The sequence below is a fragment of the Hydrogenophaga sp. genome, assembly GCF_036675665.1.
Classification (GTDB): domain Bacteria; phylum Pseudomonadota; class Gammaproteobacteria; order Burkholderiales; family Burkholderiaceae_C; genus Hydrogenophaga.
Genome location: NZ_JAKFEO010000015.1, coordinates 55,083 through 110,816, shown reverse-complemented (window position 1 = coordinate 110,816; position 55,734 = coordinate 55,083). Strand labels below are relative to the sequence as shown.

Here is a 55,734-nt window from a genome sequence, read left to right as displayed (position 1 = left end):
CTCCAAGGACGACAGCCTGCCCAAGCGCCTGCTGACCGAAGCCGCCAAGACCGGTGCATCCAAGGGCATGGTGAGCAAGCTGCCCGAGATGCTGCCCAAGTACTACGCCGCGCGCGGCTGGGACACGGAAGGTCGCCCCACGGCCGAGACCCGGGCTCGCTTGAGCCTGTAGAGCCCGGGCCCGAATCGCCTTGGCCTGAACCCAGGGGGCAGTCACCACGCTGCCCCCTTTCTTTTTTCGAGGAGACAAGACATGCACCACGTCATCCTGGGCGCCGGCCCCGCCGGTGTCATCGCCGCCGAGACCATCCGCAAGCATGCCCCCGCCGACACCATCACCCTGGTGGGTGACGAGGCCGAGCCGCCGTATTCGCGCATGGCCATTCCGTATCTGCTGATGGGCAACGTCAAGGAAACCGGCACCTACCTGCGCAAGGGCCTCACGCACTACACCGACCTGCGCATCGACCAGGTGCCCGGACGCGCCACGGCGGTGGATGCCCAGGCGCGCACCGTGACGCTGGACAACGGCACCCAGCTCACGTTCGACAAGCTGCTGATCGCCACCGGCTCGCACCCGGTGCGCCCGCCGATTCCCGGCATGGACTCGCCCGGCGTGCATCCCTGCTGGACGCTGGAAGACGCGCGCGCCATCATGGCCCTGGCCAAGCCAGGCGCCCGCGTGCTGCAGATGGGCGCCGGCTTCATCGGCTGCATCATCATGGAAGCCTTGGCCGCGCGCGGCGTGGAGCTGAGCGTGGTGGAAATGGGCGACCGCATGGTGCCGCGCATGATGGGCCCGACCGCGGGCGGCATGATCCGCGACTGGTGCGAGAAGAAGGGCGTGAAGGTCTACACCGGCACCAAGGTGGAAGGGATCGAACTCGCCTCGGAGCCCGCGGGCGTGGTGGGCCGGATAGCCAGTGCCATCGGCCTGGGCTCGTCCGAGCCGGCCAAGGGCCTGCGCGTCAAGCTCTCGGGCGGGCAGACCGTCGAGGCCGATCTGGTGATCAGCGCCACCGGCGTGCGCCCGGCCATCGGCTTCCTGAAAGACTCGGGCATCACCTGCCTGGTGGGCGTGCTCACCGACGAACACCTGCAGACCAATGTGCCCGGCATCTTTGCCGCCGGTGATTGCGCCGAAGCGTTTGACAAGGTCAGCGGCAAGACCATCGTGAGTGCCATCCAGCCCAACGCCGCCGAGCAGGCGCGCGTGGCCGCGCTCAACATGGTGGGCCAGAAGGCCGATCTCAAGGGCGTGACGCAGATCAACGTGCTCGACACCCTGGGCATGATTTCCACCAGCTTTGGCAACTGGGAAGGTGTGCCCGGGGGCGAACACGCCGAGCTCACCGACAAGGCCGGCGGGCGCCACCTGAGTCTGCAATTCCAGGGCGACGTCATGGTCGGCTGCAACTCGGTCGGCTGGACCGAACACGTGGGCGTGATGCGAGGCCTGGTGGAAGGCCAGGTGAAGCTGGGCGACTGGAAAGACCGCCTGATGCACGACCCCACCAAGTTGATGGATGCCTACCTGGCCAGCGCGCAGGGGCAAGGGCAATGGGCAGGTGCCGCGGATGAGCGCAGGCGTTGAACGTTTTGCCCCCACGCTCCGCCGCTGCGCGGGTCGCTGCCCCCCGAGGGGGCTGATCCGCCTTGGGGCGGCCCGGCGGCGGATCGTTCCCCGTTGATCACAATGCCATCCATGAACATCACTTTCAAGCTGTTTGCCACGCTCACCGACTACCTGCCCCCCGAGGCCCGGCGCAGCAATCAGGTGTCGCTGGACATCGATCCCGCCACGCCCATCAGCCAGATCATCGAGCCCTTCGGCCTGCCGCCCAAGCTGGTGCACCTGGTGCTGGTCAACGGCAGGTACATCCAGCCCGACGAGCGTCTGAGCGCGACGCTGGCCGAAGGCGATGTGCTGGCCATCTGGCCGCCCATTGCCGGGGGTTGAGGGCTGTGCAGGCGAGCTACGCGGAAAGTTTCGAACGCGACATGGGTTGTACCGAGGCCGAGTGGCTGGGTTGGTTGCCGGCGGCGGTGGGCGCTTGCGTCTGGCGCCGCGAAGGTGCTCATGCCCTCATTGAGGTGCCGCCCGGACAGCTCGCGCTGCGCTGGGCGCAGCAGCCACCGCGCGTGATCGCGCTCATGCGCATGCCGGTGCTGCGGGTGAACTTCGCCTTCAGCGGGCTGGATGCCGGGCAGCGCTACGCGTTCATGAAACGCTTCGACCTGTACATGCAACGCGGCGGTGGCTGAGGCCGCTGCGGTGTCAGGTCGCGGCGACGTCTTTCACATCACCGACCGACGCTGAAATCACCTCGCGTGCGATGGCGGTCTGTCCTTCGTCCTCGGTTCTGGCCACCAGCACCACCTGACCGCTGGCGATCGCGTCCGTCACCAGTTCGGACAGCCAGCCCTCACGGTCCTTCGGTTTGGCCGTCGGGTCGGCGACGGCGCCCATGGCCGCGCCCACCACCGCACCGATGCTCGCGCCCCAGCCCATCATCACCAGCGGCGCCAGCAAGGGACTCGCGATGAACAGGCTCACGTTGGCCGCCACCAGAGCCACCTGCGCCAGCGCGCCGATGCCCGTGCCCACCGCGGTGCCGACGGCGCCGTCCACCACCATGTCCTTGAGCACCGCATTGCTGTCGTTGTCGGGTGCCGCGGCGCCCGCGGGCGTCTGGTCCTGATGGATGTCGATGTGATCGGCTGGCAGTCCCCGCTTGATGAGTGCATCGCGCACCTGGCGGGCTTCCTCCACGGTGGCAAAGAAGCCAGTGACGAAATGATGGCGCGTGTCCATGCCGGTCTCCTGTGGGTTGGGTCGTGCGGTCATTTGGGGCGCGGACGGGCGCGCTCCGGCTGCAGCGGCCGCAGACGCCCACCGCGCAGTTCGACCACGGCCTTGCCGAGGGCCTGCGCGGCCTGGCGCGTTTCTTCCTGCACGTCGAGATCGCGGTCCAGCGCTTCGTGGCTGGTGGCGTAGGGTTCGTAGTAGCCGATGTGCCGGTCGATCCGGGCGTTGGTACCGGCGTCGATGAATCCCATCCAGTCGAGCCAGTCGCACAGCGAGCGGCGCGAGCCTTCGATGCCGGCCACGTCACCATGCACCACCACGCCGTAGGCCCGGCCTGCCAGGTGTTTCGGGTAGTCCCAGCCGGCCATCTCCAAGGTCTTGGCCAGCGCGGCCTTCTTGCCGCCGGTGGAGGTGGGGTCGGGGTTGCCGCCGTCGGCGCACACCAGACGGTCGATCATCAGCTTGAGTGGGCTGGGGCTCTGGTACCAATACACCGGCGTGACGATGAACACCGCGTGCGCGGCGGTCCAGCGCTCGTAGATCTCGGCCATCCAGTCGTGCGTCTGGCCCAGTGCGTGGTTGGGGTAACAGCTGCAGGGCCAGTGGCACAGCGGCATGGCGGTGGACACGCAGCCTTTGCAGGGATGGATGTGCAGGCGGTAGCTGGAGGTGAGATGGCTCAGGTCGAGCACGTCGCATTCGATGCCGGTGGCCTCCAGTGCCTCGCGCGCGATCTGTGTGAGGCGAAAGGTCTTGGAGATTTCGCCTGGGCAGGTGCCGTCGTTGCGCGCCGAGCCGCACACCAGCAGCACACGGGTGGGTGTGTCGGCCAGCGCCCACCGGGCCTGGGCCGCGTCGATGCGGGCCTTGGTGGCCACCCATTCGACCGAGAGGTCGTAGTCCGGGTCGGCGTAGCCTGCTCCCGCCTTTTCCGTGAAGGGGGCCTTGCGGCCTTCCTTGTAGGCGTCCCAGGCGATGGCCTCCAGGCGCGCGATACCGCTGTCTTCGGCGCGGAATCCCGGATCCACGAAGAGGGCGCGAAAGCGCTCGGCGAACTGCGCCCGCTCCAGCGGGGCGGGGGCCTGTCCTGTGCGGATCTGGGTCATGGTGCGGTGCCAACGTGTGGGGTTCGGCTACCCACTGTGAAAGCGCGACGCGCGAGCGTCTGTTCGCCACCGCACCGTTGGTTTCACGCGGCGCGCTGGCGGTGGAAACGCATCGTCCAGTTGACTTCCCAGGTGGCGCCGGCGTCGATGGAAAACGCCTGCTCCCAGAACGGCGATGCGGTGTGCGTGTCGGTCCAGCGGAAGCGCACACGGATGGCACGGCCGTCGAGCTCGTCGTCGGCGAAGAAAGTGCCCACACCCTCTTCGAACGAACCGACCACGGGCACATCGAGGCGGTGCGGGTGGCGGCCATCGAGCCACCAGATGGACCAGCGGCTGGTCTGCGGGTCGTGCGCGCGCAGCGTGACGGCGTGGTAGCTGCCGTCGGGCAGGTTCAGCAGGTTGTCGTCGACGATGCCCTGGCCGTCCAGCACGGGGTGGGCGCTGCAACTGCCGTCGAAGGTCTGCCAGTCGTCGCTGCCGCACAGGCGCTCGCGCAGGCGCCGGTGCGTGACCCGCCAGGTGCCGTGCAGGAAGTCGAAGTCGTGTGAACCGAGGGTGGTCATGGGTGGCTCCTTGGGTGACGAAGGGTTGAGGTTCAGGCGTGCAGGGCCGAGCGCGCGGTGGGCACCAGGCGGTGGCTTTCGGCGGGGCGCGCCAGCCAGGGCGCGAGTGCAGGCTGTGCGTCGCGCGCCCAGGCGCCGCCGCGGGCGAAGGCCTCGAAGGCGGTGAGGTGGTCGAACAGCGCCAGGCCGACCAGCACCGGCTCGCCTTCGCGCACCGGCAGGCGCGGAAAGTCGTTGGGGCGGGTTTCGCTCACGTACCAGCCGATCTGCCGCGCGCCGCCCTGCCGGAGCACGGGCGAGAGCACCTCGCGGCACAGCCTGAGCAGGTCGTCGCTGGCGGGTGCACGCAGGGGGAAGACGCTGGCGTCCAGCAGGCCGGGTGGTGTTGCAGTGCCGATTGCCGGGCGCCCGGATGTCGGGTTGTCGATGCCCGCGCCAGGCCAGGCCGGGCGAAGCAGGAACACGTCGTCCGAATCCACCATGGTGGCGTTGGCGGCGTCGCGGTGCGCGTGCCACACCGGGCCGCCGTAGAAGGCCTCCAGACCCGCGCGGCGGCGGGCCATGTCGGCAAAGCCGCGCAGCCAGACGAAACGCTGGTCGTCGTCGAGGTCGCGGAACTGGCCGATCACGCGCATGCCGACCGCCTCCTGGGTTTCGACGAACTCGCGGTCGAACAGATCGATCAGGGTGTCTCGCTGGCCGGGGTGCAATGTGTAGCGGCGCAGTTCGACCAGGGAGGATTCGGACGGGGTGGAAGACATCGGGGGCTCCTTGAAAACGGTGTGACGATGATCTGCCTCATAACCTGACATCTCGTGTCATGTTTAAATCGGCGGGCCATGAAAGCCAGCCGATTGCTCTCCATCCTGATGCTGCTGCAGGCGCGCGGCCGTCTGACGGCGGGCGCGCTGGCGCAGGCCATGGAGGTGTCGGAGCGCACCGTGCTGCGCGACATCGATCAGCTCTCGGCGGCGGGCGTGCCGCTGTGGGGCGAGCGCGGGCGGCATGGCGGTTTCCAGTTGCGCGAGGGCTGGAGCACGCAGCTCACCGGCATGACCGAGCCCGAGGCCAACGCGCTGTTGCTCGCCGGCCTGCCCGGGCCGGCCACCGAGCTGGGCCTGGGTGCCGCGGCGGCGTCGGCCCGCCTGAAGATGGTGGCCAGCCTGCCCGGCGAGTGGCGTGAACAGGCCGACCGTGTGGGCCAGCGTCTGCACATCGACGCGGTGGATTGGTACCGCACCCAGGACGCACCGCGGTTCCTGCGCGAGGCGGCTGATGCGGTCTGGCGCGCACGGCGCATCGACGTGCGTTACGACAGCTGGCGGGGCATGACGCAGCGTTTGCTGGAGCCGCTGGGGCTGGTGCTCAAGGCGGGTGCGTGGTATCTGGTGGCGCGCGCGGTGGAGGCACCAGCTCGGGGCGATGGGGGTGACGGCGTGCGCACCTACCGGTTGGCGAGCATGCTGGATCTGAAAACGGGCGCTGCCTTCAGACGCCCCAAAAGCTTCGACCTTGCCGGCACCTGGCGGGCATCTGCCGCGCGCTTCGAATCGGACCTGCGGTCGATCGAGGTTCGTGTCCGCGTGTCAGACCGTGCCATGAAGTGGCTGGCGAATGCGCGCATTCCATATGCCGATCAGACGGGTGATGAGGTCACGATCCGCGTGGAGTCCATTGAGCAGGGCGCCCGGCAATTGCTGGGCTTCGGCGATGAGATCGAGGTGCTGGCGCCACCCGCGATGCGCCAGCGCATGGCGCAGCAGGCCGGCGCGGTGGCGGCGTTGTACGGCCTGCCTAGGCCGGGGTGAGCCAGAGCGCGGCCGTGCGCAAGCCCAGCCAGGTCAGCAGCAGCGAACCGACGAGGTGCAGGCTGGCCACGCCGCTGGCCAGCACGAGGCGGCCTTGCTGCAGCAGCGTCACCACCTCGGCCGAGAAGGTGGAAAAGGTCGTCAGCGCCCCCAGCAGGCCGGTGACGATGGCCAGGCGCCACACGGGGTCGAGCTGCGGCTGCGCATTGAAGAAGGCCAGCGACAGGCCGATGGCGTAGGCACCGATCCAGTTGGCGGCGAGGGTGCCCCAGGGCAGCAGCGAGCCCGGCGCGCTGAGCCACAGACCCAGGCGCCAACGGGCCAGAGCACCCACGCAGGCCCCCAGGCAGATGGCGATGACGCTGGGCACGGTGTTCATCGCTCAGGCTTTAGAAGGGCGGGCCTTCATCGTCACCATCGGCGGTGACCGCGGCGGGCTGAGCCGCAGCCGGTGCCTCGCCCGCGGGTGCGGCGCCGAACGCCATCTCGCCGCCCAGCGCCTCGACCAGTTCGGGCAGCAGCTTCTGCAGCTCGCCGGTGGACAGGGCCACGTCGGCATCAAAACCGTTCTCGCCTTCGTCGGGCCGGCCGTCGAACACGCCTTCGAGGAAGTTGATCTTCTTGAGCTGCAGCGACTCGGTGAGCACGAAGCCGATGCGGCCTTCCCAGCTCAGCGCCAGGCGCGTGGGCAGTTTGCCCTCGGTGATGTGCTGGCGCACCTCGTCGGTGGCGAGGTTGTGGCGGGTGAATTTCACCGACGACTTTTCCTCGTCGCCCGATTTCAGCTCGCACTCGCGTTCCACCGCGAAGCCGCCCGGCCATTCGTCGGGCGTGGTGGCCGAAAGCCATTGCGTCATCGCGGTTTGCGGCGTCACGGTGGTCTGCAGCAGGGTGATCACCAGGCCATCGAAGGCTCGCACCAGGGCGGTCACGACCTCGTCGATCTTTCCTTGGCTGCTGGCGTCGGTCACGAGCCAGCCGGCTTCCAGGTCGAGCCAGACCCACACGTTCATCTGGCGCGCAAACGCTTGCGGCAGCAGGGTCAGCAGCGCATCTTCGCGCAGCGCCTTGGTTTCCTTCTTGCCGGGCTTGCGGCCGGTGGTGGCCTCGATGTGGTCGGCCTCTTCCTGCGCCTTCTTTTTCACCACCGAGCCGGGTACGCCCTTGGTCTCGATCTGGAGTTTCAGGATGCGCTGGCCGGCCACCGACTCCACCAGCGGGCCGTGGGCCTCACCACGCGGCTCCACCCAGCCGACCGATTTGTCCTGCGTGGCACCACAGGGCTTGAAACGGGCCGCGTCCAGCGCAGCTTCCATGTCTGCCAGCGTCGCCGTCCAGCCGGGGGCAATGCGGTAGATCGTCACATTCTTGAACACGAAAATCCTTGTTGATCTGCAATACAAAAAAAGGCCCGCCAGTTTGATCGTGGCGGGCCTTGCATCTTAGGTGATGGCGAGGTCACATTCTCGATGGCAACCAGGTAACGATTTGCGGAAACCACCACAGCAACAGCAGCGCCAGCACCATCAGGAGGAAGTAGGGCATGCAGACCTTGGCGATCCAGGTGATTTCGCGCTGGGTCATGCCCTGCAGCACAAAGAGGTTGAAGCCCACGGGTGGCGTGATCTGCGCCATCTCCACCACGATCACCACGAAGACGCCGAACCAGATCAGATCGAGGCCGGCGGCAGTGACCGTGGGCAGGATCACGCCCATGGTCAGCACGATCATGGAAATGCCGTCAAGAAAACAGCCGAGCACGATGTAGAACAGCGCCAGCGCCACCAGCAGCACGCCTGGCGACAGGTTCAGCCCGGTGACGAACTCTGCCAGGTGGCGCGGCAGGCCGATGTATCCCATGGCCAGTGTGAGAAAGGCCGCACCCGCGAGGATCAGCGCGATCATGCAATAGAGGCGTGTGGCGCCCAGCAACGAGTCGCGGAACGTGGTCCAGTTCAGCGAGCCTTGCGCACCCGAGAGGATGAGTGCGCCCACCACGCCCACCGCCGCCGCTTCGGTGGCGGTGGCGACGCCGGTGTAGATGGTGCCGATCACGCCGCCGATGAGCACGATCACCGGGATCAGGTGGCGCGACTCGCTCAGCTTCTGCGTCAGCGTCATGCTCGTGTCGCTCCGCGGCACCTTCTTCGGGTTGAGCAGTGCCCAGATCATCAGGTGTCCACTGAACAGCCCGGCCAGCATCAGGCCGGGAAGCACACCCGCCACGAACAGCTTGGCGATGGATACCTCGGCCGCCACGCCGTAAACGATCATGATGATCGAGGGTGGAATCAGCAGGCCGAGCGTGCTGGCGCCACCGAGCGATCCGACGATCTTTTCAGGCGGGTAGCCACGCTTGGTGAGCTCGGGGATGCTCATCTTGCCGATGGTGGCGCAGGTGGCGGCCGACGAACCCGAGACCGCAGCGAAGATGGTGCTGCCCAGGATGTTGGTGTGCAGCAGCCGACCGGGCAGGGCGTTGACCCAGGGTGCCAGACCACGGAACATGCTCTCCGAGAGCTTCGTTCGGAACAGGATCTCACCCATCCACACGAACAAGGGCAGCGCGGTCAGCGTCCAGCTGCTGGCCGATCCCCAGATGGTGATGGCCATGGCGTCGCCCGCCGGCCGCGAGGAAAACATCTCCATGCCGATCCAGGCCACGCCCGCGAGCGTGAGGCCGATCCAGACGCCGCTGCCCAGCAGGGCGAACAGCGAGACGATGAGCATGGTGGTGACGAGGACTTCATTCATGTCGCGTCTCCACGCTGTCGTGCGAACGCTTGCGCTGCAACTCCAGCACCCAATCGTCGACGAAGGCGATCAGCAGCACCGTGGTGCCCACGGCCATGAGAATCTGCGGAATCCACAGCGGCGTGGCATCGGCGGCGGTGGAGATGTCGTGGAATTGGTGCGACTGCCAGGCCAGCCGCCAGGCGTAGACCGCGAGCAGGCCGGCCAGAAGCACCGCTACCGACAACGACCACAGCTCCAGTCCGCGCCGCGCGCGGCCGGTGAGTTTGCCGATGATCAGCGTCACGCGGATGTGTTCACCGCTTTTGAGGGTGTGCGCCAGCGCGAGAAACCCCGCACCTGCCATGGCGTAGCCTGCATAGGCGTCGGTGCCGGGCACATAGAACTGCAGCGCGCGACCCAGCACGGACAACAGCACCATGAGCAGCACGCCGATCATGAACAGCGCGGCCAGCCAGGCCGCGCCGAGGTAGAGAGAATCGAGGAATTTGCGCATGGGGATGTGACTTCAGATGAATGACCCGTTGCGCGTGCCCGGGTCCAACCCAGTGAGACCGCCGAACCGGCTTTGCCGGGCGGCAGGTCTCGCCCCCTTGAGGGGGTCGCGCGGAGCGCGGCGGGGGGTGTTTACTTTTTATACGCGTCGAGCATGGCTTGGCCGTCGGGACCCGCTTTTTCAAGCCATTCCTTGAGCATGGTCTCACCCACCTTCTGCATGTCGGCCTTGAGCGCAGCCGACGGCGGCTCCACCGCCATGCCATTGGCCTTGAGGATGGCCAGCGTGTCGGTGTTGACCTTTTGCGAAGCAGCCCAGCCGCGGGCTTCGGCGTCAGCGCCGGCCTTGAGCAGCGCGTCCTGCGTGGGCTTGTCCAGTGCGTCGAACGCGCGCTTGTTCACGATGATGGCGTTCTTCGGCAACCAGGCCTGCACGTCGTAGTAGAACTTCAGGTGCTCGTAAAGCTTGCTGTCCACGCCGGTGGCGCCCGAGGTCATGTTGGCTTCGACCGCACCGGTGGCCAGCGCCTGCGACAGCTCGGCGGCCTGCACGGTGACCGGTTGTGCGCCCACCAGTTCGGCGATGCGCGAGGTGGCCGGGCTGTAGGCGCGCCACTTGCTGCCTTTGAGGTCGGCCGCGCTGCTCAGGGGCTTCTTGCTGTAGATGCCTTGCGGAGGCCAGGCCACGGTGTAGAGCAGCGTCATGCCCTGCTCTGCGAGCTTCTTCTCCAGAATGGGCTTCTGTGCCTTGTAGAGCTTCATGGAATCGGCGTAACTGGTGGCCAGGAAGGGCAGGCCATCGGCGCCGAACATCTGCCATTCATTCTGGTACGCGGCCAACAGGATCTCGCCGATCTGTGCCTGCCCGCCTTGCACGGCGCGCTTGATCTCGGGAGCTTTGAACAACGATGCACCGGGGTGCACGGTGATCTGCAGTTTGCCGCCCGTGGCCTTCTGCACATCGGACGCGAATGAAGCGAGGTTGACGGAATGGAAGTTGGTCGCCGGGTAGGCTGCCGGCAAATCCCATTTGGTTTGTGCGTGGGCAGCGGAGCCCAGGACAAGGGCGGCGGCGAACAGGCCAAATTGGTTCTTCATGGTTTCTCCGGGACAATGGGTTGAATGACGAGGACCATCAGCATAAATGCAAATACCGGGCCAGACGCTCGGGTATTTCCCCCGGAGTCGATTCCATGAACCTGCGATTTGTCGAAGCGTTTTACTGGGTGGCGTCGCTCAAAAGCGTCACGCGTGCGGCCGACAAGCTGTTCCTCACGCAATCGGCCATGTCCAGCCGCATTGCAGCGCTGGAGGAAGAACTCGGTGTTCTGCTGCTGGATCGGCGTGACAAGCAGTTCCGCCTGACGGTGGCGGGAACACGCTTCTTCACTTATGCCCAGCGGCTGCTGGAGCTGCAGCGCGAGGTGAAGGCCGAGATGGGATCGGGTGCCGCGTTGGCGGTATCGCTGCGCATTGGCGCCATCGAATCGGTACTGCATTCGTGGTTGATCCCCTGGATCGAGAAACTGCGCGCCGACCACCCTGCGCTGGCGCTGGAACTCACGGTGGAGACCACGCCCATCCTGGTGGAGCAGGTGCAACGCGGCACGCAGGACATCGTGTTTGCCGCGTTGCCCGCGGCGGCCGACGGCGTGCGCAGCCGAAGCCTGCCACCGATGGAGATGGTGTTCATGGGGCATGCGCAACTGCATCGCAAGCGCCGTTATGCATTGAGCGAATTGTCCGAACTGGAACTGTTGACCTTCCAACGCGGTTCCCACCCGCATGTGGCGCTGATCGATCTGTTTCGGCAGGAGGGCGTGGAACCCGGTCGTGTGCACACCATCTCGTCGATCTCGGCCATGGTGCAGCTGGTGCAGGGGGGCTTCGGTGTGGCCACGCTGCCTCTTTACGCGGTCCAGCGCATGCAGAACTACCCCGACCTGCGCCCGCTGGCATGCGACAGCGCGTTGCAGCCGTTGCCGATCCACGCCAGCTATCGGACAGACCCCACCACGGACGCCGTGGAGACGGTGGTGAAATCGGCCTTGACCTTCGTTGAAGCGCAGTTTGGTACCAAGACTCGCGCCGCGCGTGCACCATCCAGGCGCACCGTGCCCCGTTCGTGAGCATCGAAAAAATCGATGAGATAAGCGAAAAATTTTGAATTTGAGTTCACGCTGATCGCCCTCCACAATCCGCCCATCGTCATCACGGTGACATGCGAAAGCAGCAGGAGACGCGGTGGATTCAACTCCCCAATTGGCGGTGGATGTGTTCGGGCAGGACGGCCTGCAGAACGCTTCCCATGTGCGCAGCTTGATCCGCCTGGGTCGTTGGAGTTCACACACCAGCGGCCTGGCCGACCAGCATGTACAGGGCAACGTTGTCATCCTGCCGGAGTCGTTGGCCGTGGATTTCCTGCGTTACTGCCAGCGCAACCCCAAGCCCTGCCCGCTGCTGGCGGTGTCGGAACCAGGTGATCGCCTGTTGCCGACGCTGGGTCCGGACATCAACATCTGTTCCGACTTGCCGCGCTATCGCGTCTGGCGCCATGGTGAACTGATCGACGAGCCCACGGACATCACCAGCCTCTGGCGTGAAGGTCTGGTGAGCTTCGTGATCGGTTGTTCGTTTTCCTTTGAGCAGGCGCTGATGGTGGCTGGTTTGTCGTTGCGCCATGTTGAGCAGGGGCGCAACGTTGCCATGTATCGAACCAACATCCCCACGGAACCAGCCGGCCTTTTCAGTGGCCCTTTGGTGGTGTCCATGCGCCCCATGAAGGCTGCAGACGCCATCCGAGCGGTGCAGGTCACATCGCGCTTTCCCAGTGTCCACGGTGCACCGGTGCACATCGGTGATCCGTCCCAGATCGGCATTCACGACCTTTCGCGGCCCGACTATGGCGACGCGGTGGACGTGCTGCCCGATGAACTGCCGGTGTTCTGGGCTTGTGGCGTCACACCGCAGGCCGCGATCCAGCAGGCCCGTCCCGCGTTCTGCATCACGCACGCCCCCGGTGCGATGCTGATCACCGACCTTCTCAATCACCAGTTAGCCATTTTTTGAACCAGGAGCCTACGATGAAAAAGATGCTGTTCTGCCTTACCGCTGTCACCCTTGCCGGCGCCGCTTCGGCACAAACCAGGTGGGACCTTCCCACGGGGTATTCCGCCAACAGTTTCCAGACCCAGAACGTGCAGCAGTTCGCCGACGAGGTGGACCAGCTCACCGGCGGCAAACTCAAGATCACGGTGCATCCGGGCGGCTCGCTCTACAAGGCCAACGAGATCAAGCGCGCCGTGCAGACCGCTCAGGTGCCGGTGGCCGAGTTCATCCTGTCGGGGTCGGCCAACGAGAACGCCCTGTTCGGTCTGGACTCCATCCCCTTTCTGGCCACCACCTACCCCGCGGCCAAGCGCCTGTACGAAGCAGGCAAACCGGCCCAGGACAAGCTGTTGGGTTCCCAGGGCATGAAAGTGTTGTTCACCGTGCCATGGCCCGGTCAGTCGCTCTACTCGATCAAGCCGGTGAATAGCCCCGCCGATCTGGCTGGCACGAAGATGCGTGCCTACAACCCCGCCACCACGCGCATTGCGCAGTTGCTCAAGGCCCAGCCGGTCACCATCCAGCTGGCAGAACTGCCGCAGGCGCTGGCCACCGGTGGGGTGCAGAACTTCCTCACCTCCAGCGCCAGTGGTGTCGAGAGCAAGCTGTACGAGCAGGTGAAGTACTTCTACCCGGTCAGCGCATGGTTGCCGCGCAACGCCACCGTGGTGAACCAGAAGGCCTTTGATGCGCTGGACAAGCCCCTGCAGGACGCCGTGATCAAGGCGGCTGCTGCGGCTGAGCAGCGCGGCTGGGTCACCAGTGAGAGACTCAACGGCGAGTTCATCAAGGAACTCGGCGCCAAGGGCATGACGATTGCAGAACCGTCCGACAGCCTCAAGAAAGAGCTCGCCGCCATCGGCGAAACCATGACCAGCGACTGGCTCAAGACCGCCGGCCCCGAAGGCCAGGCCGTGATCGACGCTTACCGCGGCGTGCGGTAAGCCGCCTCCCTGACGGGCGGGCGCTTCTGCCCGCTCGCCTCACTCCCTTTTTTTTGCCCTTCAACCGAACCCAGGAGAGTGCGGTGTCCCAATTCGCCTTTCGTTTCTACCAGGGGCTGATGTTCCTGTCGTGCGTATCCATGATCGCGGCTTTTGCCGCCGTGCTGCTCGGTGTCGTGGCGCGTGAAGTGCATTGGGACATCCCGGGGCTTGATGCCTATGCGGGCTATGCCATTGCTTGTGCGCTGTTTCTCGCCCTGCCCACCACGCTGCGGCATGGCGATCACATTCGCGTGACGCTGTTGCTGGACCGTTTGCCGACACGTGTTCGTGGTGCGCTGGAATGGATCTGTCTCGCCGGAGGGTTGGTCATCGCGCTGGCGTTGGCCTGGTACGCCATCCGACTCGTTTGGGTCTCTTGGGACACGCACGACATCTCCCCGGGTGCAGACGCCACGCCTCTGTGGATTCCCCAACTCGGCATGGCGCTGGGTTGCGTTGGCTTTGCGCTGTCATTTGCCCATGCGCTGCTGATGCGCTGGCAGGGCGGCCACTTCATTGCGGTGAGCACAGAAGCCGCGCACATCGAATAACTCCCGCTCTGCCTCGAAGGAATTTCCATGGATATCTTGATTGCCGCAGGCCTGATGCTGCTGCTGCTCGCCCTGCTGGGTGGCGGTTTGTGGATTGGCCTGTCCCTGCTCGCGGTGGCGCTGATCGGCATGGATCTGTTCACCTCTCGCCCCGTCGGTGACAGCATGATGTTGACCATCTGGGGTTCAACATCAAGCTGGACTCTGACGGCGCTGCCGCTGTTCCTGTGGATGGGCGAGATTCTGTTTCGAAGCAAGCTTTCGGACGACATGTTCAAGGGCCTGGCCCCCTGGCTCGATCGACTGCCGGGCCGCCTGCTCCACACCAACGTCGTGGGCTGCACCATCTTCGCGGCGATCTCGGGTTCGTCCGCGGCCACCTGCGCCACCATCGGCAAGATCACGCTGCCGGAGTTGAAGAAGCGGGGGTACCCTGAAGACATCTCGGTGGGCACGCTCGCCGGCGCTGGCACGCTGGGCCTGCTGATTCCCCCTTCGATCATCATGATCGTCTACGGTGTCGCGGCCAACGTCTCGATCTCCAAGCTGTTTCTGGCCGGTGTGTTGCCGGGCTTGATGCTGGCAATGCTGTTCATGGGCTACATCATCGTGTGGGCTCTGTTCAACAAGGACAAGGTTCCCGCCGCCGATACGGCCATGACCTTTGCTCAGAAGATCCATGCCTCGCGGCACCTGATCCCGGTGGTCTCACTGATCGCTCTGGTGCTGGGGGGTATCTACAGCGGCATTGCCACCGCCACCGAAGCGGCCGCATTGGGTGTTGGCGGCGCTCTGTTCCTGGCCAGGATCGAGGGCTCGCTGGACTGGGCGCGCTTCAAGGACGGTTTGGTCGCTGCCTGTCGCATCTACTGCATGATCGGGTTGATCCTGGCGGGCGCTGCGTTCCTCACCCTGGCCATGGGCTTCATTGGTCTGCCGCGCCACCTGGCCGAATTCATCGGCGGGTTGCACCTGTCGCCGTTCAATCTGATGCTGATGTTGATCGTGTTCTTCATCGTGCTCGGGTGTTTTCTGGATGGCATTTCGATGGTGGTGCTGACCATTGCGGTGTTGTTGCCCACCGTCGAAGCCGCCGGCTTCGACCTCATCTGGTTCGGCATCTTCATCGTGCTGGTGGTCGAGATGGCACAGATCACACCCCCGGTGGGCTTCAATTTGTTTGTGATCCAGGGATTGACCCGGCGCGAAGTGACCTGGATTGCCCGCACCGCATTGCCGCTGTTCCTGCTGATGCTGGTCGCGGTGCTCCTGACCTACTTTGTTCCCGACATCGTGCTGTGGCTGCCGCGCCAGATGCAGAGTTGAGCCTGGCCCACTGAACCGGAGATGCCCATGAAGCTGTTTCTGCTGGCCGCATTGACTGCGGCCTCGGTGACGCACGCGCAGACGCGCTGGCAACTGGCAACTGGCTACAGGGCGGACTCATTTCACACGCAGAACCTTGCCCAGTTCGCGGGCGATGTGGAGCAAGCCACGGCTGGCGCGTTGCGCATCGAGCTTCGCCCCGACAACACCCTGTTCAAGCTCGTGGAGATCCGTCGGGCGGTGCAAGAGGGCAAGGTGGAGGCGGGTGAGACCATCATGACCAGCATGGTGGGGGATATCCCGATCGCGGGGGCCGATGCCATTCCCTTCGTGGTGCAAAGCTATGGTGATGCCCGTCGGCTCTGGCATTTGCAGCGCCCATTGATCGAGAAGCATTTTGGAGCGAGAGGGTTGAAGGCTTTGTACGTGGTGCCCTGGCCACCTCAAGGGTTGTTCACCAACCAGCCAGTGCACTCGGCGGCCGACTTCAAAGGCACACGCATGCGCACCTACAACCAGTCCACCGTGCGCATCGCCGAGATGCTGGGTGCTTCGCCGGTGGATGTGCCGATGGTCGAGGTCAATCAGGCGCTCGCCGACCGCAGGGTGGACAGCATGATCACCTCCGCCGTGACCGGGGTGGAGAACCGCGTGTGGGACCAGATCGGCTTCTACTACGGTATCAACGCCTGGTTCCCCAAAAACATTGTGTTCGTCAATGCCAAGGCTTTTGACGCTTTGCCCACATCAGTCCGTGAGGCGGTGACCCAGGCTGCCGCCCGCGCCGAGGTACGCGGCTGGGCGCTGAGTGAGGCGGTGGCCAACGAATCCACCCAGGAGTTGCAGCGCCGCGGCATCAAGGTGGGCCGCGTGCCACTCGGCTTCGAAGCTGAACTCAAGCGTCTGGGCGAAAAGTTTTCCCGTGAATGGGTGAGATCGGTGGGCAGCGAAGCCAACCTGATCTTCGTTCCCTACTACCTTCAACGTTAAAGTTCGCAAATCATGCAAGACAACACTTCCCCACTGGGCAGCCGCTGGCAATTCTGGATCGATCGTGGCGGCACCTTCACCGACATCGTGGCCAAGAAGCCGGATGGTTCACTCACCACCCACAAGCTTTTGTCCGAGAACCCCGAGCAGTACCGTGATGCGGCGGTGGCCGGCATTCGCCACCTGCTGGGTTTGAAACACGGCGAGCCTGTGACGCCTGCGCTCGTGGAGTGCGTGAAGATGGGCACCACTGTGGCCACCAACGCGCTGCTGGAGCGCAAGGGCGAACCAACGCTGCTCGTGACCACACGCGGTTTTCGTGATGCGCTTCGCATCGCGTACCAAAACCGCCCGCGCCTGTTCGATCGCCGCATTGTCTTGCCCGAGTTGCTGTACAGCGAGGTGATTGAGGCACAGGAACGTGTCAGCGCGCACGGCAATGTGCTGCAGGTGCTGGATGAGGTGGCGTTGCGTCGAGATTTGTTGGCCGCATACGCGCGCGGACTGCGCAGCATGGCCATCGTGTTCATGCACGGCTACCGCTTCACCGCCCACGAACAGGCCGCCAGTCGCATTGCCCGTGAGGTCGGCTTCACGCAGGTGAGCACCTCGCATGAGACCAGTCCGATGATGAAGTTCGTGAGCCGCGGCGACACGACCGTGGTCGACGCCTACCTCTCGCCCATCCTGCGACGCTATGTGGAGCAGGTGGCCGGCGAGATGCCGGGTGTCAAGCTGTTCTTCATGCAGTCTTCGGGCGGATTGACGGACGCGCGAGCGTTCCAGGGCAAGGATGCGATCCTCTCAGGTCCGGCTGGCGGCATTGTGGGCATGGCCCGCACGGCGGGCCTGGCGGGCCAGGACAAGGTGATCGGCTTTGACATGGGTGGCACCTCCACCGACGTTTCACACTATGCGGGTGAATTCGAACGCGAGTTTGAAACCCAGGTGGCGGGTGTGCGCATGCGCGCACCCATGATGAGCATCCACACCGTGGCGGCCGGTGGAGGCTCCATTCTTTCATTCGACGGTGCCCGCTTCCGTGTGGGCCCCGAAAGTGCAGGTGCCAACCCAGGACCCGCCAGCTACCGCCGTGGCGGACCGCTGGCGGTCACCGATGCCAACGTGATGACCGGCAAGATCCAGCCGCGCCATTTCCCCAAGGTGTTCGGCCCCAAGGCCAACGAGGCGTTGAGCCTGGAGGCGGTGCAGGCTCGATTCGGTGAATTGGCGGCGCAGACCGGTCGTCCACCTGAAGAAGTGGCAGAAGGTTTCATCAATATCGCGGTTCAGCAGATGGCCAACGCGATCAAGAAGATTTCAGTCGCACGCGGTTATGACGTCACACGCTACACACTGCAGTGCTTCGGCGGTGCGGGCGGGCAACACGCCTGCCTGGTCGCTGATGCATTGGGCATGACGCGCGTGTTCGTGCACCCGCTTGCAGGCGTGCTCAGCGCTTACGGCATGGGTCTGGCGGATCAAAACGTCATTCGTGAGCAGGCGGTGGAGTTGCCGCTGGCGGCCACCTCCTTGCCGCTGATTGCTGAAAAACTCGATGCATTGGGCGCAACCGCGCAAGCGGAACTGGAACGCCAGCAGGTGAATGCGGGTGAAGCCAAGGTGCACCACAGGGTGCACGTGCGCTACGAAGGCAGCGACTCGGCATTGGTTGTGCCATTCGGGGACCTTGCCACGATCCAGGCTGGCTTCGAGTCCGCTTACCGCCAGCGCTTCTCTTTCCTGATGCAAGGCAAGCGCCTGGTGGTGGAAGCGGTGTCGGTGGAAGCGGTGGTGCCGGGCGACGCGCCCGACGAACCCCGCTTTGAAACGCATGAAGCCCGCGAAGTGCCGCGGCGCGAAACCGTGCGCATGTATTCCGGTGGTCAATGGTTGGACGCTGCCCTGGTGGTGCGCGAGGATCTGCGCCCGGGTGACGTGATTCCAGGGCCGGCGATCATTGCCGAAAAGAATGCCACAACGGTGGTGGAGCCGGGTTGGGAAGCTGTTCTGACCGCGCTCGATCACCTGGTTCTGGACCGCCGCGTGCCGCGTACCGTGACCTACGCCGTGGGCACCACGGTGGACCCCGTGCTGCTGGAGGTGTTCAACAATCTGTTCATGAACATCGCCGAGCAGATGGGGCTGCAACTGCAGAACACTGCCTACTCGGTCAACATCAAGGAGCGACTCGACTTCTCGTGCGCGCTGTTCGACGCCGAGGGCAACTTGATTGCCAATGCACCTCACATGCCGGTGCACCTGGGCTCCATGGGCGAGAGCATCAAGACCGTGATCCGTGAGAACGCCGGCAAGATGCAGCGTGGCGATGTGTATGCGCTCAATGACCCATACCACGGTGGAACCCACCTGCCCGACGTGACCGTGATCACGCCGGTGTACCTGGGCAACAAGCCCACGTTCTACGTCGGCTCGCGCGGCCACCATGCCGACATCGGGGGCACCACTCCAGGGTCCATGCCTCCGTTCTCAACGCGCATCGAACAAGAGGGCGTGCAGATCAACAACGTCAAGTTGGTTGATCGTGGCGTCTTGCTCGAAGCCGAGATGGTGGCGCTGTTGCAAGGCGGAGAGTTTCCCTCTCGCAACCCGCAGCAGAACATGGCCGACCTCAAGGCACAGATCGCCGCCAACGAAAAGGGTGTGCAGGAGCTGCGCAAGATGGTCGAGCAGTTCGGTCTTGACGTGGTGCAAGCCTACATGCGCCATGTACAGGACAACGCGGAAGAGTCGGTGCGACGCGTGATCACGCGCCTCAAAGACGGCGCATTCACCCTGCCGCTGGACAACGGTGCGCAGATTCAGGTGGCCGTGCGGGTGAATACCGCACAGCGCAGCGCAGAGATCGACTTCACTGGAACGTCGGCTCAGCAACTCAACAACTTCAACGCCCCCACCGCGGTGTGCATGGCCGCTGTGCTCTATGTGTTCCGCACCTTGGTCGACGACGATATCCCGCTGAACGCCGGCTGCCTCAAGCCACTCAAGGTCATCATCCCCGCGGGCTCCATGCTCAACCCCAATCCGCCGGCATCGGTGGTGGCCGGCAACGTGGAGACCTCCAGCTGCATCACCAACGCCTTGTATGGCGCGCTGGGCGTGATGGCTGCGAGTCAGTGCACGATGAACAACTTCACCTTCGGCAACGCGGCCCACCAGTATTACGAAACGATCTCGGGCGGCAGTGGCGCGGGAGAGGGATTTGATGGCACGAGCGTGGTGCAGACCCACATGACCAACTCACGCCTGACCGATCCCGAAGTGCTGGAGTTCCGCTTCCCGGTTCGGCTGGAGAGCTACGAGATCCGCGAAGGCTCAGGCGGCACAGGCCGCTGGCACGGGGGGCACGGCGGCGTGCGGCGCGTTCGTTTCCTCGAAGACATGACTGCCAGCATCCTGTCCAATGGCCGCCTCCACGGCGCGTTCGGCATGGGCGGTGGGCAGGCCGGTCAGGTGGGCCTCAATCGAGTGGTGCGGGTAGATGGCTCAGAGGAGGAGCTGGGCCACATCGGGCAGGCGGAAATGAAGCCAGGCGACATCTTCGAGATCCACACCCCCGGCGGTGGCGGCTACGGAAAAGCTTGACGAGCGCAAAGCTCGCTTCAGAAACTGCGGAACCGGCTTGGGCCGGACCGCAGGTGTTGCCCCTGGCTACAACTCTTCGACCCGGCGGGCCGGGTAACTGTCCCAGGTCTGGCAACCAGGACACTGCCAGAAGTGTTGGCGGGCCTCAAAACCGCAGGCTGCGCAGCGGTAGCGCCGCAATGGCGCGCTCGCTTGCTCCAAGGCCTGTTGCACCCGTGCTTGTGCGCGTTCACTTGACAATGTTTCTCCCGCCAACCACTGCGCGGTGATGACCAGTGAGGGCTCGCGTTCCAGGTGGTTGAGGTAGTGGTTGCGCATGACCTCAGGGTTGAGGCTCAGGCTGGCCAGGGCTTGCGTGATGTCGATCGACGGCGCTCGCTCGTGGCTTGCCTGCAGCACCTTGACAGCCTCTGCCTGGCGTCCGGTTTGCCGGGCCAGGTCGGCGAGTGAGTGGGCCGCCAGCGGCAATCCCTGTGGAGCATGCTGGTTGAGATGGAACAGGGCGTCCAGCGCGCCTGCGGCGTCGCCACCCTGGGCCTTCTGTGCAGACAGAGCCATCCAACCTCGTGAGAGCTGTGGTGCCCGCTGCACAGCCTCTTCCAGGAGGCGCAAGGCCTGCGTGCTGTCGCCGCCCTGTTGGGCAATTTCAGCTTCTTCGCAGAGGTAGTGGGCCAGTCGCGTGGAGAAGCTGCCTTGCTCGGCGGCCTCCAGCCTTTGGGCGATCTCCTTGGCCCGCGGCCAATCGCGTGAACGCTCGTAAATGCCCAGCAATGCCAGCAAGGCCTCGCCTTCGAACGCCGAGCCCTCGAGTTTGTTGAGAGCGGCCTCAGCACGGTCCAGCAGTCCCGCCTTGAGGAAGTCCAGGGCCAGGGCATGCTGGGCGCGGTCGCGGTCTTTGTGGCTGATGTCGGCTCGCGAGAGCAGGTGTTCATGCACTCGCACGGCGCGGTCATAGTCGCCACGGCGCCTGAACAGGTTGCCCAGCGCAAAGTGCAACTCCGCTGTGTCAGGGTCGCCTTGCACCGCCTCAATGAAAGCGTCGATCGCCTGGTCCTGCTGTTCATTCAGCAGGTGGTTCAGGCCGCGGAAGTAAGCCTTGGGCGCCTGGCGGCTTTCCATGCGCCATTGACGAAGATCCAGGCGGGAGGCTCCCCAGCCCGCAGCAAACGCCAGGGGCAGACCCCACAGCAGCCATGTGAAATCAAAGTCCATGGCGGCGGTCGCTGGGGTCTGGAAATAGTGTGGAGTCTGCGTCGAAGGAGGTGCTGGCCGCGATGGCCGACGCAGCGCGGCGCCGCGAGCGTTTGGCCCGCAGCCACAGTGGCAGCATGACCAGCACGCCGAGGAACACGCCGAGCACGAGTGCGACCAGTATGACGAGCACCAGCGGCGCCTGCCAACTGGCACCAAAGAACAGGTTGAGCGTCACGCTGTCCTGGTTGTTCAGCGCGAAGGCGAACAAAACAAAAAAAATGGCTGCGTTGAGCAGCCACATCAGGTATTTCAAATCGTCCCCTTTGTGGTGGGCCGATTGTAGCGATCAGGTCGCCGCCAAGGCAGCGGCCATCACGTCGGTTTCTTCGGTTCGCGCCCGAGAATCTCGGCCGTCTTGGCGTCCACCTGTTCGCGCAGGGCCTTGCCCGGCTTGAAGTGCGGTACACGCTTCTCGGGAATCATCACGCTCTCGCCAGAACGCGGGTTGCGTCCCACGCGGGGGGAGCGGCGATTGACCGAAAAGCTGCCAAAGCCGCGGATCTCGATCCGATGGCCTTTGACCAGTGCGTCGCCCATGGCATCGAGGATGGCCTTGACGGCGAACTCGGCGTCGCGGTGGGTGAGCTGACCAAATCGGCTGGCCAACGCTTCAACAAGGTCGCTGCGGGTCATGTGTTCGGGTTTGGGCTTGGGCATTCAAGGACCGGCGTCCGGTCAGAACACACGCCGTGAGGTATGTGTCTGATCAGACGCCAGCATTCGTGCTTAGCCGTTGTTGTTGTCCAGCTTGGCGCGCAGCAGGGCGCCCAGGCTGGTGGTGCCGGCGCTTTCGCGCGAGGACTGCTGGCTCAGGGTCGCCATGGCTTCCTGCTGGTCAGCGGCATCCTTGGCCTTGATGGACAACTGGATGTTGCGCGTCTTGCGGTCGATGTTCACCACCACGGTGGTGACTTCGTCGCCTTCTTTCAGCATGTTGCGTGCGTCTTCCACACGGTCACGGCTGATTTCGCTGGCGCGCAGGTAGCCCAACACGTCTTCACCCAGGTCGATCTCGGCGCCTTTGGCGTCGACGGTCTTGACCTTGCCGGTCACGATGGAGCCCTTGTCATTCACCGACACGAAGGTGGTGAACGGGTCGCCGTCGAGTTGCTTGATGCCCAGAGAGATGCGCTCGCGCTCCACATCGATGGCCAGCACGATGGCTTCGACTTCCTGGCCCTTCTTGTAGTTGCGCACAGCGGCTTCGCCGGTTTCGTTCCACGACAGGTCGGACAGGTGAACCAGGCCGTCGATGCCGGCGGCCAGTCCCACGAACACGCCGAAGTCGGTGATCGACTTGATCGGGCCCTTGACGCGGTCACCGCGCTTGGTCTGTTCAGCAAACTCGTGCCATGGGTTGGCACGGCACTGCTTCATGCCCAGCGAGATGCGGCGCTTGTCTTCGTCGATGTCGAGCACCATGACTTCGACTTCGTCACCCAGCGACACCAGCTTGGAAGGCGCCACGTTCTTGTTGGTCCAGTCCATTTCGGACACATGCACCAGGCCCTCGATGCCTGGCTCGAGTTCCACGAACGCGCCGTAGTCGGCGATGTTGGTGATCTTGCCGAACATGCGGGTGCTTTGTGGGTAGCGGCGGGCAACGCCCATCCAGGGGTCGTCGCCCATCTGCTTGAGGCCCAGCGAGACACGGTGCTTCTCGGTATCGAACTTCAGGATCTTGGCGGTGATTTCCTGGCCAGCCTGCACCACTTCGCTCGGGTGGCGCACGCGACGCCATGCCATGTCGGTGATGTGCAGCAGACCGTCGATGCCGCCGAGGTCCACGAACGCACCGTATTCGGTGATGTTCTTGACCACGCCGTGCACGATGGCGCCTTCTTTCAGGGTGTCCATCAACTTGGCGCGTTCCTCGCCCATGGAGGCTTCCACCACGGCGCGGCGGCTCAGCACCACGTTGTTGCGCTTGCGGTCGAGCTTGATGACCTTGAATTCCAGGGTCTTGTTCTCGTACGGGGTCAGGTCCTTGGTGGGACGGCTGTCGACCAGCGAGCCCGGCAGGAAGGCGCTGATGCCGTTGACCATGACCTTCAGGCCGCCCTTGACCTTGCTGGACGTCGTGCCGGTGACGAATTCACCCGATTCGAGTGCTTTCTCCAGGGACATCCACGAGGCCAGGCGCTTGGCCTTGTCGCGCGACAGCAGGGTGTCGCCGAAACCGTTTTCCACGGAGTCGATTGCAACGGAGACGAAGTCTCCGACCTGCACTTCGAGTTCACCCAGGTCGTTCTTGAATTCGGCCAGCGGCACATAGGCTTCCGACTTCAGACCGGCGTTGACCACCACGTGGCTGTGTTCGATGCGAACGACTTCAGCGGTGATGACTTCGCCCGAGCGCATTTCGGCGCGTTTCAGGGATTCTTCGAACAGGGCGGCAAAAGATTCAGACATTGAATTTCCTAAAACCACTCAGCGTCGGCGCCTTCAACCGGTGTGACTCGGTTTGCGCAGGGATCGACGTGTGGGCGGCGTTGACATTGCGGTGCGAAACACCGCGGGGTTGGTTGAAAAGAACCGTCGAGCATGCGGGCTGGGAGCGCCCGGCTGTGCCGTCAGGGCCGTTTGTGCAGCGCGCTCAGCTCCCCGAGAACGCCGTTTTGCCCTGCCACCAGTTCATCACCACTTGCACCGATTGCTCGATGTCCAGTTCGGAGTTGTCCAGTTTCAAGGCGTCTTCGGCCGGCTTGAGAGGTGCGTGTGTGCGGGATGAGTCCCTCAAATCACGCGTTCGCAGGTCTGCCAAAAGACTGTCGATGTTAGCAGCAATTCCCTTTGAAATCAATTGCTTATGGCGCCGCTCGGCGCGCTGCTCGGCGGTGGCGGTCAGGAACACCTTCAAAGCCGCGTCCGGGAAGATCACCGTGCCCATGTCACGCCCGTCGGCCACCAGACCGGGCAGGCGCCGGAAGCTTTGCTGGAGGGCATACAGGGCAGATCGCACCGCCAGGTGTTGGGATACCCGGGACGCCATGCCGCCGGTGGATTCCAGTCGCAGCGGGTCGGTGATGTCGCGACCACCCAGAAACACCTTGTGGTCACGGAAAGCCAGCGGCAGCTGTGCGGCCAGGCGGGCCAGGGCGGGTTCGTCGTCCAGCGACACGCCGGCGTCTTGCGCTGCGAGCGCGGTTGCCCGGTACAGTGCGCCGGAGTCGAGCAGGTGGTAGCCCAGGCGCTGCGCCACTTCAGAGGCCAACGTGCCCTTGCCGGAAGCCGTGGGGCCGTCAATGCAGATGACTGGGATGGCTTGGGCTGGCGTGCTGCAAACCTCGAACAAGGTCTCGAAGTAGTCGGGAAAAGTCTTGGCGACGCATTTCGGATCTTCAATGCGCACCGGCAGGCCCGCCGGGTTGAAGCTGGCCAGTGAGAAGCACATCGCCACCCGGTGGTCGTCGTAGGTGTGGATGCTCGCGGAGCGCCAAGTGGTGGGCGGCGTGATGCGGATGAAGTCGGTGCCTTCTTCCACCGTGGCACCCAGTTTGCGGCATTCGTTGGCCATGGCGGCGATGCGGTCGGTTTCCTTCACGCGCCAGCTGGCGATATTGCGCAGCGTGGTGGTGCCGTCGGCATAGAGCGCCATCACGGCCAACGTCATGGCGGCGTCCGGGATGTGGTTGCAGTCGAGGTCGATGGCCTTGAGTGGCCACGCGCAACGGCGAATGCGCAGGTGATTGGCTTCTCCGGTGATCTCGGCGCCCATGAGTCTGGCCGCTTCGACGAACCGGATGTCCCCCTGGATCGAGGCCAGACCGACGCCTTCGATGGTGATGCCGTGCGTGCTATGCGCGATGGCACCCAGCGCGATGAAGTAGCTGGCCGATGACGCGTCGCCCTCGACGGGTATGCGCCCCGGCGAGCAGTAGCGGCTACCGGCAGGGATGGTGAAACGTTGCCAGCCATCCCGTTGCACATGCACACCGAAACGAGAGAGCAGGTTCAGCGTGATTTCGATGTATGGGCGCGAAATCAGTTCGCCCACGACATCGATGACGACGCCTTGCTTCTGCGCCACCAGCGGCAGGGCCAGCAGCAGCGCCGTGAGGAACTGGCTGGAGACGTCGCCCCGCACGCGGATGGGCTGGTCGAGTTGCAGCGCAAGGGGTGTGCCCGCACCGAGCTTGAGCGGCGGATAGCCTTCCTGGCCCAGGCAGTCCACGGCGCAGCCCAGTTGGCGCAGGGCATCCACCAGGTCACCAATGGGTCGCTCATGCATGCGCGGGACGCCACTGAGCTCGAACTCGGCACCGTGTGTCGACGCCAGCAAAGCCAGTGCAGCGGTCAGGGGGCGCATGGCCGTACCTGCATTGCCCAGAAACAACCGCGCGTGTCGCACCGGGAGGACGCCGCCCAGGCCATGGACACGCAAGGCGCCGTCGGGTTGTGGCTCGATCCTGCAGCCGAGCTGGCGCAGGGCGTCCAGCATGACTTGCGTGTCGTCGGAGTCCAGGAGGTCGGTCACGTCGGTGTGACCCTCGCTCAAGGCTGCCAGCAAGAGCACCCGGTTGGAGATGCTCTTGGAGCCCGGCAGGCGTACGGTGCCGTCAGCCGTGGCCAGCGGAGGAATGTCGAGGAACGGAATGGAGTACATGTGCGCGGTGACGCGAGAACGCCGCAGCGTGCGTCGCTCAGCTCTGGGGCTTGATGGCGGTCATGCGCCAATGGGCGCGGGCACTGCTGGCTTGGTCAATGAGGGCTTCCAGCGCGTCCGGGTTGTCGGCATTGATGGCCGTCTCCAACGCATGCAAAGCCCGCTGAAAAAATCGAGACTGTGCCAGGAGTTCTTCGCGATTGGACATGAGGATGTCGCGCCAGATGGCGGCGTCGCTGGCCGCAATGCGCGTGAAATCGCGAAAGCCTGGGCCGGCCAGCGACAGGAAGTCTGCCGCCTGTTGTTGGCTCTGGATGCCGTTCATCAAGGCAAACGCCACCAGGTGGGGCAAGTGGCTCACCGCTGCGTAGGCAGCGTCGTGCGCTTCGGGCGACATCTGCTTGACGTGGCAACCCAGGGCGGTCCAGACCTTGTGTGCCTTGTCCAGTTGCGCCGTGAGCGTGCGCTCGATCGGCGTGAGGATGACCTGACGGCCCTTGTACAGATCGGGATCTGCATGGTCGACACCGGCGAGTTCCTTGCCCGCGATCGGATGCGTTGGCACGAACACGCCCACCTGGTCCTTGAGCACGCGTCGCGCCGCATCGATTACTTCGCGTTTGGTCGATCCCACATCCATGATCAGCACGTCACCGCGCACCAAGTGCCGGATGGCCTTGAAGGTGGCTTCGGTGGCCGACACGGGCACGGCGAGCAGCACCAGATCAGCGCCCGAGACGGCCAGCAACGCAGAGGGGGCTTCAACGTCGATCACACCCAGCTGGCGTGCCCTTTCGGTGGTGGAGGGAGACTTGCTGTAGCCGACCACGCGTTTGACCAGACCGGCGCGCTTGAGAGCCAGCGCAAACGAGCCGCCCATCATGCCGCAGCCGATCAATCCCAGTTGTTCAAACATCATTCGTTCACCGGGTACGCGCCCAGCACCTTGTAGAAAGCGCACAGGCCTTGCAGTTCTTGTAGGGCGGCGGCCACATTGGGCTGCGATGGGTGGCCTGCGATGTCGATATAGAAGTAGTACTCCCACTGTCCGGATTTCGCCGGTCGCGACTCGAAACGCGTCATCGAGACACCGTTGTTCTTGAGAGGCACCAACAGGTCGTGCACCGCCCCTGGCCGATTGGGGACCGACACCACCAGGCTGGTGCAGTCGCGTCCCGAGGCAGGCGGCATGGCCAGCGTCTGGGGCAAGGCGATCACGGCAAAGCGCGTGCGGTTGTAGGCCTCGTCCTGGATGGCGTGCGAGACGATGTGCAAGCCGAATTGAGCAGCAGCGCGCTCACTGGCGATGCCGGCCCAAGCAGGATTGGTGGCCGCAAGCCGAGCGCCTTCGGCATTGCTGGAGACCGCCCGCTTTTCGGCCTTGGGCAGGTGCTGCGAGAGCCAGTTCTGGCACTGGGCCAAGGCCTGGGGATGCGCCATGACCACTTCGATGCCGTCCAGCGTGTTGAGCTGGCGCAGCAGGTTGTGACGCACCAGCAGGCTCACTTCACCCACCACATGCACGGGCGAACGCAGGAACAGGTCCAGCGACCGTGCCACCACACCCTCGGTGGAGTTCTCCATGCCCACCACACCAAATTGCGCGGTGCCGGCGGCGGTGGCGTGGAACACCTCGTCGAAGTCGGCGCAGTAGATCAGGTTGGCCGCGCTGCCGAAGAACTCGATGGCTGCCTGCTCGCAGAAAGTGCCCTGCGGGCCCAGCACCGCCACGCGCTGCGGTGCTTCGAGCGCGAGGCAGGCCGACATGATTTCGCGCCAGATCGATGCCACATGCTGGTTCAGGAGAGGGCCTTGATTGGCACCCTGGATTTTTTCGATCACCTGGGCCACGCGGTCCGGTCTGAAAAATGGCGAACCTTCTTGCCGCTTGATGACGCCGACTTCCTCGGCCACGCGCGCACGCTCGTTGAGCAACGACAGCAACTGCTGGTCCAGCGCGTCGATCTGGACGCGCAGGACCGCCAGGGCATCTGACTGAGTGGGTTGGGTCATGTCTTCGGGTTCTGAGGCCTGGGGTCAGGCCCGTGTTTTTTCAAAGTCGCGCATGTATTGCACCAGCGTTTGCACGCCTTCCAGCGGCATGGCGTTGTAGATGCTCGCGCGCATCCCGCCCACCGATTTGTGCCCCTTGAGTTGCAACAGGCCCGCGCCCTTGGCGCCGGCCAGAAATGCATCGTTCAGGGCTTCGTCGCGCAGAAAGAACGGAACGTTCATGCGCGAACGGCAGTTGGGCGCGACCTTGTTCAAGTAGAAAGCGGAGGCGTCAATGAAGTCGTAGAGCAGCGAGGCCTTGGCGATGTTGCGTTGCTCCATGGCCGCCACGCCGCTCAGGCCACCTTCGGTCTGTCGCTTGAGCCATTGAAAGGTAAGGCCGGCCACGTAGATGCTGAAGGTGGGCGGCGTGTTGTACATCGAGGCATTCGCCGCCACAGTCTTGTAGTCGAATGCGCTCGGGCAGACGGGCAGGGCATGGCCCAGCAGTTCTTCGCGAACGACCACGAGAGTCACACCAGCCGGGCCCAGGTTCTTTTGAGCGCCTCCAAAGGCCAGGCCCACGCGCGACCAGTCCACCGGTCGCGATGCCACATGGGAGGAAAAATCGATCACCAGCGGCGCGTTGCTGCCCAAAGCCTTGAGGTTGGGCAATTCGTGGAATTCGATGCCGTGGATGGTTTCGTTGCTGCAGATGTGCACGTACTGAGCGTCTGCGCTGAGCTTCCAGGTGGCGGGCGAAGGCAAGGTGGTGTGGCCGGAATCGGCGTTGCTGGCCGCCAGCACGGGTTGAGCGTAGCGCGCTGCTTCCTTGATGGACTTCTCGCTCCAGCTCCCGGTGACCACAAAGTCCACCTTGCCGCCGCGCGAGAGGTTGAGCGGCACGATGGCGTTCTCGGCCAGTCCGCCACCTTGCATGAACAAGATACGGAACTCTGCTGGCACTGCCAGCAGTTCACGCAGATCGGCTTCTGCTGCCTCAATGATGGCGCTGAACTCCTTGCCGCGGTGGCTCATCTCCATCACGCTCATGCCGCTGCCGCGCCAGTCGAGCATCTCGTCAGCGGCTTGCTGCAACACTTCGGTGGGCATGGCCGCCGGGCCAGCTGAGAAGTTGAAGGGGCGCGCCATCACGCTTCAGTGCCCGGATCGTCGACCTCGTTCGTCTCATTCGAGTCGTCAAGCTCTGGCACATTGGCATCGTTCTCAACGATGCGCTGCAGGCCCGAGAGTTCGGCACCTTCATCCAGCGCGATCAGTGTGACGCCTTGCGTGGCGCGTCCCATTTCACGGATCTCGGCGACCCGGGTGCGCACCAGCACGCCCTTGTCGGTGATCAACATGATCTCGTCGTCGGTGTGCACCAGCGTGGCGGCCACCACCTTGCCGTTGCGCTCGCTTTGCTGGATGGCGATCATGCCCTTGGTGCCTCTGCCATGGCGGGTGTATTCGGAGATCGGCGTGCGTTTGCCGTAGCCGTTGATGGTCGCGGTCAGCACGCTCTGATACTCGTCTTCGGCCACCAGCATGGCGATCACGCTTTGGGTCTCTTCAATCATCATGCCGCGCACACCACGTGCGTTGCGGCCCATGGGGCGCACGTCGTTCTCGTCAAATCGCACGGCTTTGCCGCCGTCGCTGAACAGCATCACATCGTGTTGGCCATCGGTGAGCGCAGCCCCGACCAGGAAGTCGCCTTCGTCCAGGTCCACCGCGATGATGCCCGCCTTGCGCGGATTGCTGAATTCATCCAGTGCGGTTTTCTTGACGGTACCCATGCTCGTCGCCATGAACACATAGCGGTCTGATGGGAACGTGCGCATCTCGCCCGTCAGTGGCAACACAACATTGATCTTCTCGCCTTCCTGCAGCGGGAACATGTTGACGATCGGTCGACCGCGCGAGCCGCGCGAACCCGCAGGCACTTCCCACACCTTGAGCCAGTAAAGCCGACCGCGGTTGGAGAAGCACAGGATGTAGTCGTGTGTGTTGGCGATGAAGAGTTGATCGATCCAGTCGTCTTCCTTCGTGGCGGTGGCTTGTTTGCCCCGCCCGCCGCGCTTTTGCGCCCGATACTCGGAGAGCGGCTGGCTCTTGATGTAACCGCTGTGGCTGAGTGTGACCACCATGTCGGTGGGCGTGATCAGGTCCTCGGTGGCCAGGTCTTGCGCGTTGTGCTCGATTTCGCTGCGGCGCGCACCGAGCTTGGTCTGGCCGAACTCCTGCTTCACCACCACCAGCTCGTCGCCGATGATGGTCGAGACGCGCTCGGGTTTGGACAGGATGTCGAGCAGATCGTCGATCTCGCCCATGACCTCCTTGTACTCAGCGACGATCTTGTCCTGCTCCAGGCCGGTCAGGCGCTGCAGGCGCATCTGCAGGATTTCCTGCGCCTGTGTCTCGGAAAGCCGGTACAGACCGTCACCGCCCATGCCGAACGCCTTCTCCAGGCCGTCGGGTCTGTAATCGTCGGCGTTGATCACGCCGCCATCGCTGCGCGTGCGGGTGAGCATCTCGCGCACGAGTTGGCTGTCCCACGGACGTGCCATCAGTTCGGCTTTTGCCACGGGGGGCGTGGGCGATTCGCGAATGATCTTGATGAAATCGTCAATGTTGGCCAGTGCCACTGCCAGGCCTTCAAGCACATGACCCCGTTCGCGTGCCTTGCGAAGGTTGAACACGGTGCGACGGGTCACGACCTCACGGCGGTGCTCCAGGAACACCTGGATCAGATCCTTGAGGTTGCACAAACGGGGTTGGCCGTCGACCAGCGCCACCATGTTGATGCCGAAGGTGTCCTGCAGTTGTGTTTGCTTGTACAGGTTGTTGAGCACCACCTCCGGCACTTCGCCCCGCTTGAGCTCGATCACCAGGCGCATGCCCGATTTGTCCGACTCGTCCTGGATGTGGCTGATGCCCTCGATCTTCTTTTCGTGCACCAGCTCGGCAATGCGCTCCTGCAGAGTCTTCTTGTTGACTTGGTATGGGAGCTCGTCCACGATGATCGACTGGCGCTGACCGCGGTCGATGTCTTCAAAGTGGCACTTCGCGCGCATCACAACCCGGCCGCGGCCCGTACGATAGCCATCCTTCACGCCATTGATGCCGTAGATGATGCCGGCCGTGGGGAAGTCGGGCGCCGGGATGATCTCCATCAACTCATCGATCGATGCATCGGGCTGCTTGAGCAAGTGCAGGCAAGCATCAACCACTTCGTTGAGGTTGTGCGGCGGAATGTTGGTGGCCATGCCCACCGCAATGCCCGACGAGCCGTTGACCAGCAAGTTGGGCAGACGTGATGGCAGTACCAAGGGCTCCTTTTCAGAGCCATCGTAGTTGGGGCCGAAGTTGACGGTTTCCTTGTCAATGTCGGCCAACATCTCGTGCGAGATTTTCGACAGGCGGATTTCCGTGTACCGCATGGCGGCCGCATTGTCGCCGTCCACCGAGCCGAAGTTGCCCTGTCCATCCACCAGCATGTGACGGAGCGAAAAATCTTGCGCCATCCGAACGATCGTGTCGTACACCGCGCTGTCGCCGTGCGGGTGGTATTTACCGATGACATCGCCGACGATACGGGCCGATTTCTTGTAGGGCCGGTTCCAGTCGTTGTTGAGCTCGTGCATGGCAAACAACACGCGCCTGTGCACGGGCTTGAGGCCATCGCGTGCATCGGGAAGCGCCCGCCCGACAATCACGCTCATTGCGTAGTCGAGGTAGCTGCGGCGCATTTCCTCTTCAAGACTGATGGGCAGGGTCTCTTTGGCGAACTGTGTCATGAGCAGGGGCAGAAATGCGTCGGATGGGCCAAAAGGCAACTCGCCATTTTACGGGTGGCACCGGATCGCGCCTTGGCACGCTCTTTGTTGTAACACCACAACGAATGCTGGGACAGTCGGAATACAGTCCCCGAGGCGCCCGTACCTGCCGGTTGGCGCTATAGCGCTTGTGGCACAATGAAATCCAGCGTTTTGAGTGGTGGTCACTTCAAGCGTCTTTTTTTGTACGCAGATTGTCTGCGGCTTACCAAGAGGAAAACCATGAAAAAACTCAACAAAGTGGCAATGCTGATCGCAACGGCCGCCATGGCAACGGCCGCCGGCGCCCAAACCATCGACAACTGGCGCAATGGCACCAGCGAACTGGTCTGGAAAAACGGTACCAATGAACTGTGCTGGCGCAATTCCAGCTGGACGCCTGCAACTGCCGCTGTCGGTTGCGACGGTGCCATCGTTCCTGTGGCTGCTCCTGCACCGGCTCCTGCTGCAGCACCAGCACCTGCCCCAGCCGCACGCCCCGCGCCCGCTCCTGCCGCCGCACCCGCTCCTGCAGCGTCCAAAGTGACCTACGCTGCCGATGCGTTCTTCGACTTCGACAAAGCCGTGCTCAAGCCAGAAGGCAAAGCCAAGCTGGACGACCTCGCCAGCAAGGTGTCTGGTATCAATCTGGAAGTTGTGATTGCCGTGGGTCACACCGACTCCACCGGCGCTGCTGGTTACAACCAAGCCCTGTCCAACCGCCGTGCTGAAGCCGTCAAGGCCTATTTGGTGAGCAAGGGCATCGAAAGCAACCGCATCTACACCGAAGGCAAGGGTCTGACCCAGCCAGTGGCAGACAACGCCACCCGCGAAGGCCGCGCCAAGAACCGCCGCGTCGAAGTGGAAGTTGTCGGCACCCGGGCCAACAAGTAAACCTTCGGGTTGCCCCAAAAAAACCGCGCTTCGGCGCGGTTTTTTCATGGGCTGACGATAATCAAGCAATGAATCACAACCTCAATGCCGACCCAGCCGAGTTGGCCAAATTCTCCGATCTGGCTCATCGCTGGTGGGATCCAGAAAGCGAGTTTCGTCCACTTCACCAGATCAATCCATTGCGATTGAGCTGGATTGATGGAATGGCCCAACTTGCAGGCAAACGTGTACTGGATATCGGATGCGGCGGTGGCATTCTTTCGGATGCCATGGCGAGAAAGGGTGCCACGGTGACCGGGATCGATCTTTCGGTCAAAGCACTGCGGGTAGCCCAGTTGCACGCGCTCGAAGCAGGCACGACCAATGTCGACTACTTGGAAATCAGTGCAGAGGCCATGGCTTTGCAGGAGCCGGGTTCGTTCGATGTGGTCACCTGCATGGAAATGCTTGAGCATGTGCCCGATCCATCTTCCGTTGTTCGTGCATGTGCGGCTCTCGTGAAACCTGGTGGCTGGGTCTTCTTTTCGACCCTGAATCGCAACCCCAAGTCGTTTCTGTTTGCAATCCTGGGTGCCGAATACATCCTGCAACTGTTGCCCAAAGGAACCCATGAGTACGCCAAATTCATCAGGCCGAGCGAGTTGGCTAGGTATGGTCGCGACGCGGGACTTGAGCTGTCGGATACCCGCGGCATGGAGTACAACCCACTGACTCGTCGCTACTGGTTGAGTCAGGACACCAGCGTGAACTATCTGTTTGCTAGCCGAAAAGCATGAGGTCTGTCGCTTTCCACGGGGTGCGCGCAGTGTTGTTTGATCTGGACGGGACGCTGATTGACAGCGCGCCCGATTTGGGTGCGGCAGCGGATGGCATGCGCATGCGTCGTGGCTTGCCGTCCAAGCCATTGGCGGAATACCGGCCCCATGTGGGTTCCGGTGCGCGCGGCATGTTGCAAGTGGCATTCGGTATGAACGCTGAGCATGTCAACTACGAGCAATACAAGGAAGAGTTCTTCATTCACTATGAAAACTGCCTGACCCAGCGCACTCGCCCCTTCGAGGAAGTGGCCCAACTGGTGTCTTCTTTGCTTGAGCGCGGTTTGCGCTGGGGGGTTGTGACCAACAAGGCTCAGCGTTTCACGGCGCCCATCACCCGCTCCATGGGGCTGTTCGATTCGGCAGCCACTGTGATCAGCGGTGACACGACGTCTCACGCCAAGCCGCACCCCGCGCCCCTGCTGGAGGCGGCACGCCGCATGTCGTTGCTTCCAGCCCAGTGCATCTATGTGGGTGATGACGAGCGCGACATCCGCGCAGGGCGTTCGGCTGGCATGTGGACCGTGGCAGCGCGTTATGGCTATCTGGGTGCAGGGGCTGACGTGGCGTCCTGGGGTGCCGACGCTGAAGTTTCTTCTCCATTGCAGGTCTTGCAATTGCTTGAATCGTCTTAAAATAGGAGCCTTGGGGCTGCACTGGTTTCGACGTGGGTTCGGACGCGCAGCAGGGCATGTCGAGGTTCTGTCACCTCGTAAAGCAACAGAAAAAAACCAACTGCAAACGACGAACGTTTCGCACTCGCCGCTTAATCAGCGGTGAGCCTTGCAACAGCAGGCCGATGGGCTGGGCAAGGGGGTCGCAAGACCTCCCGGCTGCAAGGATAATTTCATCGGCTGGCTTTGCGTCGGGCACCTTGACGCAGGGCGAGACTCAAGGATGCTGGCTTCCCGTTTAGCGTGCCACTGCGCGACTCGGGCGGCGAGACTTAAATCAGACGGCTACACATGTAGAACTGCTCGAAGAAGGCTTGCGGACGGGGGTTCAAATCCCCCCAGCTCCACCATACGACCTGATAGAGGCCGCTAACCAGGTACGGTTGGCGGCCTTTTTCTTTTTAAATCAGGCATTTGCGCAGTTGAACTTCGAGGTGCGATGCATGCGATGGATCATTGTCCTGACACGAAGGCGAGCAGCTGCGCAGCGGCGACAATCCCCGCATCATGATGCAATTGCAGGACATTCTTTTTTCACAAGGTTTTGGTACCCGCCGAATCTGTTGCGGACTCATTCAGCAAGGGCTGGTGAAGGTGGAAGAGGGGACGGGCTGGCAAGCATGCACCGATCCCACAGCCGCGTTTGTCGAGGAGGATTTGGTGTTCCAGGTTCAGGGCGAGACCTGGGTCTACCACGAGCGCGCCTACCTCATGGTTCACAAACCTGCGGGTTTCGAGTGCTCGCAAAAGCCCAGCACCTATCCGAGCGTCTACACCTTGTTGCCCGGCCCCTTGCGTGGCCGTGGCGGTGGAGCGGCTGCAGGCGTGCAGGCGGTGGGTCGTCTTGACCAGGACACCACGGGTCTGTTGTTGATGTCGGATGACGGAAAGTTCATTCACCGGTTGACGTCTCCCCGCCATCACGTGCCCAAAGTGTACGACGTGCAGGTCAAACATCCTCTGGATGAGCAGCAAGTGATCCGACTGCTGGAAGGCGTGGTTCTGGACGACGATCCCAAGCCTGTGAAGGCCCAAGCGTGTTCGGCTGAGAGCGAGTTTCACCTGAAATTGACGCTGACCGAAGGCAAATACCACCAGGTCAAGCGCATGGTGGCTGCGGTGGGCAACAGGGTAGAGGCCCTGCATCGATCGTCGGTGGGGGTGCTTTCGCTGACCGGTGATTTGATGCCCGGGCGCTGGCGATGGCTGAGTCGAGAAGAGGTCGCGTCGCTTACTCAAAAGACCTCGGGCTGATGCCCGCGACGTCGTTCAGAGGAGATCGCCTTTGCGGCTGTCGAGCGGCATCAGGAACGAGTTCTCTTGCCACTGAGAGTTGAAGTCGCTTCGTGGTTCACCCGTGGTGCTGTTGGGCCACGTGGAGAGCGGGGAGAAGTCGCTGGCGCGGGTGCTGCGTTGGCGGGTCAACACCGTGCGCAGGTTGGCCTGCGCGGCAATGATGGCGCGCTCCTCCATTTCGCGCTCGCGCATCGACTGGCTCAGCGCAGACTCTCCCAGGAATTCAGCTCGGATTTCGGCCACGGTGGGAAGGCTGTTGGAGCGAACGACCCAGTAGGGCAGGCCGCACTGGGTCAGCAATGAGTGCTTAAGTGCTCGTGTGCTGCGCGGAAGACCCGCACTTCCAGGCACATCAAGGCAACCGAGCACCCGGCCGTCAGATCGGCACACGGTGAAGGTGCAATACACGCTGCCCAGCAACTTGTACCACTCCATGCCCTGTTCCCGGTCCCGCGGCAGGGTGAAGCGCGTCACCGGGAGCTTGATCATCACGTGATGATCGTAAAAGGCTCTGGCCAGCCAATGCCACACCCTGGCTTCTTCGCTGTTGGCCAGCGCGCGGGTGCTCAAGGGCCAGTGTTTCGGGATGCGCCTTCTCTCCCTGGCCTGCCGTTCTGCCCACATGCGGTGCAGCAGCGCGCCCAGCGCCAGCAAAGCGGGCACCAGCACTGCAAGCAGCCATGGGTTGGTCCAGTCGGTCATGAGCATCGGAGGGTATTCGTCTATCTGTATCAAAGTGTATGCAGTTGTCACCAGCCATGGAGAGTCTGCAATCTCGATACACGAAGAAGGTGTGAATTTCTTGGGGTTTGGACAGCGTTTGATGGGCTATTTGGTCCACATTACACCCGAGACCGATTGTGCACACTGCTGGACGTTCGTACATCCTATAAAGTGGGTAGCTTCCAAACGGTCGTCAAACAATGCGGCTCAAAAAGCCTTGTACCGCTTCGGTGAGGCGATCGGGCTGATCTCTGTGGAGGTTGTGCCCGCACTGGGGAAACTCGAGCCTCACGGTATCGGCGACCACTGTTTCAATCGACCTCAATTGCGCCATGGAGCCGTACTCGTCGTCCATGCCTTGCACCATGAGCAGCGGTGAAGCAATGGACCGAATTTCTGCCCTGATGTCGAACGTGCGGAATGCTTCGCTGAGCCAGACGTCGTTCCACTGCCAGAATGCGTTGTCGACGTCTCGGTGATGACGGGCCAGCCGCTGCCGCAGTCCATCTGCGGATGGTGGCGCGGCCTGAAAGAGCGCTTTGGCCTGAGCGATGGCCTTCAATGACATCTCTTCCACGAACACATGGGGCGCTAGCGCCACGCAACCTGCCACGTCATGGCGTGCAGCGTGCAGCAATGCAATCGTGGCCCCGTCGGAGTGCCCAACCAGAACCGGACTGCCGATGCCCAACTGCTGGAGCACCTGTGGCAACACTTCGTTGGCCTCCAGATGCATGTAGTCGGGCTCGTGGCGGCCGATGTGCCATGGTCCGCTGCGGCGCGGAGGGCCCCTGACGTCCTCCACCGGGTCGGATTGTCCGTAACCGCGTCTTGAATACATCCAGCCGGTGCGACCTGTCGCGGCGCACAGTTCAGCGGGCCAGAGTCGTCCTCGCTGCCGCCAGAGGGACACGCTGCCCAAGCCTTCATGCAGAAAGACAAGTGGACTTTTGTTGGTTGGGCCGGGAATGTGAGCCACCTCGAGTCCCACGCCTGAAATCACGATGCGATTCATCGCACGGATGCTAGCCCTCATGCAGCGTTTGAGTTGTCTTCAACGTGATTGTCATTCGTGCAGCGGCACGCCGATGCACGTTGTCCCGAGTCCGTCTGTGCCTTGGATTGGCTGTATTCTCGTGTGATGACCTTGTTGTTCGATTCTTTCTGGCGGGCCGTTGCGTACTGCGTCCACCCTCGGGTGATCGCCCTGTCCTTTCTCCCCCTGATCTTGATGGTCGTCCTGTCGTTCGGCCTGGGTTACTTTTTCTGGGAGGACGCCGTCGCCTCGGTGGGTGCCTGGCTGGCATCGTTTGAGCTCGTGGAAACCTTGCTGGCCTGGATGGACCAAATCGGAATGGGTCCGCTCAGAGGCGTGTTTGCGCCGCTGCTGGTGTTGGTGCTGGCCACTCCCGTGATCGTGCTGTTGTGTCTGTTGCTGGTGGCGATGTTCATGACCCCGGCGATGGTGGATCTGGTGGGCCAGCGTCGCTTCGCCAGTCTGGAGCGCAAACACGGCGGGTCGCTGGTGATCAGTGTGCTCTGGTCATTGGGCTCCACACTGCTGGCCATCGTTGCGCTGGTGATTTCCCTGCCGTTGTGGCTGGTCCCCCCCTTGGTGCTGATCCTGCCGCCCCTGATCTGGGGCTGGCTCACATACCGCGTTTTTGCGTTTGACGCGTTGGCCACGCATGCCAGCAGTGACGAGCGCAAATCCATCTTGAGAGAACACCGCGGCAGTTTGCTGCTCATGGGTGTGCTCAGTGGCTATTTGGGCGCAGCCCCCACTTTGTTGTGGGCTTCGGGCGCCATGTTCATTGCCATGGCGCCGCTCTTGGTGCCATTGGCCATCTGGATATACACGCTTGTGTTTGCCTTTGCCTCGCTCTGGTTCGCCCACTTCGCGCTCGCGGCGCTGCAGCGCCTGCGTGCCGTGGTGCCGGTGGAGGTGCTTGATGCAGATCCAGAACGTGTTCGCCCGTCTGAAGCCCGTGCTGACGCGCCGCAACTGCACGGGCCAGATCAGACCGGTGCGACGTGACCATTCCCTTCTTTTTGTTGAGCACCTCATGACGCCAGCCATCGGCCTGATCATCATTGGCGACGAAATCCTCTCGGGCAAGCGCTCGGACAAGCACCTGTCCAAGGTCATCGAGCTGTTGAGCGCGCGAGGCATGTCACTGTCCTGGGCGCGGTTTGTGGGCGACGACCGCCCGAGCATCACAGCCAATCTGCGAGACGCGTTTGCTCAGCCGGGCATCGTTTTTTCATGTGGCGGCATCGGTGCCACCCCTGACGATCACACCCGTCAGTGTGCGGCTGCTGCATTGGGGGTCGAACTCGCCTTGCATCCCGAGGCCAAGATGCTGATCGAGTCGCGCATGCGCGATGTGGCCGCCGAGCAGGGTCAGGTCTTCGACCCCCAGCGCGCGGACAACGTGCACCGCTACAACATGGGGGTGTTCCCACTGGGTTCGACCATCATCCAGAACCCGTACAACAAGATCCCCGGGTTCAGTTGCACTGGTGCCGGTGGGGGGCAGGTTCACTTCGTGCCTGGATTTCCAGTCATGGCGTGGCCGATGATCGAGTGGGTGCTGGACCACCCCTACGCTCACCTGCACCATCAAGGTTCCTCGCTGGAGCGCTCGGTGATCGTGATGGGCGCCATAGAGGCAGCGCTGACGCCATTGATGGAGCGGATTGAGCGTGAGTATCCGGTCAAGGTGTTCAGCCTGCCCAGCGTCGACCATCCCGAGTTCGGGCGCCACATCGAACTGGGCGTCAAGGGGGGCTCTGGCGCGGTTGCAGACGCCTTTGCCAGCCTGCTTGCCGGCCTGCGGCTGCATGGGGCCGAGCTGGGCCCTGAGATGGTGCGCAATTGATGTGCACCTTGTTGGTGCTCATTTTTTGGGGCGCACCGCAATCGTGCGAATGTCCCGTTCATCGGTCCAGCCTTCGCGCTCAAGGCTGAAAAACCCTTCTCAAGCGCTTTGCTGCGAACCTTTGTGGCGCATCGCCTGCGCCATAATCCCCGGGCGTTTGGAGGCAGATGCCCCGTTCAGGTGAACTCGGGTTGCGTTTGGCACAAATACTGCTTCATTCCCAAGTCGATTTTCATTTTTCACTCACCCAGCTACAGGAGTATTTGATGGCCAAGACCGTCGCAGACGTGATGCAAATGGTGAAGGACAACGACGTCAAGTTCGTTGACTTCCGTTTCACCGACACCCGGGGCAAAGAGCAGCACGTCACCGTGCCTGTGTCCCACTTCGACGAAGACAAATTCACCTCGGGCCACGCGTTCGACGGCTCTTCGGTCGCTGGCTGGAAAGGCATTGAAGCCTCGGACATGCAGCTCATGCCCGACTCCAACACCGCCAACATCGATCCTTTCTTCGAAGAAACCACGCTGTTCCTGCAGTGCGACGTGATCGAGCCGGGTGACGGCAAGGCCTACGACCGCGATCCGCGCTCCATCGCCAAGCGCGCCGAAGCCTACCTCAAGGCCTCCGGCCTGGGCGACACCGCATACTTCGGACCAGAGCCAGAATTCTTCATCTTCGACGGCGTGCGCTGGAGCAATGAACCCGGCCGCGTGATGTGCGAGATCGACGAATACGAAGCGCCGTGGAACAGCGGTGCCAAGCTCGAAGGTGGCAACCGTGGCCACCGTCCCACCGTCAAGGGTGGCTACTTCCCCGTGCCCCCGGTCGACAGCATGCAGGACATGCGCGCCGAGATGTCCCTGATCCTGGAATCGCTGGGCATCCCGGTCGAGGTGTTCCACCACGAAGTGGCGGGCGCTGGCCAGAACGAAATCGGCACCAAGTTCAGCACGCTGGTCGAGCGCGCCGACTGGACCCAGGTGCTCAAGTACGTGGTGTGGAACGTGGCCAATGCCTACGGCAAGACCGCCACGTTCATGCCCAAGCCCTACGCTGGCGACAACGGCTCGGGCATGCACGTTCACCAGTCGATCTGGAAAGACGGCAAGAACCTGTTCGCTGGCGACGGCTACGCCGGCCTGAGCGAATTCGCTCTGTACTACGTGGGCGGCATCATCAAGCACGCTCGCGCGCTCAACGCCATCACCAACCCTGGCACGAACTCGTACAAGCGCCTGGTGCCTGGCTTCGAAGCCCCGGTGAAGCTGGCTTACTCGGCCCGCAACCGCTCGGCCTCGATCCGCATTCCGTACGTGGCCAACCCCAAGGGTCGTCGCATCGAAGCGCGTTTCCCCGATCCTTCGGCCAACCCTTACCTGGCCTTCTCAGCCCTGATGATGGCCGGTCTGGATGGCGTGGAAAACAAGATCCACCCGGGCGAAGCCGCCACCAAGGACCTGTACCACCTGCCGCCGGAAGAGGACAAGTTGGTGCCCACCGTGTGCCACAGCCTCGACCAGGCGCTGGAGTATCTCGACAAGGGTCGTGGCTTCCTGACCAAGGGTGGTGTGTTCACCGACTCCATGCTGGATGCCTACATCGAACTCAAGATGGCCGAAGTCACGCGTTTCCGCATGGCACCGCACCCGGTCGAATTCGACATGTACTACAGCCTGTGATGGATCGCCCGGCGTGGCCGGGCGTCCATGCAGACGAGGGACGGCGCAAGCCGTCCCTTTTGTTTTGGAGCGACATCTGGCCCTGTCCACGGGGTCGGCGGCGGCACTTTTCAAAGGGTTTTCCGTCATACTGATTCGCGATGAACGGCGCCAGTCTTTGCCGTGTCGACCCAACGGAGACCCTGTGCCCATGTCCGCTCTGCATTTCTCTTTCGTTCGATGCCTCGTCACGGGCGCTGTGGCCCTGTGCAGCCTGCAAGCCCAGGCCCAGGAGCGCATCTATCGCTGCGGCAACGAATACACCAACAACGCCCAAGTGGCCAAGAGCCGCAACTGCACCCCGATGGAGGGTGGAAACATCACGATCGTGGAAGGCATCAAGCCCGCGCCCGCTGCCCGCACCACACCTGCGGCGGCCACGCGCAACGGCAGCGATCGTGTGGATCCCAATGCACAGCGTGCCCGCGACAGCGATGCCAAGGCCATTCTGGAGGCCGAGTTGCGCAAGGCCGAGGAGCGGCTGGCGCAGGCGCGCAAGGAGTACGCCAATGGCGAGCCCGAAAAGCAGGGCATCGAGTCGCGCAACTACCAGCGCTATCTGGATCGGGTGGCTGAGCTCAAGGCCGCGGTGACACGCGCCGAGAGCGATGTTGCCGGACTGCAGCGAGAGCTGGGCCGGCTGCCTGCCGCGTCGGGCAATGCCGCAAGATGAGCGGTTTGAAAAAGACGCCTGCTCCATCTCCCATCAAACGCCGGGCGCCGCCCAAGCCGACGGGGGTCGCAGGTGCGAAGCGGCCCGCTGCCTCGTCGGGGCGTTTTCAGTCGCTTGACTTGTTGGCCACCCTGGTTGCGGTGGTCGATGCAGATGGGCATGTGCTGTATGCGAACGCGGCGCTCGAGGATGCGCTGGGCACCTCCCGACGCAGCATTGCCAACACCCTGTTTCAAGACTGCTTCACCGAGTCCGCGTTGCTGGAGAACGCACTCAGTGGCGCCCGGGGCAACGAATTTGCTGCCTTGCGCTACGACGCCTGGCTCAAGCGCGTGAGCCATGAATCCTTGCCGGTGCATGTGGTGGTGGCCCAGACCGAGAGCAAGGGTGAGGTGGTGGTGGAGTTGTTGCCGCTGGAGCAACAGGCCAGGCAAGAGCGCGAGGAGCGTCTGATCGACCAGGCCCAGGCCAACAAGGAGCTGATTCGCAACCTCGCGCACGAGATCAAGAACCCGCTGGGCGGGATTCGCGGCGCCGCGCAACTGCTGCAGATGGAGCTCGATTCGCGCGAACTCATCGAATACACACAGGTCATCATCCACGAGGCTGATCGGTTGCAGTCGCTGGTGGATCGCCTGCTCGCGCCGCACCGCCGACCGCACGTGGTGGGGGATGTGAACATTCACGAGGTTTGCGAGCGGGTGCGTTCGCTGATCCTCGCCGAGTTCCCCAAGGGGTTGCGCGTGGTGCGCGACTACGACGCTTCCATTCCCGAGTTCCGTGGCGACCGTGAACAGCTGATTCAAGCCGTGCTCAACATCGCGCACAACGCGGCGCAAGCGCTGGCCGAGCGCATCGCGGCGGGTGATGCGAAGATCATTTTCAAGACCCGTGTGGGTCGGCAAGTCACGTTTGGCAAGCAGCGCTATCGCCTGGCATTGGAATTGCATGTCATCGACAACGGGCCTGGCGTACCAGACTCGATCAAGGACCGCATCTTTTTCCCGCTTGTGTCGGGACGCGATGCCGGCTCCGGCCTGGGGCTCACGCTGGCACAAACCTTTGTTCAGCAGCACCATGGATTGATCGAGTGTGAAAGCGTACCGGGATGCACGGACTTCAAGATCCTCATCCCCTTGCCCTAGAACCGACACACCATTGCCGAGCGCTGCGCCACAAGAAGGGACGACACCAACATGAAGCCGATCTGGATAGTGGACGACGATCAATCGATCCGCTTCGTGCTCGAAAAAGCGCTGTTGCGCGAGAACCTGCCCACACGCAGTTTCACCAATCCGCAGGACGTTCTCAAGGCCCTGACGGACGCACCCGAAAGCGAAGGCCCACAGATTCTGGTGAGCGACATCCGCATGCCTGGCGGCTCCGGCCTGGAGCTGCTGGAGAAGGTCAAGGAAATGCTGCCCGGCCTGCCAGTCATCATCATGACGGCGTTCTCCGACCTTGACAGTGCGGTGTCTGCCTTCCAGGGTGGGGCATTCGAATACCTGCCCAAGCCGTTCGACCTGCCGAAGGCGGTGGAGCTGATCCGCCGTGCGGTGGAAGAAAGCCAGCGCGAGGAGGTGGCCGAGGAACGCATGACCGCCGCGCCCGAGATGCTCGGGCAGGCGCCGGCCATGCAGGACGTGTTTCGCGCGATCGGACGCTTGAGCCAAAGCCAGGTCACGGTGCTGATCACCGGTGAATCGGGTTCCGGCAAAGAGCTGGTGGCGCGTGCCTTGCACAAACATTCGCCGCGCGCCGCAGGCCCGTTCGTGGCCATCAACACCGCAGCCATTCCCAAGGACTTGCTGGAGTCCGAACTCTTCGGCCACGAACGGGGTGCCTTCACCGGTGCGCAGACGATGCGCCGCGGTCGCTTCGAGCAGGCCGATGGTGGCACGCTGTTTCTCGACGAGATCGGCGACATGCCGTTTGACCTGCAGACGCGCTTGCTGCGCGTGTTGTCCGACGGTCATTTCTACCGTGTGGGTGGCCACAGTGCCGTGCGCGCCAACGTGCGCGTCATCGCCGCCACGCACCAGAACCTGGAGCAACGTGTCAAGGATGGTGTGTTCCGCGAGGATCTGTTTCACCGGCTCAACGTGATCCGCCTGCGCCTGCCTGCCTTGCGCGAGCGCCGTGAAGACGTGCCCATGCTCACGCGCTTTTTCCTGCAGCAAAGTGCCAAGCAACTGGGTGTGGAGCCCAAGCGCATTTCAGAGTCCGCCATCCGGCTGTTGGGCACGTTCGACTTTCCCGGCAACGTGCGGCAGCTCGAGAATGTGTGTCACTGGCTCACCGTGATGGCACCCGCCCAGGTGATCGAACTCAAGGACCTGCCACCCGAGGTGCTGGCCATGGCGGGAACGTCGGTGGCGGCTTTGGCGGCACTGCCAGAGGCGTTGTCCACGCCTACCGCTTCGGCTCCGTTTTCGGCAGCTCAGCCACTCGTGGCGCTCTCGGAGGCTTCGCACATCGACTCGCCGTCACTCACCACGGCCGAATTTGCACCTGTGCCCGATGCCATGCCGACGGCGTCGGTGCCGACCTGGGAAACAGGCCTGCAGGCCGAGGCCTTGGCGTTGCTGGAAGAGGGTCGCACCGATGTGTGGGACGTGCTCACCCGCCGCTTCGAGACCAAGCTGATTCAGACGGCGCTGGTCAACACGCGGGGCCGGCGCATCGAGGCCGCGCACAAGCTGGGCATTGGTCGCAACACGATCACCCGAAAAATACAGGAACTCAATCTAGAGTGACCACCACCGGTGCATGGTCGCTGGGTTGAGGGTTCTTGCGGGGCGCACGGTCGATGGTGCATGCCTTGACGCCTTCGCGCAGCGCCTCGCTCACCAGAATGTGGTCGATGCGCAGCCCGCGGTTCTTCTGGAAGCCCAGCATGCGGTAGTCCCACCATGAATAGCTCTTTTCGGGCTGCTCGAACAGTCGGTAGGCGTCGGTCAGCCCAAGTTGCAACAAGGCCTGGAAGTGCGCGCGCTCTTCCACCGTGTGGTGGATGGTGTCTTTCAAGCCCACGGGATCGAACGAATCACGGTCTTCCGGCGCCACGTTGAAATCGCCCATCAACACCAGCCGCGAATGCACTTTCAACTCTTCCACCAGCCACCGGTGCAGCGCCTCCAGCCAGCGCAGCTTGTAGGCAAATTTCTCCGAGCCGGGTTCCTGCCCGTTGACGAAATAGCAGTTCACCAGTCGCAGCGGTCCCCCTGGGGTGTCCAGGGTCGCGGCGATCACGCGCGACTGGTCGTCGGCGTGCATCGGGATGTTGCGCACCACGTCGGTCACGGGCGTTCGGCTCAGGATGGCCACGCCGTTGTAGGTCTTCTGGCCGAAGACCGCGGCGTGGTACCCGGCTTCCTTCAAGGCGTCGTAGGGAAACTTCTCGTCCACCAGCTTGAGCTCTTGAAGCCCGAGTGCATCGACGGGGTTGGCGGCGAGCCAGTCCAGCACCTGGGGCAGGCGCACGGTGAGGGAGTTGATGTTCCAGGTGGCGAGTTGCATGGGAGGGTCCTTGTTACCAGTGCAGGGCGCAGCGGTCGCCACTCGCGCGGCGTTCGATCATGACGGCGCACAGGCCCGGCACGGTGGGGGCGAGTTGCACGCGAATGAAGCTGCAGAGGTTTTCCAGCGTGGGAATGCCCAAGTCCGCCACCTCGTCGAGGAAGTGGTGGTCCAGTTGCTCGCGGACGCGGGCAATCGCGGCGCGCAGCAGCGCCAGATCGATCACCATGCCAGCAGCGTCGGGGGTGCCGCGCACGGTCACCTCGGCCTCGTAGGTGTGGCCGTGCACGCGGCGGCTGCCTTCGGTTTCCACCGTTCGGCGCAGCGTGTGCGCGGCCTCGAAAAAGAAACGCTGTGACAGCTCGTGCTGCGCGGCAGGTGGGTTGTTCATGGAATGTCCAGGATCTTGTGGGTTTGCAGTGACAGGCGCCAGCGCGGGTGCTGCTGGCAGAAGTCGATGGCGCTGCGCGTATTGGCGGCGCGCTGAGGTCCGTCCATGGGTTGCAGCAGCCAGTGGTCGAACTGCACGTCGCACAAGGCCTGCACCGTTTGGGGCAGCAAGGTCGGTTGCGGCCATACCAGCTTGAGTTCGTGGCCGCTGCGTTGCACCCAGTCGGCGCCAGCCTTGGGGCTCACGCAGATCCAGTCGATGCCCGATGGCACGGGCAGCGTGCCGTTGGTCTCCACCGCGATCTCGAAGTCCAGGTCGTGCAAGGCCTCGATCAGCTCGTCGTCCACCTGCAGCAGCGGCTCGCCGCCGGTGAGCACGATGTAGCGGTGGCCTTGGCTCTCCGGCCACAGCGACGCTGCCAGCGCCGCGAGCTGGGCTGCAGCTGCGAACTTGCCGCCGCGCACGCCATCGGTGCCCACGAAGTCGGTGTCGCAGAACCGGCAGACGGCGCGTTCGCGGTCTTCCTCACGCCCGCTCCACAGGTTGCAGCCGGCGAAGCGGCAGAACACCGCAGGCCGGCCCGCGCGAAGACCCTCGCCCTGCAGCGTGTAGAACACTTCCTTGACCGCGTAGCTCATGGTAGGTCCCGCAAGCGTTTCAGCGTGACGAAGGCGTAGGGCAGGCCGCTGGTGGCCACGTGGGTTTCGCGCGCAGTCTCGCGCCAGTCCGGGCCGAAGGTGGGAGCAAAGGCGTCGCCCTCGAAATCCTGCGCGATCTCGGTGACCACCGCCGTGTCGGCCAGGTGCAGCGCGGCGGCGTAGATTTGCGCGCCGCCAATCACCCAGGCGTCGGCGCCGGGTGGGCACAGCGCCATGGCGGCTTCCAGCGAGCTTGCACGCGCTGCGCCAGCTGCTTGCCATTGCGGGTCGCGCGTGACGACGATATTGAGCCGGCCGGGCAGGGGCCTGAATTTCGGTGGCAGCGAATCCCATGTCTTGCGGCCCATGATCACCGGGCAGCCGAGGGTCGTGCGTTTGAAGTGCGCCATGTCCTCCGGCAGGTGCCAGGGCAGGGCGTTGTCCCGTCCGATCACGCCGTTGGCGGCGCGCGCAAAGATGAGGTGAAGTCGGGGGGTGGGCTGTGCGGTGGCTGGCATGCCGCTATTGTGCCGCCGGCCCCGACGCGGCTGCTGCGGAGCGTGAGGGCAACAGCACGCTGGCAATCGCCATCATCACGAAGCCGATGGCCACCCAGTCCTGCCAGTGAGGCACTTCGCCCACGATGAAGGTGGCGCTCAGCGTGCCCACCAGCGGGATCGCCATGACACTCATGGCGCTGGTGGCCGGGGGCAGGTCGCGCGCCATGCCGAACCAGATCAGCTGGGCAACGCCGTAGTTGATGAACACGCCATACACCAGGCTGATCCACAGGGGGATGGAGAAGGTCGATGGTGCGGGCACCGGCTCCAGTGCAAGGGCCAGCACCCACACCACCGCACTGCCCAGCAACAGCATCCAGACCGTGACCACCATGGGCGACAGCGTGAAGTGCGCCCGGCGAAACATCAAGGTGCCCAGACCCCAGCAGAACGCCGCGCCCAGCATCCATGCGATGCCCACCGGCCGACCGCTCAGGCTTTGCAACTCGTGCCACAGAAGCAGGCCGATGGCCATGCCTGCGCACACCACCGCCACACGCACGCGCAGCGTGATGCGCTCGCCAAAGAAGGCCGCACCGATCAGCACGGTGAAGATCGGCATGGTGAAACCCAGGATGGCCGCGCGACCAGAGGCCAACTCTTTCACGCCGAAGATGGACAGCGTGTGCCAGCCCAGCACGTTGGGCAGGCCCAGCCAGGCGATGGTGGCCCACTCCGCGCGGCCCGGCCACATGCGCTCGCCGCTGCGGGCCACATAGACAAAGAGCCAGAGCGCGCCCAGCAGCATGGTGCTGGCGCGAAAGTACAGCGGTGAGAGTTCCTGCAGCGAGAGCTTCATCATGGGCCAGTTCACGCCCCACATGAGCGTGAGCGCCAGCAGCGCCCACAGTTGGCGGCGGCTGATCACACCGCGACAGGCGCCTTGATGGCCGCGTGGTGTTGGTAGTCCCGCACCTCGAAATCTTCGAATTCGTACTCGAAGATGCTGGCCGGGCGGCGCTTGATGTGCAAGCTGGGGTAGGCCTTGGGCTGGCGCGAGAGCTGCAGTTCAACCTGCTCGTGGTGGTTGCTGTAGATGTGGCAGTCGCCACCGGTCCAGATGAAGTCACCCACGTCCAGATCGCACTGCTGCGCCACCATGTGGGTGAGCAGGGCGTAGCTGGCGATGTTGAAGGGCACGCCGAGAAAGATGTCGGCGCTGCGCTGGTAGAGCTGGCAGCTCAGCTTGCCGCGCCCACCGGGCTCGGTGGGAGGGGCCACGTAGAACTGGAAGAACGCATGGCACGGCATGAGCGCCATCTTGGAGAGTTCGGCCACGTTCCAGGCGCTCACGATGATGCGGCGCGAATCCGGGTTGCTCTTGAGCGTGTTCATCACGTCGGTGATCTGGTCGATGTGACCACCGTCGGGCGTGGGCCAGCTGCGCCACTGCACGCCATACACGGGGCCCAAGTCACCGTCATCCCGGGCCCACTCGTCCCAGATCGTGCAGCCGCGTTCCTGCAGCCACTTCACGTTGCTGTCGCCGCGCAGGAACCACAGCAGTTCCACGATGATGGCGCGCAGGAACACCTTCTTGGTGGTTACCAGCGGGAAACCTTCGTTGAGGTCAAAACGCATCTGGTGGCCAAACACGCTGGTGGTGCCGGTGCCGGTGCGGTCTGTTTTCTGCACGCCTGTGGTGTAGACGTGACGCATGAAATCTTCGTATTGCGATCGGATGGGACGGGTCATGGAAGGCGGTTGGGCAGGGCCTGCGAGGGGGATGTGATGCGTGCGTCGAACGGGTGGTGCTGCAGCGCGAACACCTGCTGGATGCGTTTGATGTAGCCCTGGGTCTCGGGGTAGGGCGGCACGCCGCGGTAGCGGTCGACCGTGCCCTCACCCGCGTTGTAAGCGGCCAGCACCAAGGGCACGTCGCCCCTGAAATAGGCCAGCAGCCATTGCAGGTAAGACAGGCCGCCGCGGATGTTCTGCTCGGCGTCGAACGGCTTGCGCACGCGAAAACGCGCCGCCGTCTCGGGAATAAGTTGCATCAGGCCCTGCGCGTTCTTGTCCGACACGGCGTTCACATTGAAGTTGGACTCGGCCCGGATCACCGCGAAGGCCAGGCCCGGCTGAATGCCGAACTGCGGTGCCAGCTTGTAGACGATCTTCATGATCCGCTGCTGTTCGGGTGTGTTGACGAGGGTCTGGTAGCGGGTCGCGAGCTCGGTGACTTCCGCCGCCTGCCTGGCCTCATTGGCCTTTTGCAGGTCGGTGCGCTCGGCCTGCTGCACACACTCGGGCTTGTCGGCCGGCGTGGCCAGGCGGTTGAACATGCCTTCGGCGTGCGTGTCGCCGAGCAACGCGGCGCGCGCAAACCAATGCGCGGCATACCCGTCGTTGCGCTCCACGCCTCGGCCGTTGGCGTAGATCCAGCCCAGGTTGTAGGCCGACGTCGCGTCACCGGCCAGCGCGGCCTGGCAATACAGACGGATGGCTGCCTCGGTGTCGCGCTTCACCCCCTCGCCATGCTCGAAGCCCTGCGCCTGCTCACGCCAGGCCTGGCGCTGTGCCACGTCCACCGCGTGCGCCTGCCCGGCGGCAGTGAGCACGAACGCCAGCAGAAGTCGGAGCCAGGGTCGGGAGATCATGGTGAAAGGACACGGCCAGGGTTCATGAGGTTGTGCGGGTCCAGCGCCTGCTTGATGGCCCGCATCAGACCCAGTGCAACCGGGTCCTTGTAGTGGGGCAGGTGGTCGGCCTTGAGGCTTCCCACGCCATGCTCGGCGCTGATCGAGCCATGGTAGCGCGCCACCGCGTCGAAGACCAGCGTGTTCACACGTGTTTCCTGCTCGTTCAGGAACTTTTTGGCGTCGCTCCCGGCCGGCGCCTGCACGTTGTAGTGCAGGTTGCCGTCGCCCAGATGACCAAAGTTGACCAGCCGCACGCCCGGAATCTCGCGCTGCAGCAAGGCGTCGGTCTCGACGCAGAAGGCCGGAATGTGCGAGACCGGGATGCTGATGTCGTGCTTGATGTTCAGGCCTTCCTCGGCCTGCGCCAGCGGAATGCTCTCGCGGATGTGCCAGAGCGCATGGGCCTGCGCCAGGCTCTCGGCCACCACCGCATCGCTCACCAGGCCTTGCTCGAACGCGGTTTCCAGCAGGCGCTCGAATTGGGCGCGCGCGTGCTCTTCCGATTCGCTGTCGCTGTTCTCCAGCAGCACGCAATAGGGCGTGTCCTGCCACAGCGGCACCCGCAATTGAGGCATGTGCTTGTCGACCAGGCTCAGCGCGAACTGGCCCATGACCTCGAAGCCGGTGAGGCCCGCGCCCAGGTGCTGGTGCGCGAGGCCCAGCAGGGCCACGGCGGCGTCCAGTGTGGGCAGCGCCGCCCAGGCGGTGAGCTGCGCAGCGGGCAGGGGGTAGAGCTTGAGCGTTGCGGCGGTGATGACGCCCAGCGTGCCTTCGCTGCCAATGAACAGGTCGCGCAGGTCGTAGCCGGTGTTGTCCTTGCGCAAACCGGTGAGACCCTGCCACACCTCGCCTTGCGCGGTCACCACCTCCAGACCCAGGCAGAGGTCGCGCGCGTTGCCGTAGCGCACCACCTGCGTGCCGCCGGCGTTGGTGGCCAGGTTGCCACCGATGCTGCAGCTGCCTTCGGCCGCCAGGCTCAGGGGAAACAGGAAGCCCGCCTTTTCGGCTGTGTCCTGCAGGGTCTGCAGCACGCAGCCGGCTTCCACCGTCATGGTCAGGTTGGCCGGGTCGATGGCGCGCACGGTGTTCAGGCGCATGAGACTCAGCACCACCTGCGCGCCCGAGGCGTCGGGCACCGAGCCGACCACCAGGCCGGTGTTGCCGCCTTGCGGCACCAGCGATACGGCGGCTTGCGCGCAGGCCCGGACCACAGCGGCCACCTCGGCCGTGCTGCCCGGGCGAACCACGGCCAGTGCCCGGCCGTGTGCGCGCTTGCGCCAGTCCTGTTCCCAGGCCGACAGATCGGTAGCGGGGTCTTCGTGCGTGAGCACATGCGAGGCGCCCACGCTCTGGCGCAGTTGCGCCAGCAGGTCGAGGTGTGCCGGGTTCATGGTTGAGCAGCCGCGTTGGCGCTGGCCACGTCGGCCGCCACGGCCTCTTTGCCGGCCGCGCGCAGGCGGATGCGCACATGCAGGGCGCAGGCCACGAACAAGGCCACGCACAGCAGCGTCTGGAGCAACGCCAGCCAGACCGATGGGCCGGTGTCGCTGGTGGCGCGCACAACACCTTCGGTGAAATACAGCCACACGATCAGGCTGACCCAGCGGTAGGTGTACATGCGGTTTTTCAGCAGGCCGGCCAGCGGGATGGTGAGCGGCAGCACCTTGAGCACCAGCCAGGAGCCGCCTTCGCGCAGCGGGGCCAGCCACATTTCCCACAGAAAGCCCAGCACGATCAGGCCGAGCAGGCTGCCCACGGCCAGCCAGCGTGTGGCGTTGACGGCGCGCGCCGAATCTCCGTGTGCAACAAGGAGGGCGTCGGGGCTGGGGGGCGTGGAGATATCGGGCATGGGAGGGGAGAAAGAGCAGGTGGCATGATACCGGGATGACCTTCAAAGAGCGCCTGCGTGCCCTGGAAACCCTCGCTCGCGCGCTGTGGCGCGATGCCTTGAACTTCCCCTGGGCCAACACCGCCATCACCCTGCGCGAGCGCTTCCGGGAAGACCGCCTGGGCATCACCGCCAGCAGCCTGACCTTCACCACCACCATTTCCCTGGTGCCGCTGTTCACCGTGGCGCTGGCCATCTTCAGCGCGTTTCCGATGTTCGATCGCCTGCAGGTCACACTGCAGCGCTGGCTGGTGCAAAGCCTGGTGCCGCCCGACATCGCCAAGCAGGTGTTCAGTTACCTCAACCAGTTCGCCAACAAGGCCGGCCAGATCGGATGGGCTGGCGCGCTGGTGCTGCTGATCACCGCGCTGGCGCTGATCCTCACGATCGACCGCAAGCTCAACGACATCTGGCGCGTGCGCCAGCCCCGCTCGTTCACCCAGCGGGTGCTGGTGTACTGGGCGGTGCTGACCTTGGGGCCGCTGTTGCTGGCGGTCAGCCTGACCGTGACCACGTATGCCGTGACCGCCTCGCGCGGCGTGGTCTCCGGCCTGCCCGGCGGCGTGCGCTTCCTGCTGGACGCGGTGCAGTTCACGTTGCTCACCGGTGGCATTGCCGCGCTCTACCGTTACGTGCCCAACACGCGGGTGCGCTGGAGCCATGCGCTCATTGGCGGCGTGTTCGTGGCCACCGGGCTGGAGCTGGCGAAGAAGCTGCTGGCCTGGTACCTCGCGCAGGTACCCACGTATTCGGTGGTCTACGGTACGTTTGCCACGGTGCCGATCCTGCTGGTGTGGTTTTACGTGGCCTGGGTGATCGTGCTGCTGGGCGCGGTGGTGGCGGCCTACCTGCCCAGCCTGCTCTCGGGCATTGCGCGGCGCGGTGATTCGCCGGGCTGGAGTTTTCAACTGGCGCTGGAGGTGCTGGAGCAGTTGCACACCGCGCGCGACACGGCGCCCAGGGGCCTGAGCCTGGAAGCCCTGGCCCAGGTGCTGCGGGTCGATGCGCTGCAACTCGAGGAACCCGTGGCCGCATTGGTGTCGCTCGACTGGCTGGGGCGGCTCGACGAGGACGGCGAACGCTACGTGCTGCTGGTCGACCCCGTCAGCACGCCCCTGGCGCCGCTGGTGGATCGCCTGCTGCTGGCGCGCCGGCCGAACACCGCGCGTTTCTGGTCGGAGAGCCACTGGGCCCAGCTCACGCTGGCACAGGCCCTGGCGTCCGTGCCTCCAGCGCCGTTGGTCCTGGACATGGCCGAAGGTCCCTCGGTCGCCTCGGGCTGAAGCGCCCTCACGCCACCGAGAACGGCGCGCGCAGGAAGCCGCGAAACCGGGCGCGCCCACCGCGCAGCGGGGCTTCGGTCAGCTGGAAACCGGGGAAGCGCTGCAGAAAGCGCCCGATGGCGATGCGCCCCTCCAGCCGCGCCAGGCTCAGCCCCGCGCACTGGTGGATGCCGAAACCGAAGGCCAGGTGCTTGTTGCCCTCGCGCGCCAGATCCAGCACCTCGGGGTCGGCGAACTGCGCGGGGTCGCGGTTGGCCGCGCCGATGCACAGCGTCACCAGCGTGCCGGCCTGGAGTTCCACGCCACCCACCTGCGTGTCCTTCACCGCCCGCCGGTTGCCCAGCTGGTTCGACGATTCAAAGCGCAGGAACTCGTCGACCGCGCGGCTGAGCACCGCCTCCTGCGCCGTGCCATCGTCTGCGGTGTGCCGCATGGCGGTTTGCAGGACGCTGCGGGCTTGCGGGTGTTCCTGCAGCGCGATCAGGCCGTTGCCGATCAGGTTGGTGGTGGTCTCATGGCCCGCATTGAGCAGGAAGATGCAGTTCTGCAGCAGTTCGACGTCGCTCAACTGTTCGCCACTGGCCTCGCCCTGGATCAGCCGGGTGAGCACGTCGCGCTCCGGGTCACCCGGGTGCCGCCTGCGCTGCGCCACCAGCGTGCGCAGGTAGGCCAGCATGTCGGTCACGGCCTGGTTGCCCAGCGCTTGCTGCGCCGGCGTGATGGTGGGCTCCAGCGCGCCCAGAATGGCGAGCGACCAGGCGCGCAGCGGGCCGCGGTCCGGGTGCGGCACATCGAGCAGGTTGCCGATGATCTCCACCGGAATGGCCGAGGCGAAGTCTTCGATGAGGTCGCCACCGCCGCGTTCGGCCAAGGCGTCCAGCAGGCTGTCGACCAGCGCGATCAGGCCAGGTTCCATGTCGGCGATGGCGCGACGCGTGAGCGCGCCCATGATCAGCCGACGCACGCGCGTGTGCAACGGTGGGTCGTTGAACACCAGGCTGGTGGTGTGGTGTTCGAACAGCGCGGAGCCCACGCCGTACTTGGGCGCGAACTCGACCTGCTTGTCCGAGCTGAAGGTCTGCGCATCGCGGTACACCGCCATCAGGTCGGCGCAGCGCGTGAGGAACACCGAACCGTCGGGCATGCGGCGCACGGGTTCGTGTTCGCGCAGCGCTGCGTACACCGGGTAGGGGTTGGCGAGGAACTCGGGCTGGAGTGCGCGCAGGTCGAAGGCCCGGGCGATGGCCTGGGCCCGGGCGGGTGTCATCGGTGGCGTGATGTCGAAGGTCATGGTCGAAAAAGGGTGGCGGCGGCGTAGCATGCAACGCAGCGCTGATGATGGCGTTTTTGACTGAAGGAGAACTTGATGGCTTCCTGCATTTCCCGACTTTCCGTGTTGGTGCTGGCGCTCTCTTTCCAGACAGCGCCAGCACTGGCTCAAAGCGTCATGACGGCGCCGGCCTGCCAGTGTTCGGCGCCCACGTTGGTGGTCTCGGGTGGCGCCAGCGTGGTGCACTGCATGTGCGGTGCGATGTCCTGCGTGATCACCCTGCCACCCGCCTCCAGCAAGGACACCAGCCAGCTCCAGTGTGTGAAGTGAGATTCAGGCCGCGAGGAAGTTGCGGATGGCCACCAGCGTTTCTTCGGGCGCTTCGGTCATCTGGTGATGACCCGCGGGCACGCTGGTCACCGAGACCCGGTGGCCGGCGGCCCTGGCCGCCTGGATCAGACCTTGCGCGGCCTTGGGATGCGTCATCTGGTCCTGCCCGCCCAGCAGAAACAGCACCGGGCAGGTGATCTTCGACATGGCGGCTTCTCCGCCCGCATAGCTGTCGCAAGCCACGAAGCCGCGGTGGAACACATTGACCCGCGGGTTGCTGCGCAGCACCCGGCGGTTCAGCGCCAGGCTGGATCCGTACACCCAGGTGCCGGGCCCGAGCGCCGACGGCGGTGCGGCCAGCGTGCTGCGGGAGAACACGTTGATCATCTTCATGCCCTTCTCGGGCTCGTTGAGCGCGGCCTCGATCAACGCATGCGAGACCTTCATGGGGTAGGCCGTGCCCACCAGCACCAGGTGGCTGACGCGGTCTGTCAAGCGCGCAGCCGCTTCCAGCGCAATCAGCGAACCCCAGCTGTGACCGACCAGCGCGGCCTTCTGCACCCCCGCCGCGTCGAGCAAGGCGGCCACGAAGCCGGCCGCGTCTTCCACCGAAGCGGGCGCTTCGCCTTCGCTCTTGCAGTGCCCCGGCAGATCCACCGCCAGCACATTCCAGCCGTGGTGGGCCAGGTAACGGCTCTGCAGGATCCACACGCTGTGGTCGTTGAGCACGCCGTGGATGAAAACCACGGTGGGCTTGGCGGCATCGAAGGGCTTGCCGCCGGTGTAGCAGTAGGTGTTGGCACCGTTGACGGTGAGGTACATGGTCAAGCCTTTGCCTTCTCAGCGGCCTTCAAGGCGCGCTTCAAGTCGTCGATCAGATCGTCAGCGTCTTCCAGACCGATGGACAGGCGGATCGTGCCCGGGCCGATGCCGCCTGCGGCCAAGGCCTCATCAGTCATGCGGAAATGCGTGGTGCTGGCCGGGTGGATCACCAGCGAGCGGCAGTCGCCCACGTTGGCCAGGTGGCTGAAGATCTGGAGCGCTTCGATGAAAGCCTTGCCCTGCGCCCGACTGCCCTTGATGTCGAAACTGAACACCGAGCCCGCGCCTTTCGCGCCGAAACGCAGCAGCTTGTTGGCCAGCGCATGGCTGGGGTGGCTCTCCAGCAGCGGGTGGCCCACACGGCCCACCAGCGGGTGGCTGGCCAGGAACTGCACCACCTTCTCGGTATTGCCCATGTGGCGGTCCATGCGCAGCGACAACGTCTCGATGCCTTGCAGGATGAGCCACGCGCTGTGCGGGCTGAGGCAGGCGCCGAAGTCGCGCAGGCCCTCGCGGCGCGCGCGCAGCAGGAAGGCGCCCACCGTGCTCTCTTCGCTGAAGACCATGTTGTGGAAGCCTTCGTAGGCCTCGGTGAGTTCGGGGAATTTGCCCGACTTCTCCCAGTCGAAACTGCCCGCGTCCACCACCACGCCACCGATCACGGTGCCGTGGCCGCTGAGAAACTTGGTGGCCGAGTGGTAGACCAGGTCGGCGCCCAGTTCGAAAGGTTTGACGAGGTAAGGCGTTGTAAGGGTCGAGTCCACCAGCAAGGGCACACCGGCCTCGTGTGCGATCTGCGAGACGGTGGGGATGTCCAGCACGTCCAGGCCGGGGTTGCCCACGGTTTCGCCGAAAAAGAGCCTGGTGTTGGGCCGCACCGCGGCGCGCCAGCCGTCGATGTCACCGGGCTTGACGAAGGTGGTGTCGATGCCGAAGCGGCG

General features: G+C 64.0%; 56 protein-coding genes and 1 other RNA gene (2 of these 57 running past the window's edge). 24 read left to right on the top strand and 33 right to left on the bottom strand.

Going from position 1 to position 55,734, the window contains the following annotated elements:
• From V6M63_RS08560 to V6M63_RS08545, 4 genes are all read left to right on the top strand, one after another.
• Positions 1–172 carry the 3' end of an aldehyde ferredoxin oxidoreductase family protein gene (locus V6M63_RS08560; protein WP_332741158.1) on the top strand. It extends 1,676 nt beyond the left edge of the window, so the window shows 172 of its 1,848 coding nt (coding positions 1,677–1,848); its start codon lies off the left edge, out of view; the stop codon is at positions 170–172.
• 81 nt (positions 173–253) lie between these two features.
• A complete protein-coding gene (locus V6M63_RS08555) occupies positions 254–1,594 on the top strand; it encodes an NAD(P)/FAD-dependent oxidoreductase (RefSeq protein WP_332741157.1) in 1,341 nt (446 codons plus the stop codon).
• A 111-nt stretch (positions 1,595–1,705) separates the two neighbouring features.
• A complete protein-coding gene (thiS, locus tag V6M63_RS08550) occupies positions 1,706–1,960 on the top strand; it encodes a sulfur carrier protein ThiS (RefSeq protein ID WP_332741156.1) in 255 nt (84 codons plus the stop codon).
• 41 nt (positions 1,961–2,001) lie between these two features.
• Positions 2,002–2,265, top strand: a complete 264-nt coding sequence (locus V6M63_RS08545; protein WP_332741155.1) for a hypothetical protein — start codon at positions 2,002–2,004, stop codon at positions 2,263–2,265.
• A 13-nt stretch (positions 2,266–2,278) separates the two neighbouring features.
• Here V6M63_RS08545 and V6M63_RS08540 read toward each other — a convergent pair whose 3' ends face one another.
• The 4 genes from V6M63_RS08540 to V6M63_RS08525 all read right to left on the bottom strand — a co-directional run bounded on the left by V6M63_RS08540 (position 2,279) and on the right by V6M63_RS08525 (position 5,242).
• A complete protein-coding gene (locus V6M63_RS08540) occupies positions 2,279–2,815 on the bottom strand; it encodes a hypothetical protein (protein WP_332741154.1) in 537 nt (178 codons plus the stop codon).
• A gap of 29 nt (positions 2,816–2,844) precedes the next feature.
• Entirely contained in the window at positions 2,845–3,915 is a 1,071-nt protein-coding gene (locus V6M63_RS08535) for a flavodoxin family protein (RefSeq protein WP_332741153.1), read from the bottom strand.
• Positions 3,916–3,998: 83 nt separating this feature from the next.
• A complete protein-coding gene (locus V6M63_RS08530; RefSeq protein ID WP_332741152.1) occupies positions 3,999–4,481 on the bottom strand; it encodes a DUF1579 domain-containing protein in 483 nt (160 codons plus the stop codon).
• Positions 4,482–4,513: 32 nt separating this feature from the next.
• On the bottom strand, positions 4,514–5,242 hold the full coding sequence (locus V6M63_RS08525) for an NIPSNAP family protein (RefSeq protein WP_332741151.1): 729 nt from the start codon (positions 5,240–5,242) through the stop codon (positions 4,514–4,516).
• A 78-nt stretch (positions 5,243–5,320) separates the two neighbouring features.
• Between V6M63_RS08525 and V6M63_RS08520 the strand changes: the two genes are divergently transcribed.
• The gene (locus V6M63_RS08520; RefSeq protein WP_332741150.1) at positions 5,321–6,289 is read left to right on the top strand and encodes a helix-turn-helix transcriptional regulator; all 969 of its coding nucleotides are present in this window, start codon (positions 5,321–5,323) and stop codon (positions 6,287–6,289) included.
• Here the strand turns inward: V6M63_RS08520 and crcB are convergent.
• The 5 genes from crcB to V6M63_RS08495 all read right to left on the bottom strand — a co-directional run bounded on the left by crcB (position 6,276) and on the right by V6M63_RS08495 (position 10,636).
• On the bottom strand, positions 6,276–6,668 hold the full coding sequence (crcB, locus tag V6M63_RS08515; RefSeq protein WP_442909564.1) for a fluoride efflux transporter CrcB: 393 nt from the start codon (positions 6,666–6,668) through the stop codon (positions 6,276–6,278). The genes V6M63_RS08520 and crcB overlap by 14 nt on opposite strands.
• A gap of 10 nt (positions 6,669–6,678) precedes the next feature.
• Entirely contained in the window at positions 6,679–7,665 is a 987-nt protein-coding gene (locus V6M63_RS08510) for a recombination-associated protein RdgC (RefSeq protein ID WP_332741149.1), read from the bottom strand.
• Positions 7,666–7,747: 82 nt separating this feature from the next.
• Positions 7,748–9,043, bottom strand: coding sequence for a TRAP transporter large permease (locus tag V6M63_RS08505; RefSeq protein WP_332741148.1), 1,296 nt, complete (start codon positions 9,041–9,043; stop codon positions 7,748–7,750).
• On the bottom strand, positions 9,036–9,539 hold the full coding sequence (locus V6M63_RS08500; RefSeq protein WP_332741147.1) for a TRAP transporter small permease: 504 nt from the start codon (positions 9,537–9,539) through the stop codon (positions 9,036–9,038). Before V6M63_RS08500 ends, V6M63_RS08505 begins: the two co-directional genes overlap by 8 nt.
• Positions 9,540–9,670: 131 nt before the next feature.
• On the bottom strand, positions 9,671–10,636 hold the full coding sequence (locus V6M63_RS08495) for a TRAP transporter substrate-binding protein (protein WP_332741146.1): 966 nt from the start codon (positions 10,634–10,636) through the stop codon (positions 9,671–9,673).
• 95 nt (positions 10,637–10,731) lie between these two features.
• Here V6M63_RS08495 and V6M63_RS08490 point away from each other — a divergent pair, with 95 nt between their 5' ends.
• From V6M63_RS08490 to V6M63_RS08460, 7 genes are all read left to right on the top strand, one after another.
• Positions 10,732–11,667: a LysR family transcriptional regulator gene (locus V6M63_RS08490; protein WP_332741145.1), complete on the top strand. Its 936-nt coding sequence runs from the start codon at positions 10,732–10,734 to the stop codon at positions 11,665–11,667.
• A 163-nt stretch (positions 11,668–11,830) separates the two neighbouring features.
• Positions 11,831–12,607: a putative hydro-lyase gene (locus tag V6M63_RS08485; RefSeq protein WP_332741220.1), complete on the top strand. Its 777-nt coding sequence runs from the start codon at positions 11,831–11,833 to the stop codon at positions 12,605–12,607.
• 14 nt (positions 12,608–12,621) lie between these two features.
• Positions 12,622–13,590 carry a TRAP transporter substrate-binding protein gene (locus V6M63_RS08480; protein WP_332741144.1) on the top strand — a complete coding sequence of 323 codons (969 nt, stop codon included), beginning with the start codon at positions 12,622–12,624 and terminating at the stop codon, positions 13,588–13,590.
• An 83-nt stretch (positions 13,591–13,673) separates the two neighbouring features.
• Positions 13,674–14,183, top strand: coding sequence for a TRAP transporter small permease (locus V6M63_RS08475; protein ID WP_332741143.1), 510 nt, complete (start codon positions 13,674–13,676; stop codon positions 14,181–14,183).
• A 27-nt stretch (positions 14,184–14,210) separates the two neighbouring features.
• On the top strand, positions 14,211–15,509 hold the full coding sequence (locus V6M63_RS08470) for a TRAP transporter large permease (protein WP_332741142.1): 1,299 nt from the start codon (positions 14,211–14,213) through the stop codon (positions 15,507–15,509).
• Positions 15,510–15,536: 27 nt separating this feature from the next.
• Positions 15,537–16,499: a TRAP transporter substrate-binding protein gene (locus tag V6M63_RS08465; RefSeq protein WP_332741141.1), complete on the top strand. Its 963-nt coding sequence runs from the start codon at positions 15,537–15,539 to the stop codon at positions 16,497–16,499.
• A 12-nt stretch (positions 16,500–16,511) separates the two neighbouring features.
• Positions 16,512–20,105, top strand: coding sequence for a hydantoinase B/oxoprolinase family protein (locus V6M63_RS08460; protein WP_332741140.1), 3,594 nt, complete (start codon positions 16,512–16,514; stop codon positions 20,103–20,105).
• Between the two features lie 66 nt (positions 20,106–20,171).
• Here V6M63_RS08460 and lapB read toward each other — a convergent pair whose 3' ends face one another.
• The 9 genes from lapB to gyrA all read right to left on the bottom strand — a co-directional run bounded on the left by lapB (position 20,172) and on the right by gyrA (position 31,757).
• Complete coding sequence (gene lapB, locus V6M63_RS08455; RefSeq protein WP_332741139.1) at positions 20,172–21,317, bottom strand: lipopolysaccharide assembly protein LapB; 1,146 nt, start codon at positions 21,315–21,317, stop codon at positions 20,172–20,174.
• Entirely contained in the window at positions 21,307–21,612 is a 306-nt protein-coding gene (locus tag V6M63_RS08450; RefSeq protein ID WP_332741138.1) for a lipopolysaccharide assembly protein LapA domain-containing protein, read from the bottom strand. Before V6M63_RS08450 ends, lapB begins: the two co-directional genes overlap by 11 nt.
• 59 nt (positions 21,613–21,671) lie before the next feature.
• A complete protein-coding gene (locus V6M63_RS08445; RefSeq protein ID WP_056275700.1) occupies positions 21,672–21,992 on the bottom strand; it encodes an integration host factor subunit beta in 321 nt (106 codons plus the stop codon).
• Between the two features lie 93 nt (positions 21,993–22,085).
• Positions 22,086–23,771, bottom strand: a complete 1,686-nt coding sequence (gene rpsA / locus V6M63_RS08440) for a 30S ribosomal protein S1 (RefSeq protein ID WP_056275697.1) — start codon at positions 23,769–23,771, stop codon at positions 22,086–22,088.
• 184 nt (positions 23,772–23,955) lie between these two features.
• Positions 23,956–25,965, bottom strand: a complete 2,010-nt coding sequence (locus V6M63_RS08435; protein WP_332741137.1) for a bifunctional 3-phosphoshikimate 1-carboxyvinyltransferase/cytidylate kinase — start codon at positions 25,963–25,965, stop codon at positions 23,956–23,958.
• Positions 25,966–26,002: 37 nt separating this feature from the next.
• Entirely contained in the window at positions 26,003–26,881 is an 879-nt protein-coding gene (locus V6M63_RS08430; protein ID WP_332741219.1) for a prephenate dehydrogenase, read from the bottom strand.
• Positions 26,881–27,978, bottom strand: coding sequence for a prephenate dehydratase (pheA, locus tag V6M63_RS08425; protein ID WP_332741136.1), 1,098 nt, complete (start codon positions 27,976–27,978; stop codon positions 26,881–26,883). Before pheA ends, V6M63_RS08430 begins: the two co-directional genes overlap by 1 nt.
• Before the next feature lie 24 nt (positions 27,979–28,002).
• Positions 28,003–29,109: a 3-phosphoserine/phosphohydroxythreonine transaminase gene (gene serC / locus V6M63_RS08420; RefSeq protein WP_332741135.1), complete on the bottom strand. Its 1,107-nt coding sequence runs from the start codon at positions 29,107–29,109 to the stop codon at positions 28,003–28,005.
• Positions 29,109–31,757, bottom strand: a complete 2,649-nt coding sequence (gyrA, locus tag V6M63_RS08415) for a DNA gyrase subunit A (protein WP_332741134.1) — start codon at positions 31,755–31,757, stop codon at positions 29,109–29,111. The genes serC and gyrA overlap by 1 nt, the downstream gene beginning before the upstream one ends.
• A 261-nt stretch (positions 31,758–32,018) precedes the next feature.
• Between gyrA and ompA the strand changes: the two genes are divergently transcribed.
• The 5 genes from ompA (at position 32,019) to V6M63_RS08390 (ending at position 35,412) form a co-directional block, all read left to right on the top strand.
• Positions 32,019–32,669: an outer membrane protein OmpA gene (ompA, locus tag V6M63_RS08410; RefSeq protein ID WP_332741218.1), complete on the top strand. Its 651-nt coding sequence runs from the start codon at positions 32,019–32,021 to the stop codon at positions 32,667–32,669.
• A gap of 68 nt (positions 32,670–32,737) precedes the next feature.
• Positions 32,738–33,445 carry a bifunctional 2-polyprenyl-6-hydroxyphenol methylase/3-demethylubiquinol 3-O-methyltransferase UbiG gene (gene ubiG, locus V6M63_RS08405; protein WP_332741133.1) on the top strand — a complete coding sequence of 236 codons (708 nt, stop codon included), beginning with the start codon at positions 32,738–32,740 and terminating at the stop codon, positions 33,443–33,445.
• A complete protein-coding gene (locus tag V6M63_RS08400) occupies positions 33,442–34,119 on the top strand; it encodes an HAD-IA family hydrolase (protein WP_332741132.1) in 678 nt (225 codons plus the stop codon). The genes ubiG and V6M63_RS08400 overlap by 4 nt, the downstream gene beginning before the upstream one ends.
• 12 nt (positions 34,120–34,131) lie before the next feature.
• Positions 34,132–34,508, top strand: a transfer-messenger RNA (tmRNA) gene (gene ssrA, locus V6M63_RS08395).
• Between the two features lie 160 nt (positions 34,509–34,668).
• Positions 34,669–35,412 (top strand): pseudouridine synthase, encoded by a 744-nt coding sequence (locus V6M63_RS08390; protein WP_332741217.1) that lies wholly within the window; start codon positions 34,669–34,671, stop codon positions 35,410–35,412.
• 15 nt (positions 35,413–35,427) lie between these two features.
• Here V6M63_RS08390 and V6M63_RS08385 read toward each other — a convergent pair whose 3' ends face one another.
• Both V6M63_RS08385 and V6M63_RS08380 read right to left on the bottom strand, forming a co-directional pair.
• On the bottom strand, positions 35,428–36,156 hold the full coding sequence (locus tag V6M63_RS08385) for a DUF2726 domain-containing protein (RefSeq protein ID WP_332741131.1): 729 nt from the start codon (positions 36,154–36,156) through the stop codon (positions 35,428–35,430).
• A gap of 214 nt (positions 36,157–36,370) precedes the next feature.
• Positions 36,371–37,192: an alpha/beta fold hydrolase gene (locus V6M63_RS08380; protein ID WP_332741130.1), complete on the bottom strand. Its 822-nt coding sequence runs from the start codon at positions 37,190–37,192 to the stop codon at positions 36,371–36,373.
• A 126-nt stretch (positions 37,193–37,318) separates the two neighbouring features.
• Here V6M63_RS08380 and V6M63_RS08375 point away from each other — a divergent pair, with 126 nt between their 5' ends.
• From V6M63_RS08375 to ntrC, 6 genes are all read left to right on the top strand, one after another.
• A complete protein-coding gene (locus tag V6M63_RS08375; protein ID WP_332741129.1) occupies positions 37,319–38,215 on the top strand; it encodes an EI24 domain-containing protein in 897 nt (298 codons plus the stop codon).
• 28 nt (positions 38,216–38,243) lie between these two features.
• The gene (locus tag V6M63_RS08370; protein ID WP_332741128.1) at positions 38,244–39,059 is read left to right on the top strand and encodes a competence/damage-inducible protein A; all 816 of its coding nucleotides are present in this window, start codon (positions 38,244–38,246) and stop codon (positions 39,057–39,059) included.
• A 266-nt stretch (positions 39,060–39,325) separates the two neighbouring features.
• Positions 39,326–40,741, top strand: coding sequence for a type I glutamate--ammonia ligase (glnA, locus tag V6M63_RS08365; protein WP_332741127.1), 1,416 nt, complete (start codon positions 39,326–39,328; stop codon positions 40,739–40,741).
• A gap of 190 nt (positions 40,742–40,931) precedes the next feature.
• A complete protein-coding gene (locus V6M63_RS08360) occupies positions 40,932–41,453 on the top strand; it encodes a hypothetical protein (RefSeq protein WP_332741126.1) in 522 nt (173 codons plus the stop codon).
• Positions 41,450–42,598: a nitrogen regulation protein NR(II) gene (gene glnL / locus V6M63_RS08355; protein WP_442909563.1), complete on the top strand. Its 1,149-nt coding sequence runs from the start codon at positions 41,450–41,452 to the stop codon at positions 42,596–42,598. Before V6M63_RS08360 ends, glnL begins: the two co-directional genes overlap by 4 nt.
• A gap of 51 nt (positions 42,599–42,649) precedes the next feature.
• A complete protein-coding gene (gene ntrC, locus V6M63_RS08350) occupies positions 42,650–44,209 on the top strand; it encodes a nitrogen regulation protein NR(I) (RefSeq protein WP_332741124.1) in 1,560 nt (519 codons plus the stop codon).
• Here the strand turns inward: ntrC and xth are convergent.
• The 9 genes from xth to V6M63_RS08305 are packed head-to-tail and all read right to left on the bottom strand — an operon-like array spanning position 44,196 to position 51,049.
• Positions 44,196–44,972: an exodeoxyribonuclease III gene (gene xth, locus V6M63_RS08345; protein WP_332741123.1), complete on the bottom strand. Its 777-nt coding sequence runs from the start codon at positions 44,970–44,972 to the stop codon at positions 44,196–44,198. The genes ntrC and xth overlap by 14 nt on opposite strands.
• A 13-nt stretch (positions 44,973–44,985) precedes the next feature.
• Positions 44,986–45,363, bottom strand: a complete 378-nt coding sequence (locus V6M63_RS08340) for a 6-pyruvoyl trahydropterin synthase family protein (RefSeq protein WP_332741122.1) — start codon at positions 45,361–45,363, stop codon at positions 44,986–44,988.
• On the bottom strand, positions 45,360–46,001 hold the full coding sequence (gene queE / locus V6M63_RS08335) for a 7-carboxy-7-deazaguanine synthase (RefSeq protein ID WP_332741121.1): 642 nt from the start codon (positions 45,999–46,001) through the stop codon (positions 45,360–45,362). The genes V6M63_RS08340 and queE overlap by 4 nt, the downstream gene beginning before the upstream one ends.
• Positions 45,998–46,519: a dihydrofolate reductase gene (locus V6M63_RS08330; RefSeq protein ID WP_332741120.1), complete on the bottom strand. Its 522-nt coding sequence runs from the start codon at positions 46,517–46,519 to the stop codon at positions 45,998–46,000. Before V6M63_RS08330 ends, queE begins: the two co-directional genes overlap by 4 nt.
• 4 nt (positions 46,520–46,523) lie before the next feature.
• On the bottom strand, positions 46,524–47,429 hold the full coding sequence (locus V6M63_RS08325) for a DMT family transporter (RefSeq protein ID WP_332741119.1): 906 nt from the start codon (positions 47,427–47,429) through the stop codon (positions 46,524–46,526).
• Positions 47,426–48,256, bottom strand: a complete 831-nt coding sequence (locus V6M63_RS08320) for a thymidylate synthase (RefSeq protein ID WP_332741118.1) — start codon at positions 48,254–48,256, stop codon at positions 47,426–47,428. The genes V6M63_RS08325 and V6M63_RS08320 overlap by 4 nt, the downstream gene beginning before the upstream one ends.
• Positions 48,253–49,158 carry a lytic transglycosylase domain-containing protein gene (locus V6M63_RS08315; RefSeq protein WP_332741117.1) on the bottom strand — a complete coding sequence of 302 codons (906 nt, stop codon included), beginning with the start codon at positions 49,156–49,158 and terminating at the stop codon, positions 48,253–48,255. Before V6M63_RS08315 ends, V6M63_RS08320 begins: the two co-directional genes overlap by 4 nt.
• A complete protein-coding gene (locus V6M63_RS08310; RefSeq protein ID WP_332741116.1) occupies positions 49,155–50,591 on the bottom strand; it encodes an FAD-binding oxidoreductase in 1,437 nt (478 codons plus the stop codon). Before V6M63_RS08310 ends, V6M63_RS08315 begins: the two co-directional genes overlap by 4 nt.
• Positions 50,588–51,049 carry a DUF2069 domain-containing protein gene (locus V6M63_RS08305; protein ID WP_332741115.1) on the bottom strand — a complete coding sequence of 154 codons (462 nt, stop codon included), beginning with the start codon at positions 51,047–51,049 and terminating at the stop codon, positions 50,588–50,590. Before V6M63_RS08305 ends, V6M63_RS08310 begins: the two co-directional genes overlap by 4 nt.
• A gap of 35 nt (positions 51,050–51,084) precedes the next feature.
• Here V6M63_RS08305 and V6M63_RS08300 point away from each other — a divergent pair, with 35 nt between their 5' ends.
• Positions 51,085–52,371, top strand: a complete 1,287-nt coding sequence (locus tag V6M63_RS08300) for a YihY family inner membrane protein (protein ID WP_332741114.1) — start codon at positions 51,085–51,087, stop codon at positions 52,369–52,371.
• Between the two features lie 7 nt (positions 52,372–52,378).
• Here V6M63_RS08300 and V6M63_RS08295 read toward each other — a convergent pair whose 3' ends face one another.
• The 4 genes from V6M63_RS08295 to V6M63_RS08280 all read right to left on the bottom strand — a co-directional run.
• Positions 52,379–53,662, bottom strand: a complete 1,284-nt coding sequence (locus V6M63_RS08295) for a cytochrome P450 (protein ID WP_332741113.1) — start codon at positions 53,660–53,662, stop codon at positions 52,379–52,381.
• A 146-nt stretch (positions 53,663–53,808) separates the two neighbouring features.
• Positions 53,809–53,946: a hypothetical protein gene (locus V6M63_RS08290; RefSeq protein WP_332741112.1), complete on the bottom strand. Its 138-nt coding sequence runs from the start codon at positions 53,944–53,946 to the stop codon at positions 53,809–53,811.
• A 28-nt stretch (positions 53,947–53,974) separates the two neighbouring features.
• Positions 53,975–54,793 (bottom strand): alpha/beta fold hydrolase, encoded by an 819-nt coding sequence (locus tag V6M63_RS08285; RefSeq protein WP_332741111.1) that lies wholly within the window; start codon positions 54,791–54,793, stop codon positions 53,975–53,977.
• Positions 54,794–54,795: 2 nt separating this feature from the next.
• Positions 54,796–55,734, bottom strand: the 3' portion of a protein-coding gene (locus V6M63_RS08280; protein WP_056275631.1) for an O-acetylhomoserine aminocarboxypropyltransferase. It continues 372 nt past the right edge of the window; the window shows 939 of its 1,311 coding nt (coding positions 373–1,311); its start codon lies off the right edge, out of view — the gene reads right to left on this strand; it ends in the stop codon at positions 54,796–54,798.

Excerpts from the sequence above, each read along its gene's own strand:
- V6M63_RS08555 (WP_332741157.1), top strand. The coding sequence starts at position 254 with ATGCACCACGTCATCCTGGGCGCCGGCCCCGCCGGTGTCATCGCCGCC.
- thiS (WP_332741156.1), top strand. The coding sequence starts at position 1,706 with ATGAACATCACTTTCAAGCTGTTTGCCACGCTCACCGACTACCTGCCC.
- V6M63_RS08545 (WP_332741155.1), top strand. The coding sequence starts at position 2,002 with ATGGGTTGTACCGAGGCCGAGTGGCTGGGTTGGTTGCCGGCGGCGGTG.
- V6M63_RS08540 (WP_332741154.1), bottom strand. The coding sequence starts at position 2,815 with ATGGACACGCGCCATCATTTCGTCACTGGCTTCTTTGCCACCGTGGAG.
- V6M63_RS08535 (WP_332741153.1), bottom strand. The coding sequence starts at position 3,915 with ATGACCCAGATCCGCACAGGACAGGCCCCCGCCCCGCTGGAGCGGGCG.
- V6M63_RS08530 (WP_332741152.1), bottom strand. The coding sequence starts at position 4,481 with ATGACCACCCTCGGTTCACACGACTTCGACTTCCTGCACGGCACCTGG.
- V6M63_RS08525 (WP_332741151.1), bottom strand. The coding sequence starts at position 5,242 with ATGTCTTCCACCCCGTCCGAATCCTCCCTGGTCGAACTGCGCCGCTAC.
- V6M63_RS08520 (WP_332741150.1), top strand. The coding sequence starts at position 5,321 with ATGAAAGCCAGCCGATTGCTCTCCATCCTGATGCTGCTGCAGGCGCGC.
- crcB (WP_442909564.1), bottom strand. The coding sequence starts at position 6,668 with ATGAACACCGTGCCCAGCGTCATCGCCATCTGCCTGGGGGCCTGCGTG.
- V6M63_RS08505 (WP_332741148.1), bottom strand. The coding sequence starts at position 9,043 with ATGAATGAAGTCCTCGTCACCACCATGCTCATCGTCTCGCTGTTCGCC.
- V6M63_RS08500 (WP_332741147.1), bottom strand. The coding sequence starts at position 9,539 with ATGCGCAAATTCCTCGATTCTCTCTACCTCGGCGCGGCCTGGCTGGCC.
- V6M63_RS08495 (WP_332741146.1), bottom strand. The coding sequence starts at position 10,636 with ATGAAGAACCAATTTGGCCTGTTCGCCGCCGCCCTTGTCCTGGGCTCC.
- V6M63_RS08490 (WP_332741145.1), top strand. The coding sequence starts at position 10,732 with ATGAACCTGCGATTTGTCGAAGCGTTTTACTGGGTGGCGTCGCTCAAA.
- V6M63_RS08480 (WP_332741144.1), top strand. The coding sequence starts at position 12,622 with ATGAAAAAGATGCTGTTCTGCCTTACCGCTGTCACCCTTGCCGGCGCC.
- V6M63_RS08470 (WP_332741142.1), top strand. The coding sequence starts at position 14,211 with ATGGATATCTTGATTGCCGCAGGCCTGATGCTGCTGCTGCTCGCCCTG.
- V6M63_RS08465 (WP_332741141.1), top strand. The coding sequence starts at position 15,537 with ATGAAGCTGTTTCTGCTGGCCGCATTGACTGCGGCCTCGGTGACGCAC.
- V6M63_RS08460 (WP_332741140.1), top strand. The coding sequence starts at position 16,512 with ATGCAAGACAACACTTCCCCACTGGGCAGCCGCTGGCAATTCTGGATC.
- lapB (WP_332741139.1), bottom strand. The coding sequence starts at position 21,317 with ATGGACTTTGATTTCACATGGCTGCTGTGGGGTCTGCCCCTGGCGTTT.
- V6M63_RS08445 (WP_056275700.1), bottom strand. The coding sequence starts at position 21,992 with ATGACCCGCAGCGACCTTGTTGAAGCGTTGGCCAGCCGATTTGGTCAG.
- rpsA (WP_056275697.1), bottom strand. The coding sequence starts at position 23,771 with ATGTCTGAATCTTTTGCCGCCCTGTTCGAAGAATCCCTGAAACGCGCC.
- V6M63_RS08435 (WP_332741137.1), bottom strand. The coding sequence starts at position 25,965 with ATGTACTCCATTCCGTTCCTCGACATTCCTCCGCTGGCCACGGCTGAC.
- V6M63_RS08430 (WP_332741219.1), bottom strand. The coding sequence starts at position 26,881 with ATGTTTGAACAACTGGGATTGATCGGCTGCGGCATGATGGGCGGCTCG.
- pheA (WP_332741136.1), bottom strand. The coding sequence starts at position 27,978 with ATGACCCAACCCACTCAGTCAGATGCCCTGGCGGTCCTGCGCGTCCAG.
- serC (WP_332741135.1), bottom strand. The coding sequence starts at position 29,109 with ATGGCGCGCCCCTTCAACTTCTCAGCTGGCCCGGCGGCCATGCCCACC.
- gyrA (WP_332741134.1), bottom strand. The coding sequence starts at position 31,757 with ATGACACAGTTCGCCAAAGAGACCCTGCCCATCAGTCTTGAAGAGGAA.
- ompA (WP_332741218.1), top strand. The coding sequence starts at position 32,019 with ATGAAAAAACTCAACAAAGTGGCAATGCTGATCGCAACGGCCGCCATG.
- ubiG (WP_332741133.1), top strand. The coding sequence starts at position 32,738 with ATGAATCACAACCTCAATGCCGACCCAGCCGAGTTGGCCAAATTCTCC.
- V6M63_RS08400 (WP_332741132.1), top strand. The coding sequence starts at position 33,442 with ATGAGGTCTGTCGCTTTCCACGGGGTGCGCGCAGTGTTGTTTGATCTG.
- V6M63_RS08390 (WP_332741217.1), top strand. The coding sequence starts at position 34,669 with ATGCAATTGCAGGACATTCTTTTTTCACAAGGTTTTGGTACCCGCCGA.
- V6M63_RS08385 (WP_332741131.1), bottom strand. The coding sequence starts at position 36,156 with ATGACCGACTGGACCAACCCATGGCTGCTTGCAGTGCTGGTGCCCGCT.
- V6M63_RS08380 (WP_332741130.1), bottom strand. The coding sequence starts at position 37,192 with ATGAATCGCATCGTGATTTCAGGCGTGGGACTCGAGGTGGCTCACATT.
- V6M63_RS08375 (WP_332741129.1), top strand. The coding sequence starts at position 37,319 with ATGACCTTGTTGTTCGATTCTTTCTGGCGGGCCGTTGCGTACTGCGTC.
- V6M63_RS08370 (WP_332741128.1), top strand. The coding sequence starts at position 38,244 with ATGACGCCAGCCATCGGCCTGATCATCATTGGCGACGAAATCCTCTCG.
- glnA (WP_332741127.1), top strand. The coding sequence starts at position 39,326 with ATGGCCAAGACCGTCGCAGACGTGATGCAAATGGTGAAGGACAACGAC.
- V6M63_RS08360 (WP_332741126.1), top strand. The coding sequence starts at position 40,932 with ATGTCCGCTCTGCATTTCTCTTTCGTTCGATGCCTCGTCACGGGCGCT.
- glnL (WP_442909563.1), top strand. The coding sequence starts at position 41,450 with ATGAGCGGTTTGAAAAAGACGCCTGCTCCATCTCCCATCAAACGCCGG.
- ntrC (WP_332741124.1), top strand. The coding sequence starts at position 42,650 with ATGAAGCCGATCTGGATAGTGGACGACGATCAATCGATCCGCTTCGTG.
- xth (WP_332741123.1), bottom strand. The coding sequence starts at position 44,972 with ATGCAACTCGCCACCTGGAACATCAACTCCCTCACCGTGCGCCTGCCC.
- V6M63_RS08340 (WP_332741122.1), bottom strand. The coding sequence starts at position 45,363 with ATGAACAACCCACCTGCCGCGCAGCACGAGCTGTCACAGCGTTTCTTT.
- queE (WP_332741121.1), bottom strand. The coding sequence starts at position 46,001 with ATGAGCTACGCGGTCAAGGAAGTGTTCTACACGCTGCAGGGCGAGGGT.
- V6M63_RS08330 (WP_332741120.1), bottom strand. The coding sequence starts at position 46,519 with ATGCCAGCCACCGCACAGCCCACCCCCCGACTTCACCTCATCTTTGCG.
- V6M63_RS08320 (WP_332741118.1), bottom strand. The coding sequence starts at position 48,256 with ATGACCCGTCCCATCCGATCGCAATACGAAGATTTCATGCGTCACGTC.
- V6M63_RS08315 (WP_332741117.1), bottom strand. The coding sequence starts at position 49,158 with ATGATCTCCCGACCCTGGCTCCGACTTCTGCTGGCGTTCGTGCTCACT.
- V6M63_RS08310 (WP_332741116.1), bottom strand. The coding sequence starts at position 50,591 with ATGAACCCGGCACACCTCGACCTGCTGGCGCAACTGCGCCAGAGCGTG.
- V6M63_RS08305 (WP_332741115.1), bottom strand. The coding sequence starts at position 51,049 with ATGCCCGATATCTCCACGCCCCCCAGCCCCGACGCCCTCCTTGTTGCA.
- V6M63_RS08300 (WP_332741114.1), top strand. The coding sequence starts at position 51,085 with ATGACCTTCAAAGAGCGCCTGCGTGCCCTGGAAACCCTCGCTCGCGCG.
- V6M63_RS08295 (WP_332741113.1), bottom strand. The coding sequence starts at position 53,662 with ATGACCTTCGACATCACGCCACCGATGACACCCGCCCGGGCCCAGGCC.
- V6M63_RS08285 (WP_332741111.1), bottom strand. The coding sequence starts at position 54,793 with ATGTACCTCACCGTCAACGGTGCCAACACCTACTGCTACACCGGCGGC.